The sequence below is a fragment of the Micromonospora sp. CA-248089 genome, from assembly GCF_050948515.1.
Taxonomy (GTDB): Bacteria; Actinomycetota; Actinomycetes; order Mycobacteriales; family Micromonosporaceae; genus Micromonospora.
This window is the reverse complement of the sequence record NZ_CP192016.1, coordinates 3,912,283-3,969,953: the sequence shown is the minus strand read 5'-3', so window position 1 is coordinate 3,969,953 and position 57,671 is coordinate 3,912,283. Positions and strand designations below refer to the sequence as shown.

The following is a 57,671-nucleotide window of genomic DNA, read 5'->3' as shown; positions in this document are numbered from 1 at the left end:
TCCGGGAAGTGCGGGCGGTAGTCCGGGTTGCTCCGGAACTCGCCCACCTCCCCGTCCTCGCCCACCTCCCCGTCCTCGCCGACCTGCCAGACCCCGAGGACCGCCTCGAACGGTGCGTCGTCGTTCTCGCCGGCCGGCCACGCCGGGTCGAGCAGGAACAGGAACTCCTCGTCGGTCATCCCACAGTGTCCTCGTCGGTGACGTGCAGCGCGGACCAGACGATCGCGGCGGCCAGCCGTACCGGCTCGGGACCGCCCGGGTCGACCAGGACGTCGATGCCGTCCGGGAGCAGCTCGGCCAGCTCGGCCGCCTCGACCCGGCGCCACTCGGGCGCGAAGGTGCGGTCGCGCTCGTCGGCCGAGGTGGCCACGACCACGCACCGCACGTCGTCGAAGGAGCGGACGACGAGAGGACGGCCGTCGCCGTTCATCGCGAGGTCGAGCGGGGAGCCGCGCAGCGCGGACTGCACCTGCTCGACCGTGGCGTCACCGCGCATCATCCCGCGCAGCAGCGCGTCGAGCGGCTCGGCGTCGGGGGTCATGGCTCTCCTCCAGGTGGCGGCGGCCCGCCGCGACGGTACGGTCGCGGCGGGCCGCCCGTCCGGGCTCAGGCGAACGGGTCCGGGGCGGCCGGTACCGGCACCGCCGGCAGCCCCTCCCGCGCGGCGTACTCGTTGAGCCAGCGCTCCAGCGGCGGGCCGGACGGCGCCACCCAGGGCTCGGCGCCGTTCTTGGGCACCACAAGCGGGCCCACCGCGAGCGTGTCCATGATGCTGCCGGTCTCGATGGCCCGGACCGTGTTGAACGGATACACCCAGCACCACTCGTACTCGGTCGGCGCATCCGGGGCGAGCAGCGTCAGCGGCTGCGCCGGGTTCTCCAGCCGGCGCAGCGCGTCCTGCGCCCGGGTGCGGGCGACGTCGGCGTTCATCGGGTAGTCCTTCTCTGTCGTGTGTCGTCTGACGGGGTGCCCGCCCCGGCCGCCGTGACGGCCGGGGCGGGCGGCGGGTCACCGCCGGGGTACCGGCGCGGTGCGCGGTTCCGGCAGAGGGCCACCGGACGAGGCGGACGCCGTGGCGCCGTTCACCGTCCCGGTGACCACCGGGCCGGAGGCGTCGCCGGTGCGCCGCTCCACCACCCGGCCGAGCAGGTCGTACGTGTAGCGCGTGACCTCGCCGGCCGCGTCGGTGTGCTCGACGAGCTGCCCGGCGGCGTCGTAGACGTACCGCTGGGTGCGGCCGTCGAAGTCGGTCTCGGACACCAACCGCCCGTTCGGGTCGTACGCGTAGGTCCGCGTCGCGCCCGCCGGGTTGGTGACGGAGATTAGCCGCAGCTCGGTGTCGTACGCGTACTCGGTGCGGTTGCCCTCGTCGTCGATCTCGGCCGTGACGAGGTCGAACGCGCCGTACTCGCGGATCGTCCGGCGACCCGTGGCGTCCACCCACTCGACCAGGTTGCCCTCGCCGTCGTAGAGGAACTCCTCGACCGAGCCGTCCGGGTTCTCCCGCCAGGCCAGGTCGCCCTCCAGCGTCCAGCCGAACTCGGTGAGACCGGTGTCGTCCCGCATGCTGAACAGGCGGCCGAGCGCGTCGTAGACGTACTCCGTCTCGCCCTTGCCGGTGCGCACCGAGGTGATCTGCCGGGCCGCGTCGCGGACGACGGCGGTCGGGCCGACGTGGGTGGTGACGCCCCAGCCGTCGGCGGCCGGCTGCTCGTACCGGACCACCTCACCGGAGGCGTCCACCTCGGCGATCAGCAGGCCGTCCGGCCCGAACTGGCGGTTGCGGGTGCTCCCGTCGAAGTCGGTCCAGGACACCGCGCGACCGAGTTCGTCGTACGTGGTGGTGGACCGGCTGCCGTCGGGCCGGGTGACCGAGACCAGCCGCCCGAGGGCGTCGTACTCACTGGACGTAATGCGGCCCAGCGGGTCGGTGGTGGACCGCAGGCGGTACGCCTCGTCCCACTCGTTGCGCGTGGTCGCGCCGAGCGCGTCGGTCTCCGCGACCACCTGGAAGCGGTCGTTGAGTTCGTAGACGCGCACCGCGCCGAGCGAGTCGGTCACCACGGTGCGGCCCGGCTCGTAGTCGAACCGGTAGCGCAGGTAGCCGCCCTTGCCGTCGGTGGCCACGCAGCGGCCGGCCTCGTCGTAGGTGTACGTGTACCACTCGCCGTTGCGGTCCTCCCAGCGCACCAGCCGCCCGTCGGCGTACGTGAAGCGCTCGGGGTCGCCCGAGGAGTTCGTCACCTCGACCAGGTTGAGGTCGCCGTCGTAGCCGAACTGCGACGCCGCCATCAGGTCACCCGACGCGTTCGGCAGCGAGACCATCGTGATCAGCCCGGTGGACGAGGTGATCGCGATCACCGCGCCGGTCGACGACAGCACCTGCGTCGGCGTACCCCGGCGGTCGCGCTGGATCGTCCAGCTGACACCGCCGTCGGTGACGTCGGTGAGCAGCGACTCGGTACGCGACGCCGCGGCGAACAGCAGCCTGCGGCCGGACGCCGGATCGGTCAGCAGCCAGCCGCCACCCACCAGCCGGCGCAGCGGCAGCGTCCGGCCGGTCTCCGGCTGCGCCACCGCGCCCTCGGCGGGCAGCGGGTACGTGAGCAGCGAGCCGTCGGCGGCCAGGTAGCGGACCTGCTCGCCGTCGACGACGATCCGCTGGTCGAGCGTGGAGGCCCAGGCCCGGCCGAACGACCGGCCCCACCGGTAGTCGGAGCGGTAGGTCCGCTCCAGGGTGAGCCCCGGCAGGACCGCGTCGGTGTGGGTGAGGATCATCCGGCCGGTGGTGACGTCGATCGGGTCACCCACGGTGGGCGTCTGCGCGGTGGTCTTCGCCACCGCCTCCGGCGCCACACCGGCGAACGTCTCGGTGGTCGGCGAGAAGTCCGCCATGTCGACGTCGCTGTCGGCGTCGCGGACGGAGGTCATGTCGACGTCGGAGTCGCTGTCCGCGTCACGGACGGAGATCATGTCCACGTCGGAGTCGGCATCGCGCACCGATGCCATGTCGACGTCGCTGCCGGGAGCCGGGTCGCTGGTCCGGATGACGAACACCGAGCCGTCGGGGGAGATCGCCGGGAGCGTGGCGAGCCCGGGGACCTGGGCGTCCTCGAAGGTGACCCGGCCCTGCCCGTCCTTCGACACGTTGATGACGTGTCCGACGGTTCCCGGGCCACCGGGCCGCAGGCCGACGATCGCGGTGGTGCCGTTCGGCATGGCGCCGAGGGCTTCCATCAGGCCGCGGATGCTGCCGACCTCGTCCACACTCCGGCCGGGGTGCCGCTTCATGACCTCGCCGATCTCCATCGGCTGGGTCTGCGCCGGCACCTGGGTGACCGCACCGGTCTGCCGGTACGCGTCGACGGCCAGGGTGAGCGGCACGCAGTCGACGTTGGCGGCGACGCTGCCGGCGTCCCGGTGGTCGTTGATCCAGCGCAGGTGCGCGCGGTCGGCGGCGTTCAGCGTGGCCAGGTCGGCGTCGGTGTTGGCGGTGTCGCCGTGCACGTTCGCGGCCAGCACCCGCAGCGTCGAGCCGTCGTTCAACGTGTACCCGTACGACAGCTGGTCCCGGAACGAGTCGAGAATCCGGGCCTGCGCAACCGGGTCGCCCTGCACCGCCGTCAACTGGTCGGCGAGCGGCGTACGGAACTGGTCGGTGACCGGCGCGGTGGCACCCCGGACGTCGGTGGTGCCGGTCTGCGGGCCCTGGAAGCCGAACTGGTGGCGGCCACGGCGACCGCCGCCGCCGCGGCGCTCCGGGCTTCGTGACCGGTGGCCGCGCTGCCGGCTCGGCCCGGCCTGGGCGTTCGAGGAACTCGCCGGCGGAGGCCTCTCGGTGATCTCGACCATGTTGTAGTACGAGCCGGTCCGGGTGACCCCGTCGGGCCGTTGCGGCGGCATGATGCTGGCCACCGGAGGCCGGTCCTCGCGCGGCACGAACTCGTCGCTGGCGTATCCCCGCGCCGCCGGGGGGAACCACGGCGGGATGTTCTGCCACATGGCGGCGACGTCCGCGTCGTTCGTCGCGTTGGCGAGGTGGTCCAGCGCGATCGGCAGCGTGCTGACCTCGGACTCGTAACCTCTGGCGTTCTCCGCGAAGAGCACGATCCGGGCGAAGTCCTGCCCGGCCACGGAGTCGATCTGGCCGTGGGTGATCTCGCCGCGCAGGAAACTGGCGATCTGACGTGCGGTCTCCCGGCCACCGTCGGCCTCGGTGGCGATCTGGTCACCGAGACCCTGGTGGGTCCTCGTCACGCCCCGGCGCCTGGTCGTGGCGGTGTTGTAGTAGTTGAGCCCGCCGACGAGCGGTTCGTTGAGGTGGCCGATCGCGTTCGACCGGAAGCCGGTGCGAGGCTGCGTCCCGATGTACGGCTGAACCGCCTCGCGGATCTCGTGATAGGTCTGGTGCGCGGTGGAGTTCTCGTCGTCCAGCGCGGTCCTCGGCGCGGGCGCGACGTCGTCGAACCACTGGCGGGCCTGATATCCCACGGCGCCGGCCGCGGTGGTGACCGGCGGCGGCGACGGGGTGTCCCGCATGACGGTCTCGTACCCCAGGAACTGCCCGTACTCGTCCTCGACTCTGACCTGCAACTGGTACGGCATGCCGTAGAGCGCGGTCGGCGGTGGCGGTGCCGCGGTCGTGGGCAGACTGCTCGGCGTCTGGTCGGACGGCGTGGCGAGCGTCCGCTCCACAGCGGCCAGCGGGTGCGGCGTCGTCGGGGCGGGCGTGCAACTGGTCAGGCCCAGCGGGTCCGCCACGGTGAGCGGGTCGGTGACGTACGCGGTCGGGTTCGGGCCGCCGGACAGACCGAGCGGGTCGGGGCTGACGTACCGTCCGGTGGCCGGGTCGTAGTAGCGGAACCGGTTGTAGTGCAGGCCGGTCTCGGCGTCGACGTACTGGCCGGGGAACGCCAGCGGCGTCGCGGTGCGGTCCGCGCCGCGCCCCCACAGGTCACCCCGTGACCACCAGCGCAGCCCGCCGCCCGGCTCGACCAGGTGGGTCGGGGTGCCGATGGTGTCGGTGACCACCGCGCGGACGGCGCCGTCGTCGGTCTGCGCGACCGGAACCGGCGCGTCCGGACGGTAGTCCCACGTGGTCGTGGTGGTGCCGGCGGCGTGGCGGTGCGTCTGCTCCAGCATCAGGTCGCCGGACCAGGCGAAGGAGACCTCCTCCAGCACCTGGTCGCCGTCGCCCAGGCGCTGCTTGGCGATGCGCCGGCCGAAGCCGTCGTAGCGGTACCGCCAGCGGTCGCCGCCGGGGGTGACGGCCAGGACCATCCGGTCCTCGGCGTCCCACTCGAACCGCCACGCGCCCGCCTCGTCGACCCGGCCGGTGAGGCGGCCCTTCGCGTCGTACGAGAACGTCGCGTCGTCGGAGCGCACGAGCATCGTGCCGGTGAACTCCCAGCGCCCGCCGCCGGCGCCGACCAGGTTGCCGGCCTCGTCGTAGTCGTACCGCTGCGGCGCGTCCCCGTCGACGGCCCGGATGCGGCCGGTGTCGTCCGCCGTGAACGCCAGGTCGCCGGCGAGCGAGTCGGCGATCGCGGTGACGCGGTCGGCGGCGTCGTACGTGTAGCGCCGCTCGGCGCCGTCGGCGATGTGCTGCCCGGTGAGCCGGCCGGCCGCGTCGAACGTCTGCCGCAGCGCGACCAGGCCGTCGATGGTCCGGCCGATCTCCCGGCCGGCGTCGTCGTGGCGGAAGCCGACCAGGTGCTCCCCGGCGGTCAGGCTCTCCGGGCGGCCGGCGGCGTCGAACGTCCAGCGGCTCGACCGGCCCGACGGCGTGGTGCGCGTCTCGACCGCGCCGGAGGTGGTGTACGAGGTGTGCACCGTCCGGCCGTTGATCGTCTCGGACAGCACCCGGCCCTCGGCGTCGCGGGTGAACCGCACCTGCGCGTCCGGGCTGAGCACGGCTGCCACGTGGCCGTCGGCGTCGTACTCGACGCGGGTGACGGCGTCGCCGACCCGGCGTTCGACGACCCGGCCCAGCGCGTCCCAGCGGTAGCGGGCGACGGTGCCGGCGGCGTCCGTGTGCGCGACCAGCCGGCCCGCGGCGTCGTGCTCGTAGCGCTGGGTACGGCCGTCGAAGTCGGTCTGCCCGCACAGGCGGCCGGCCGCGTCGTACTCGTAGCGCCACGTCTGACCCGCCGGGTTCGTCACCGCGGTCAGCCGTAGTTCCGTGTCGTACGTGAACTCGGTGCGGTTCCCCGCCTGATCCACCCGTGCCGTGGGTAGATCGAAGGGGCCGTACTCGAAGCTCACCGCCCTTCCTGATGCGTCGATGACGTCCACCAGATTCCCTTCACCGTCGTAGAACCACCGTTGCGTGGAGCCGTCCGGGCGGATCCGCCACGCGAGATCCCCCTCGGCGGTCCAGCCGTACGTCGTGACCGCGCCGTCCGGGCGCCGGGTCGCCCGGACCCGTCCGAGCGCGTCGAACTCGATGTCGCCCGCGGGCGCGGGCCGGCGCGGCGGGACCGGACGGGTCGAGCCGTCCGGGAGCGTGAGCGTGCGCGCCTCGTGGTCGAACCGCAGGACGCGCCCGAGCGGGTCGGTGCGCGCCAGCAGCCGGTCCGCCGCGTCCCACTCCTGCCGGACGGTTCCGCCCAGCGGGTCGACGATCGCGGTGACCCGGCGGCGCTCGTCGAACTCGTACCGGGTCACCTGGCCCAGCGAGTTCGTCACGTGCGTGACGCCGTCGTCGTACCGCAGGCAGTAGCGCAGGACGTCACCGCCGCCGCCGGCCCGCACGCAGCGGCCCGCCTCGTCGTAGTCGTAGCCGAACCACTCGCCGTTGCGGTCCTGCCAGCGCACGAGCCGGCCCGCGTCGTCGTAGCGCAGCCGCGTCTCGTGGCCGGAGGAGTTGCGGACCTCGACCAGGCGCCGCCTGTCGTCGTAACCGTAGGTGGGCAGGTGCACCGCGTCGCCGGCGGTGCCGTCGGCGGTGCGGACGTGCGCGCCGATCACCAGCCCGCCCGCCAGGTGCGGCACCACCACCAGGCCGGACGCGGAGAGCAGGAGTTCGGGCGTGCCGTCGCCGGAGCGTTCGACGCGCCACGCGGCGCCGTCGGTGACCACGTCGGTGAGCCAGGAGTCGCCGTCCGCGTCGGCCGGCGCGAACAGCAGCGACCGGCCCGGCTCGGTGAGCAGCCAGCCGCCGCCGGCCAGCCGCCGCAGCGGCCCGCCCGGGCCGACGACCGGCAGCGTCTCGTCGCCCTCGGCCGGCATCGGGTACGTCTGGATGGAGCCGTCGGCGGCCAGGAACCGGGCGTACGTGCCGTCGGTGACGACGCGCTGGTCCAGCGTGGACGCCCACGTCGGGCCGAAGCAGCGGCCCCACCGGTAGTCGGAGCGGTGGGTCCGTTCCACTGTGAGTCCGGGGAGCCGGGCGTCGACCTCGGTGTAGACGACCCGGCCGGTGGTGACGTCGACCGGGTCGCCGACCACCGGCGCCCGCGCGGTGGGCGTGGCCACCTCGGCGGCGGGCACCTCCACCGGCGGGGCCGGGGCCGGTGGCGGGGCCACCTGCTCCTCGTGCGCGTGGTAGGCGTCCCACCAGGCGTTCTCGGCGTCCGTCAGGGCCTGCTCGGCCTCGGCGACGGCGTCCGCGTTCGCGTCCGTCCGGGAGGCCAGCCCGTCCAGGCGGCCCGCCGCCTCCGACATCTTCTTCGCCGCGTCGGCGACGGCGAGCGCGGACGCGCGCAGACCCGGGGGGAGGTCCCGGCCGGTGACGTCCCGGGCCGCCGCCTCGTCCAGCCGTACGACGAAGCCGCCGGGCACCCGGACCTCCGTGCCGGCCCGGTGCTTGCCGGCGGCGTCGCGGGACCGCGCGACGAACCGGAACTCGACGTCGTACTCGACCGCGGCGGTCAGCGTGTCGTCCGGGTCGGCGCGCCGGGCCGGCTTGCCGGTCGTGCTGACGGCGACCTTGCCCTCGTCCTTGACCTGGGCGCCCGGGTCGGTCCGGTAGAGCTGCTGCTCGATCAGCGTGGCCGCGTTGACGGCGGCGAAGTCCTGCCGTTCGCCCACCTTGCTCGCGCCGCCCGGATGACCGGTGCCGCCGACGACGAGCGGCCCGGCCGTCTTCACCGCGAACGAACTGCCGCTGGTCTGCTCGTACTCGGTGTCGGCGGTGCGTTTCGCCGCGCCGCCGATCTTCACCGTGGCGTCCGCGCGCAGCAGCTTCGGGCGGGCCACCAGGCGGGCGTCGAGGAACAGGTCGCGGCCCAGCCCGGCCGGCATCGGCAGGGGGAACGCGCCGTCGAGCATCGCCGGCAGCGCCTTGATCCGGCTCACCGTCAGGGTGCTGCGCAGCGCCGTGTCGACGTCCCTGCCCGGTGTGGCGCCGGAGGCGACGAGCGCCTCCCGGGCCGCCGCGTGCAGGCCGGGCAGGTCGACCAGGACGTCCTCGACGGCGAAGCGGCCCGGCTCGGGCAGCCGGTCGAAGCCGGACTCCTCGCGCCACCGCCGCCGGCCCTCGTCGGTGGTCTGCTCGGCGTCGACCGGTGTGGCCTCGCCGGATACGGCGAGTTTCCGGCCCTCGGTCGCCGAGTACGTGGTGACGTCGTGGATCGCGTCGATCGACACCCCGCCCTCGGGCAGCCCGCGCCCGGTGACGGTGAGGGTCAGGCGGACCGGCCCGCGGTACGTGGGCACCGGGCCGGAGACGGTCAGCGACTGCTCGTACGTGCGGCCGGTGCGCTCGACCGCCTTGGTGGCCTGGTTGCCGAGGGCGGCGGTGCCGGCCAGGCCGGCGGCGACGGTGCCGGAGGCCGGGCCGTGCCCGGTGGTGCGGGTGGCGTCGTCCTGGACCCGGTCGGTCTCGGTGCCCTGTGCCCGGCCGGTCAGCGTGACCTGCGCCGCGGTCCGTGAGGTGGTGCGGGTCCGTGCCTCGCCGACGACCGCGCGGTCGGTGACGGACATCTCGTCGACCAGGTCGATGCCGGTGAAGCTCGGCTCGCCCACCGGCTCGGCGGTGAGCGTGACGTGGTACGTAGAGCCCCGGAACCGCCGTTCCAGCCGTACCGTCTCGCTCCGGCCGCCGTTGAGAGCGTCGGCAAGGTGCACGTGGGCGGCACCGAGGAACGCGCTGCTGCCGAGCCCCCGGATCGGGTCGTCCGGGCCGCCGTCGCGGGTGGCCGGCAGGATCGCCTGGGCGAGGTCCTCGCTCGACGCCCGGGCCAGGGCACGCCGCAGGTGCGGGATGCGGTCGGTGAGGTCGATGTGGGTGGTGACGCCGCCGATGCCGAACGACCGTTGCGGTCCGGCCCGGAACTCGCGTGGTGCCGGGGTGGGTGGCGTGCCGGGGCCGGCCGCGTCCTCGTTCTGCCGCTGCTGAGCCTCGCGTACCAGGTCGCGTTCCCGCTGCTGGTGCTCGGCCTGCTCGGCCCGCTCCCGCTCGTGGACCGCCCGCAGCGCGTCAATGGCCGCCTCGTGCGCCGCCGCCAGATCCTCGCGTTCGCGCCGGTGACGTGCCTGAAGATCGGCCAGGTAGCGGTCGGCGAGCTGCCGGCCCGCCTGGCCGACGCGGCGGTCCCGCCGGGCCCGGTCCACGTAGGCCCGGACGTCACGCAGGTCGGCGTGCTGCCGCCGCAGCAGCCTCCCGCGTTCCGTGGCCTGCTCGCGCGCCATCCGGGCGTCCTGCTCGCGCTGCTCGGCGCGGAGCGTCTCGGCGTTCTCGGCGTGCCGCAGTTGCAGCCGCACGTCGGCGGTGCCGTGCCGGCGGTCGCGGTCGCGGTCCTGGAGTCGCTTCAGTTCCGCCGGGGTCATCCGCATGACGACCGCGCCGGGCAGGATGAGGCGCCGGCCGGCCCGCCGGGCCGGTGCGCCCGGCCAGCGGCCCAGCGGACGCAGGTTGCTGTCGTGGCGGGCCTCGGCGACCACCTCGGCCTCGACGTCCACCCGCACCAGCAGCTCGCGTTCGGCCCGGCCGCCGCCCAGGCGCAGCTTGGCGATCCCGGAGACGCTGCGCTCGCTGATCCGGCCCCACGCCCGCCGCCACGGCGTGACGGACAGGATGACCGCGCCCCCGGGCCGGCCGGTGCTGCCACCGTGGTCGGCGACCGGCCCGCTGCCCGACGCGACGCCGGTGGCGGAGACGCTCAATTCGACGGCGCGCGTGTCGGTGGTCTTCCGGGCGGTGCCGCTGGCGAAGGTCCGCTTGATCCGGGCGAACTCGGCGCCGTCGAGCACCGTCGGGTTGGTCGGGCGCAGCCGTACCCGCACGTCGGCGCGGGCGTCGGCGGCCCGGCGGCCGTGCCACAGGTTGCTCAGCGCCAGCGGGCGGCTGAACAACTCGGCGTCACCGGTGAGGCGCTCGGGCGACAGTTCGTCGGCGACGACTGTGGAGATCAGGCCGTCCTCGACGGCGTAGACGTCGTCCCGGCCGGCCTCGCGCAGCGTCTCGACCACCGCCTCCTGCAGCCGGTCGGCACCGACGAACGACTCCACCCGGCGTCCGTCGAGGTCGTGCGGGCCGCGGGTCATCCGGCTCAGCGGAGGCGGATACGCGATGGTCTCCACGTCGCGGGGCACCGGGCTGGGCTCCGCATCGGGACGCTGCCGGGAGACCCGTGTCTCCGGGACGAGCATGCGCACGTCGAGGCGGTGCCGGCGGGGACGCAGCTCGGACGAGGCGACGACGGTGGGCACGTCCCGGCCGTACGACCCGAGGGACAACTGCCGTCCCGCCTGGTTGACCCGTACGGTGGACGTGGCGGTGACGGTGAGGTCGAGGGTGGCGGCGAACTCGCGCAGCCGTACCCCGGTGGGCTTGCCCTCGTCGTCCAGCGCCGGTCCGTGGTCGCTCTCGGTGGACTGCCCCCCGGTCACGGCGTTCTCGTCGGTGGTGCCCCAGGTGAGCGCGGCGCGCGGCCCGCCGAGCAGCGTCGAGGCGGCCTGGCCGAGCGGGCCCAGGACGCGCGGTTCCAGGCTCACCTCGGCCGACCGGCTGTCGTCGCGGGCGCTGGTCACCGTGGACCGGGCGGTCCGCTTGTCTGCGGTGCCGATCGTGTCGTGGTCGAGCAGGTCGCCGTCGGACACCTCGCCGAGGCTGCCCCGGACGGTCACCACCGTGACGTGGTCGTGGAACGTGCCGGTGCGGATCAGCGGGATCTTCAGCCCGGGGCCGACGATCCGGTCCGCCAGGTGACGGAGCTGGTCGGGAGAGAGTTGCGTCCGCAGGTCGGTGTCCCGGTTCAGGGCCGCCTGCAGCTCGGGGGTCAGCCCGTCGGCGAGCTGCGCGTCACCGAAGTGCCGCAGCATCTCCTCGCGGCTGGCCAGGCGGAACCGGTCGTGACCGGGCACCGACCGCACCGCCTCGGCGACGGTCTCGTACAGGCTCCGGTCGCCGACCCTCGTCAGGTACGCGCCGCCGAACGACTCGCCCCGCTCGATGCGCGCCGGCGCGAAGTGGGTCCGGCCGCTGCCGTGCCGCCCCCGCCATTCCCGGCGGCCCGGGTCGAGGGCGGTGCCGGGCAGCCGGTCCCGGGTGGTCCACTGGAGCGCGTCGACGGACCCGGACAGCATTCGCGGCGCGCGGCCCAGGACGCGCACCTGCACGCCGTACTCGACCCGGTACCGCACGCCTGGCGCGGTGCCGGTCACCGTCTGCTTGCCGCCGGTCCGCTCGGTGATCGTCCGGGTGGCGCCACGCTCCCGGCCGCCGCCGAGCCGCGGCCCGACGACCAGGCTCAGCGGCGCCGCGTCCACCCCGGCGCCGGCGAGGCCCCACAGCCCCCACTGTCGCTTGGTGGTGGCACCGCCGGTGCTCTCGGCGGCGAGCGCCGACGTGTCGACGTGCGTGAGCCCGTCGACGCTCTCCACCTCCTCGACGTGCCGGGCGACCAGGCGGACCTCGACCTGCCGGGCGCGGCCCGGGAAGAAGCGCCGCCAGCCGGTGCGCGCGGCGCGCGGCAGGGAACCCGACCGGACCCAGCCGTCGTGGACGTTCGCCGGGTCGGTGACCACCATCTTCGGCAGGCTGCCGGAGAACGTCGCCTCGCTGAGCAGCTTCTGCATCACCGGCCGGCCGGGCGCGCCGATCCGGACGAGGTCGGCCATGCCGTCCTCGGCGAGGATCGCCTCCACCTGGTCGAAGAACGTGGCGCCCGGATCGGCGGGCCGGTTCCGGACGCTCTCCACACCGAACCGGGAGGGCACGGGCCCGCCGGGCGTGCGGTCCGCGGCAACCGGCGCTGTCGCGTCTGGCGTCCGCAGCCCCGTGTGTACGGCGAGAGCGACGCGGCCCGAGGCCTCGACCGGGTCGACGGCGGGACGGCCGGGGCGCACGAGCCGGGCGACGAACCGGATCGGCACCGTCACCTCGGTCAGCCCGGTGACCTTGACCGTGGTGGTGGACGTGTACGTGTCCTTGTGGTCGACGGAGTGCTCGGTGGCGGGCATCGTCGGCACCGATCCGCCGACGCCGACGACGACACCGGGTATCGCGGTGACCGTCACCTTCGGCTCGACCCGCCGGTCCCGGTTGTGGCGCAGCTTGTGGGTGAGGTCCTCCCGCGTCTTGGCGGTGACCTTGCGCGGGTCGTCGTGCACCCGGTCCACCGTCAGCGCGTCCCAGTCGAGGACGGCGGTGACCCGCAGCTCGGCGGGCTGCCCGTCGATCGTCACCGGGTACGGGCGGCCCTCGCCGAGGAACTGGTCCACGTCGTCGCGGCTGTCCGCCTCCACGGCGGCGACCACGTCGCCGGACAGGCCGGGGTCGAGGGTCCGCAGCGCCGCACCGAGCGCCGCGTCCTCGGTGGCGCGCAACTGTTCGGCGAGGCCGAGGGTGCGGCTGTCCCGCAGGTACGACGGCAGGCTCCGGCGTACCTCGTCGGGCGACGGCGGCGTCGCGCTGGTCTCGGTGGCCGACGACGCGCCGGACCCGCCCGTGGTGTCCTCCCGGGCTGGGGTCTCCTCAGCGGAGCCCGCTTCCGCGCTGGCCGCTTCCGCGCTGGTCTCCTCCGCGGGGCGCCCGGGGGCGGTGGTCTCGCCCGGGGTGTCCTCGGCGGTGGTGGTCCCGTCCACGGTCGTGCCGTCGTCGCCGTGGTCGCTGCCGCCGTGGTCCCTGTCGCCGTGGTCGCCGTCGCTGTCCCGGGCGCCGCTGCCGTCGTCGAGGTCACCGAAGCCGCCGAAGTCGCCGTCGCCGAAAAGGTCGAAGCCGCCGGACTCGCTGTCGCTGTCGCCGTCGGTGTCGCTCGCCGGGGCCGGCTGCGGTGACTCCAGGCGTGCGTACGTGACGTGGCCCGACTCGTCGATCGTGCGGAGCAGCTCCAGCCGGGTCCGCGGCCGGGCGCCGACCACGGGATGGTCGCGCGGCGGGCCGGCCGGGTCGTCGTACACGAGCAGGTGCACCTGGGTGCCGCGGGCGGCGGCCAACTCGACGACGTCGTGCGCGTTGGCGATGCGCTGCCGTTCGGTGTCGTCGACCGGCGTCCGGCGGCTGCGCGGCCCGGGGTCGGGGGCGAGGGCGGCCCGGACGAAGTGGCCGTTGTCGTACGGGTTGCGCTGCCGCATCTGTGCGGCGACGTCGAGGCTCATCGTGTCCCGCCCGGCGTGCAGCGTGCTGATCCGCAGGGCGTCCGCGTCGCTGCCGGGCAGAGCGGCGGCGATCGCGTCGTAGAGGGAGCCGGGTTGCCGGTCGAGGCCGCCGCGATCGGCGATGGTGGCGGCGGCGGCGAACTCCTGCTGGATGGTCCCGGAGTCGTCCGACGTCGCGACGAGGTGCGCGGCGGCGAGGCGCTGGCTGTCGGGCAGGCCCACGGTCCGGGCCGGGCGCGTCGGGTCCAGGTCCGGGTCGACCTCGGGTGTGACGTCCGGCGCCGGGGCGGTGCCCGGCGCCGGTAGCGAGACGGCGGTGACGTATCGGTTGTGCGGTTGCGCGCCGAGCTGCCGCAGCTGGCGCGGCGTGAGCGTCTGCTGCCACGTCCACGATGGGCCGGGCACCATGTCGGTTGGCGCGGCGAACGGCTTCGGGGCGGCGACGGCGGGCTTGCGCAGCTCCGCCCGGTACTCCTTGAAGCCGGTGCCCTCGGTGTAGAACAGCTGCCGGTTGACGTTCGTGGGCACGGCGTGCGACTGCGGCAGGAAGTTGCCGACGGCGAAGTCGGCGGCGAGCCGGGACAGGTCGGTGGGCGTGGCGGCGCCCACGAAGTCCGTCATGAACGCCAGGTCCCGGTCGGGATGCCTGTTGTTCTGCGACTCGACCTGGACGTCGACGGCGAGGACGTCCGCGGGGAGGTCGGCCGGCGTCGCCGCGCCGTGGGCGACGGCCAGTTCCGCGCCGTACGCCTGGTGCAGGCTCTCGGCCAGCAGGAGGAACTCCGCGCCCGCCTCGCCGAACCGGACCTCGGGCCGGCCCAGGACGAGCAGGCCGTCGACGAACAGGTTCGGCTCCGGCGAGTACGGGAGCATCGGGTGGACGGTCGCCTGCCGGTCCCGGGACCGCATGTCCTCGTTCACGGCGGTGGTGAAGTCCCGGACGAAGGCGTCCCGGCCGGCCTGCGTGTCGAGCTTGGCGAGCCCGTCCTGGACAGCCGTCAGCTTCTGCTCCTCGATCTCGCGGTCCTTGCGCGAGTCCGCGTCGCCCTGCGCGGTGAGGTCGTCGATCCTCGCCCGGTGGTCGCGTGCGCGTCGTTCCAGCCGCTCCCGGGTACGCCGGACCAACTCCTCGGTGTCGCCGACACGGTAGCCACCGGAGATCATCAAGGGGCGGGCCGGTGGCTCGTCCCGCGGCCCGGTCTCGTCGGGCTCGAAACGGGTCCGGCTGTCGATCCGGTCGAAGACGTGGGTGCCGTCGGGGGTCGTCCGGGCGCCCGTGTCGAAGTCCTGGATCGACACGTACGGGTAGCGCCGGGACTCGCCGTCCGGGCCGCCCTGCGCGAGACCCTGGATCGCGGCGACCGTGTCGGGGTCGCGGAGCACCTGGTTGCGGGTCCGGCCGTACGGGAACTTGCCGTTCTTCGTACCGACCGCGTAGCCGTTGACCGCGACCGGCACGTCGAGGTCCGCCGCGAGCCGGGCCGCCCGGGCGACCGCGTCCCGGAAGGCGGTGTCGGGCACCTCGGCGGTGGTGTTGACGCCGAAGACGAACGCGACTGTGGTGCCCGGGGCCAGGCCCTCGGTGACGGCGCGGACCACGTCGGGGATCTGGTCGACGTCGTCGGCGGGCAGCATCGAGTTGACGACGAACCCGATCGGCGCCCCGTCGTCCTTGAGGTCGGCCGTCTCCTGCCGGTAGTTGCCGGGGCCGACCTCGCGGGTGTGCCGGGTCAGCGCGTCGAACCGGGCGTTGCGGCCGCCGGGCACCCGCACCGGCTCGAACCGGACCGGTGCGGTCCGGGGCGGCAACCCGCCGCGGTCGGGCGAGAGCACGTCGTGCTGCTGGCCGGCGATCCGCTCGACACCGCGCGCCAGCAGCCGCGGATCGTTGCCGGGCTGCGGCGTGGTGGTCGCCATCACCGAGTTGTCGCCCTGGACGAAGGGCCGGTCCAGGACGCGGCCCGTCACCGGGTACTCGTCCCGCAGGCCGAGGAAGTGCCCGACCTCGTGTGCCAGGTCGAGGTCGGAGGAGTGCGTCGACCAGGCGGTCTGGGTGGTCGGCGACGGCGTGCCGTGCAGCGTGACGGTGGCGTGCGCCTCGCTGGGCCGGGCCGCGAACTCCACTGTGACGTTGAGCTGGTCGCCGCCGATCCGGTAGCCCTGGTTGTAGATCCGGTCGACCGCGTCGCGTACCCGGGACTCGACCTCCGGCCGGGCGGCCGCCGCCGTCGCGTCCCGGGCGTCCAGGAACACCTTGACCGTGAAGTCCTGCACCTTGCGGTCGCCGAGGTCCAGCACCCGATGGTCGTACGCGATGCGGTTGTCGACCGCGTCGAGGCGCGGACGGGGGCGGTCGACCGCCGGAACGGTCAGGCCGGCCTGCTCGTACGAGCGCGCGACCACGTCGGGCACCCGGGTGTCGGGATGGGGTCCGCCGTCGATGACGTCGTACGCGCTGGTGTTCGCGACCCGCCTGGGTGCGGTGTCGCGCTGCTCGGCGCGTGCCCGGGCGATCTCGTCGCGGGTCTTCGGTACGTCGAACCGGGGCGGCGGGGTCCCCACCGCGCGGGGTGCCGTGTCGACGGGGGGCGCGCCCGGCGCGGCCTCGGCGCGCGGGCGGACGTCCGGACCCAGTGCCTCCGGTGTGGACGGCACGCCGACACCAGGGTCAGTGGCCGGGGAGGTCACCGCGACCGGACCGTCGACCGAGATGCCGTCGACGGGCGCCGACGGTGGCGGGGGCGCCTCCGTCGTGCCGGCGGCGTCGCGCGGGGGAGCGGTCGGCTGGCCGGTGGTCGTCGAGGTCGTGCCCGTGGCCGATGTGCCGGTGGCCGTCGGCGTGCCGGTGCTCGCCGCGCCGGTGGCCGTCGGTGTGCCGGTGTTCGCCGTGCCGATGGTCGGCGCGGTGGCCGTCGGTACGGCTGGGCCGGGCGTGCCGGTGCCCGGGGTGAGGGTTGCCGGTGTGCCGGGCGTGGCGGTGGGCGGCGTGGCGGTCGTCGGTGTGCCGGTGGACGGTGAGGAGCCGGCCGGGCCAGGCGCCGGGCCGGCGGCGGCGGTGGCGGGCGGGGTCACGGGTGCCGGGGTGTCGCGAGCGGCCGGTCCGTTGCTGGACGTCGGAGTGTCGAAACCGGGAAGACCGCCGCCGTACGGTGCCGTGACGTCGGCGGCCCGGGCCGGGGCGCCGGTCGTGGGCGCGCCGGTGCTCGCCGGGATGCCGTTCGGCGTGCCCGTCGTGTCGGCGCGCGGTGCCGTGGCCTCGCCGCCCGCGGTCGGGCCCGGACCCGAGGCGGGAGCGCCGACCGCCCGTGGGTCGGCACCGACGCCCGCAGGGGCCGTGCCGTGCCCGCTCGGGTTCTGACCGCCATCGCCGTTCGTGCTTGCGCTGCCGTTCGGGCTCGCGCTGGCGTTCGGGCTCGCGCTGGCGTTCGGGCTTGCGCTGGCGTTCGGGCTTGCGCTGGCGTTCGTCGTGCCGCCCGGCGACCCGTCGCGGACCTGACCGCCGCCGGTCTGACCGTCCGAGGTCGGGCCGCTCGCGGTGTCACCGCTCGACACCGGGCCACCGGCAGTCTGGCCCGCCGAGGCCGGGCCGCCTGTGGTGTGCCCGCCCGAGGCCGGACCGCTTCCGGTCTGCCCGCCTGAGGTCTGGCCGCCCGAGTTCTGGCCACCCGGGGTGTGCACGCCGGGCGCCTGGCCGCCGGAGGCCTGCCCGCCTGTGGCCTGCCCGCCTGTGGCCTGCCCGCCTGTGGCCTGCCCGCCTGTGGCCTGCCCGCCTGTGGCCTGCCCGCCTGTGGTCTGTCCGCCCGAGGGCTGACTGCCCGGCGACTGACTGCCCGAGGGCTGGCCCCCGGAAGTCGGGTCGCCCGGACCGGTACCCCCGGCACTGCCCGAGCCGGCGCCCAGGTGGCCCGGGCCCCGGTCGCCGGAGCCCGGCTGCGCCGGCCCCTGGTTTCCGGCGCTGCTCTGGCCCGGTCCCGGACCTGCCACGTCCGGGCCGCCCGAGGGCTGCGGACCGGGGCCGCCGCTCCGACTCCCCGGGCCGGTGGGTGGCGGCACGGCCGGTCCGTCCACGGCCGTGGGTGGCGGCGTGGGCGGGGTGGTCGTGAGGTTGTTCGTCTCGATCGTGGGCGGTGGCGCCGTGGCGGCGGCGCCCGGACCGTAGCTCTGGCCGACCACTGTGGCGTAGTGGTGGGCCATTCCGCCGATCATCGACGAGGTCATGGTGGCCCACGGGTTGAAGCCGCCACCGCCGACCATCATGGTGAACAGGCCCTCGAACAGCGTCTCGGCGAGCGCCGACAGCCCTTCCCGCGACAGCACGTTGTTGTTGATCTTCGGGAAGAACTTGCCGCCGATCATCTGCACGCCGCTGACGCCGGCCCCGATGAAGGCGCCGCCGGCGAACGCGATCGCCAGGTCCTTGTAGTCGAGGGACTTGCGGTTGCCCTCGATGATCTGGGTGACCTGGGCGGCGGCGCTCTGCCAGAGTTCCTCCAGACCCTCCTGGAACGCCTCCCAGGCCAGCCGCATCAGCATGTTCCGCAGTCGCTGGCGGAACAGGCCGATCAGCGCGCCGACGATCTCCTGCCCGATCCGGATCAGAGCGGGCACCGCCGCCGCGCCGAAGCCGGAGGCCAGCGCGATGGCGATCTCCACGACCTGGGTGAAGGCCGCGATGACGATGTTGTACTGGGTGTTCTCCGAGTCCAGCGCGAAGTTGTAGGCCGAGCCGCCCAGCGCCAGCGCGATGTTGCCGCCCGCCGGCACGTTCTTGGTGATCCCGACCTGGTACTGCTGGAACGCGTCCATCGCCGGGCCGGACAGGCTCCCGGCCAGCCCGTAGCCGAGGTTGGCGGTGGCGCCCATCCCGTTGAGGATGGTGCTGCTGAGCGCGTACAGCTCGTCGCCCATGGCCCGCAGCGCGGCGGGGTCGGCCTTCGGGTACTCCTCGCCGACGGCGACGAGGATCAGGTCGTACGCCCACTGCCACTGCGGGTCGTTGGGGATGTGGAAGTCGGGCATGTCCTACCGGGGCGCGAGGTGGGTGGCTCAGGCGCCGGGGACGATCGGCGTGGGCGTGCCGTCGGGCGCGTAGCTCAGGTACAGCGGCTGGTAGCCGGGCGCGGTGGGGTCCACGGCCGGGTTCTCTTTGACGACGAAGAACCGGCCCTGCCCGGGATCGATCGCCCGGCCGTCCGGCGTGGTCACGGGTGTGCCGGCAAGTGGGGTGATCGAGTCGTAGAGGTTCGCGTCCACCCGGGTGGTGCCGTCCTCGAACGGGTTGAGCGCGATCAGCCGGTACCCCTCGGGCAGCGGCCGGCCGCCGACGTGCGCGGTCGCGTACTCCGGACCCGTGAAGTAGGACGAGATCGCCGGGTGGGCGGCGATGAGCGGGGTCGGCGCCTCGGCGGGCTCCAGCGGCAGCATCGGGGTGCCGTACTGCCGTGGGGCGAGCCGGGCCCGCTCGCCGACCGGTTCGGCGACCGGCTCGCCGACCGCCAGGCGGCGGGACAGCAGATGTTGCCGGCGCGGCTCACCCTCCGCGGCGGGCTCCAGCGCCGGGTTCGTGACCGCCGCCCGCGTCGTGTACGGGGGGCGGTCCAGGTCGTCGAAGTCCTTCGCCATCTTCCGGCTGACGTCCAGGGCGGCCTCGTCGGCCTCCCGGTACGCCCGGCCGCTCTCGGTGAGGCCCTGGGCGGTGTAGCGCAGGGTGCCCTTGACGCCGCCGATGATCGCTTCGAGGTTGTCCATGCCCTCGAGGAACTTCGTGGAGAACTGCTCGCCCATGTCGTCGTCGCCCCAGGCGTTGGCGTACCGGGCGCGCAGGGCGGTCAGCTGGGCGAGGTAGGACTCGTAGAGCAGGACGTGCGCCTCGTACGCCTTGCCGAGCCCTTCCACGCCGTCCGGGTCGACCCACAGGCGCCCGCCGGGATTGTCGCTGATCATTCGGGCCCCCGGGTCAGGAGTTCCCGCACGCTCGTGACCATGCGGGGCTCCTTGGGCAGGAACGCGTCGGCCCCGGCCTGGCCCCGGACCAGCTTGTGGGCGTCGAGGCCGTCCGGCAGCACCGGCGCCAGCACCTCGGCCGCCTGGTTCATGACCTGTTCCTTGGCGTCGGCGTAGGTGTCCAGGATGAGCCGGGTCAGGTCGGCGGTGGTGAGCCGCTTGTGGGCGCCGGAGGGGAACTGGATGTCGGTCAGCACGCCGTTCTGGCCGACGGTCACGCTCACCTCGCGCCGCGGTGACGTCGCGGTGGCCGAGAGGGCGCTCATCCGGGCCTGCATCTCGGCGAGGCTGTTGCGCTGTCGCTCGTACTCCTGGAACAGGCCTTCGATGCGCTCGCTGTAGTTCACGACGGACCACTCCCTCGACGTCGCCGTCCAGTGAAGACGCCGCCGCGGTCGCGCCGGAACTCCGGCCGGGGATCAGTGCATGAAAGTGCAACCACTCTTCCCGGGCTGTCGGCCGGCGCCGCCCGTTCCGGGGGCGCTGCCGTGCAATGTTTGGTGACGTTCGGACATGGTGGCGCGACCGGGTTGCCGCCGGGCACGGCCGCGGATCAACACTCTTCCCTGCCACCTTTCCCTGACACGAGGAGTCCGACCGTGACGATGCCGATCGTCAGCACCACCGAAGAGGGTATGCAGCGGGCTGCCCAGGAGTTCTCCGACAAGGCCACCGAATTCACCGGCCAGCTGCGCGCGGTCAACGGGCAGATGGCCATCCTGATCTCCTCCTGGACCGGCCAGGCGTCGCAGGGATTCAACCAGGCCATGGACAACTGGGAGAACGCCTTCCAGCGGGTGATCAACGAGCTGCTCAACATGCTCGAGGTCATGGGTGTCACCACCAAGGGCTACCAGACGGCCGAGGACGAGGCGTCGAGCGTGGCCAACTCCTTCGGCGCGGCCCTGCCGGGCATCTGAGCCGCACCCCGACCCCCGATCTCCCGAGAGGACCGACATGTCCAACTACACCTTCGACTTCGTGCAGGCAGACGCCGTGCTGACCGACATGAACCGCATCAACGGCCAGATCCAGTCGTCGCTGGAGGCGATGGAGCAGACGGTCGAGGCCAGCCTCGCCCAGTGGACCGGTGCCGCCCAGGAGCAGTACAAGGTCTCAAAGCTGGCCTGGAACCAGGCGGCCGACTCGATGGTCGCCTACCTGGAGCAGGCCCGCCAGACTCTGCTGCAGATCTCGGACAACTACGGCACCACCGAGCAGCGTCACGCCATGATCTGGAACGACGTCCGCGGCGGCTGACCCGCCGGACGGCCGCCGCGGACGCGGCGTGGCGGCCGGCGTCGTCCGTCCCCGGCCCGGTGCGCCAGACGACCCGGGCCGCTGGGGTCTGTGCCATCGTTCCGCCGTCGACACCCGAGTGGAGTGAGCTCCTTGGCCCGCATTGACTGGGGATACCCCAACGACAAAGCCATCAGCGCGATGAACGCCTACGGCATGGGCGACGCCGTGATCGGGAAGCCGGAGGGGACCACCCAGGCGGCGTACGACTCCTGGATGGCCTACTACCACGAGCACGGCAGGAACAGCCGGTACGGCACGGGTGTGAACCTGGAGGGGTGGAAGAACCAGGTCCGCGCCGAGCATCCGGAGTGGATCGAAGCTCGCGAGTGGTACGACAAGAACATCCTCGACACCGACGGCTGGAAGAACCTCGTCAAGACGTACAAGGACCGGATCACCGACCCGTCGAACGTGAAGCCGCCCGCGTTCACCGACCAGTCCGACTGGATCGACGAGTCGAAGACTCCGAAGAACTCGGGCTTCAAGCCGCCGGCGATCGACCCGACGTTCAAGGGTGACACCGCCTCGACCAGTGGCGTGGCGGTCAACACCGCCGCCCTGAAGTGGTTCGCGGAGGACGTGCTGGGCAGCATCACCGGTGCCGGGAACATCCTGCTCACCACGGCCGACAAGCTGAGCGCGATCGACCCGCGGCCCGGCGCCTTCGCCCGGGCCGAGGTGCTGCGGCAGGCGATCGTCGGGGCGACGGCCCAGGACGGCGGCGTCAAGGGCGACATGAAGGACATGCTCGTCAACATGAACACCGCCCTGCTCGCGGTGCAGACCGCCCTGCTGAAGATGGCCACGGAGTACGAGAACCTCGAAGAGCTCAACGCGCTCACCACCGACAAGCTCAGCGAGATCATGGGTGACTCCTTCAACGGCCTGGACAACCTGAAGACCTACGGCCAGAAGGTCGTCAAGACCGACGGAAACTGACGCGGGCGAACAGGTCTCGCCGCTCGCGAAGAGGGACAGGGCATGGGCAACGGTCTCGGTGACAGCAAGCTCGACGGGTGGAACGACCCCGCGGAGGAGGCGGCCACCTTCCCACCGAAGACGGTCCCCGTCAGCGACCTGTACGACTACCAGACCTGGGCGAACGAGACCCGGGGCTGGCGGAAGCTCGAGGCCGCGGTGAACGGCGGCGCCGCGCTGACCACCCAGAGCGGGCGGGACCACGCCGAAACGCTGGTGAGTGTCCGGTCCGTCGTCGAGACCGCGCAGGCCTTCCAGGCGACCCAGGACCTGCTGATCTGGCTCGAACAGACCATCCGTACCGCTGTCACCTCGATGGTCGGCGACGACAAGGCGTGGAAGGGGCCGGCGGCCAACGGGTTCCGCGACAAGATGAACTACTACGCCGACCTGCTCGGCAAGCAGGCAGAGCACCTGGCCGGCGGCGCGGTTCCGGACTCCACCACGGTGTCCAACGACATCAACTCGTCGACGAACGTCACCTCGCTTCCGTCGCAGCTCTACGACGCCGCCAACCACCTCTCCTGGGCCCAGCAGACGATCGCCTACCTGGACGGCGCCTGGGCGACGATCGCCTCCCAGAACGGCGTCGGCAGCGGCGACGGCCCGGTGCCGATCAGCGGCACCGAGTACGAGAAGCCGATGGCCCGGCAGATGGCCGATGTCGTCCACACGGTCGCCGAGAAGTACCGGATGACCACCGACAAGGCGGCGACGTCCACGGTCAGCATGCCCACGCCAAGCGTCAACGTGCCGACGGGCCCGCCGATCCCGTCGCCGACCTTCACGACGCCGACGTTCACGACCCCGCCGGGGCTCACCCCGCCGGGCTTCACCACGCCGCACATCGGCGGCATCACCACGCCGGCCGTCAGCGCGCCGTCGAACATCACGGTGCCCACGATCACCCCGCCGAACCTGGCCGGCATCGGTGGCCCGGGTCCCGGCCAGGGGCCGGGAGGAATCACCCCGCCGGCGTTCTCGGGTCCCGGTGAGATCGGTGGCCCCGCGCCCGGCGGCGGGGGCGGTGGCAGCGGGCTGCCCGGCTTCGACGCCCCGGGCATCAACGGGCCGGGGGGAGCCGGTTTCCCGGGCGGTGGCGGACTACCGGGCGGCTTCGTCCCCGGTGTCGTACCGCCGGGCATCAAGCCGCCCGGCTCGGCCAACCTCGGCGGGGGTGCGGGCGGCGCCGGTTCGGTCAAGCCGCCGTCGTTCTCCGGACCGGGCACCGTGGGCGGACTGAAACCCGGGGCGGGCGTGGGCGGCATCGGCACCCCCGGCGGCGGCTTCACCGCGCCGGGCGTCCCCGGCTTCGGCTCACCCGGCGGCGCCGGCCCCGGCGCGGGCGGTAGCCCGAGCCTGCCGGAGAAGCCGGACGCGAACGGGCTGCTCGGCAACAGCGACGACTTCGTCCCCGGTGCCGTCGACGGTGTGGACATCCCGGCCGCCCCCGGCGGCGCCGTGCCCGGCGGCGGCGGCTTCCAGTCGCCGATGATGCCGGGCATGCCCGGCGCGGGCGCTCCCGGTGCCGGTGCCGGCGGCGGATCCGGTGTCCCCGAGGCCCCGGACGCCAAGGGCCTGGTGGAGGGCGACGAGGCGGACTGGCGGTCACCCGGGTTCGACGGCGTGCAGGTCCCCGGCGCGCCGGCCGGCGCCTCGTCCGGCGGCGCCGGGCTCGGTGCGGGCATGCCGCCCATGCCCGGCATGCCGGGGCCCGCGGGCGGCGCGAACAATCCCGGCGGGGCCGAGTCGCCCGACGCCCGGGGACTCGTCAGCGGCGACCCGGAGACCTGGGGACCGGTGGGCGTGGACGCGGGTGTACCGGACGGGTCGGGCGGTGCGCCGGCCGGTGGTGACGGGCTCGGCGTCGACGGCCCACAGATCCCCGCCGCCCCGCCCGTGGTTCCGGGCGTCGACTCGCCGGTGGCGACGCCGACCGGCCCCGCCATGCCGATGATGCCCGGAGCGCCGGGTGCGCCGGGTGCCGGTGCGGGCACGCCCGGCGGCGGTGTCCCGGACGCTCCCGACGCCTCCGGGCTGATCCAGGCCGACCTCGACGACTGGCGTCCGTCGACCCCCGATACCGGCACACCGCACGCGCCGACGGGGGTGGACACCGGCGGCGCCGGGCTTGGGGAGCCGACCCACTCCGCGCCTGCCGTGTCGCCGAGCACCGGTGCGACGCCGCCGACGGCCGATGTGGTGCCGCCGATGGCCGGCCCGCCGGGCAGCAACGCGCCCGCCGGCACCACACCCCGGACCGCGCCCGACGCGTCCGGTCTGATCCGGACGGACGGGGCCGACTGGACTCCGGCCGGACCGGGGGACGGCGGGCCGGAGACGGGCGGCGGCACGGCGGCCGGTGGCGCGGGACTCGACGGCTCCGCACCGGTCACCGGCGTGCCGGACTCGCAACCGGGCCCGGACGGTCCGCCCGCCGGCCCGGATCCGGGCGTGCCGGAGGCCGCCGCCGAGGAACCGGCCGCGCCGGAGGTCCCGGCCGCGCCCGTGTCCGGCATCGGCGGTACGTCGCCGGGTGCGCCCGTACCCGAGGTGATCGCACCGCCGACGGCGGTGGAGGTGCCGACCGTGGTCGACCTGTCCCCGGCGGTGGAACCGCCGCCGCGGGCCGAGCAGCCCGCGGCCGTCGCACCACCCACGGCTGTTGCGCCACCAACGGCTGTTGCGCCGCCTCCAGCCGTCGCGTCGCCTCCGGCGGAGCCGGTGGTCGGCGGTGTCGTGGCGGCTCCGGTGATCGTGGGCCAGCCGGGCCTGCCCGGCCAGCCGGGCCTGCCCGCCCAACCCGGCCCGGTGGCGAACCCACCCGCCCAGGCAGCCGCGCCGAACCAGCCGGCACAGCCGAACCCGTCCGCGCAGGCGAACCAGCCGGCGTCGCCGGGAGGCGGCAGTCCGGAGGGGACGCACCGGAAGGCCGGCGTGGCCGCGGTCGTGGCCGAGGGCGAGGTGGCGGTCGCGGTCCCCGGCGCGCTCGGTCTGGCCGGTGCCGCCGCCGTGGCCGGACTCGCCGGTTCCGGACCGCAGACGTCCGGCCGCGCGACGGCCGGCGCGGACCCCGACGACCCGGCCCGGGCCGGCACGGTCCGGCGTCCCTCCGACCGCGACGACGACAGCGAACCCGGCGCCGGCCGGGAGCCCGCCGCCGGGCTGCGCGAGGACGACGCCGTCTGGGGCGGCGGCCGTACCGCGCCGGCGGCCGACGACCACGTTCCTCTCGTCCGCCCGGACGACGATCCGGACGACACGACGGGCTGGGACGACCTCAGCGACGCGGACTGGCTGACCGGCACGTCCACCGACGACGGCAGGGAAGGGTGACCATGTCGGAGACACCGCAGCGCCCGCGCGCCGTGTGGCGGCGGGTCGCGCCCGCGAAGGCGCCCCGGCCGGCCGACGGCACGTTGGACTTCTTCAGCGTCGACCTGGAGAAGATGCGCCGCTGCGGCGAGCCCGGCGTCAGCGACGCGGAGTTCACCGCGTCGCTCGCCGAGGAGGAGAAGGAGGCGTCCGCCCGCGCCGAGGCGTTCTGGGCCGAGCAGGCGCGGCTCCGCAAGGACGAGGAGGAGCGGGCGAAGAAGGAGAAGAAACGCCAGGCCGAGGAGGACGACGACGTCAAGGTGGCCGAGCGCTACCGCAACGACCGCTACGCGGTGAAGCTGCTGCGCCAGGAGCGCACCGTCTGGGGCGGCGACGGCGCCGACGCGGGGACGCTCGGATGAGTACGGTCACCGTCAAGCGCCCGCCCCGCGCGGCGGGCCCGGAGGCGCCGGAAGGCTCGATCGAGCTGCAGGAGCCGCCGCTGATGGCGGAGGAGGCCCCGCTCGACTTCCGCTCGTTCGCGATGGTCGTGCCGATGGGCCTCGGCATGGGCGCGATGCTCGCCATGTTCGGCCTCTACAACCGCACCCCGATCATGTACGTGATGGGCGGCGCGATGGCCGGCGGCATGCTGCTCATGGGCGTCATGCAGATCGGCCGGGCGGCCGCCGAGCGCAAACGCAAGATGCGCGGCGAGCGGCGCGACTTCCTGCGCTACATCGGGCAGCTGCGCAAGCAGGCCCGCGAGGCCGCCGACCAGCAACGCCGGCACGTGCTGTGGAACAACCCGCAGCCGGGCTGGCTGTGGTCGATCGCGATGGGCAGCCGGCTGTGGGAACGCCGGCCCAGCCACGACGACTTCGGCCGGGTCCGCATCGGTCTCGGCCGGCAGACCGCGATGCTGAAGTTCAACCCGCCGTCCACCAAACCGATCGAGGACCTCGAACCGCTGTCGTCGATCTCGCTGCGGCGGTTCTCCGAGGCGTACCGGACGGTGTCCGGCATCCCCACCTCGGTCGGCCTGCCGAGCTTCACCAGCGTCGAGTTCGAGGGCGCGATCGACCCGGCGATCGATCTGGCCCGCGCCATGGTGGCGCAGCTGGCCACCTTCCACGCCCCGGACGAGCTGCGGATCGCGGTCCTCGCCGCCGAGGTGCACCGGGGCCCGTGGGAGTGGGTCAAGTGGCTGCCGCACAACGCGCACCCCACCGCGTACGACGCGGCCGGCCCGGTCCGGATGTTCGCCGGCAGCCACGACGCGCTGATGGACCTGCTGGGCCCCGAGATCACCGACCGGGGCGACCACGACCGGGCCGTCAAGCCGACCACCGGCGAGCCGCTCCTGGTGATCGTCGCGCACCTGGTGGACCTGCCGGACAGCTCCCGCCTGCTCGGCGCGGGCATCCGCAACGTGGTGCTGCTCGATCTCACCGGCGCGATGCCCGGCGGCCCCAAGGTGCTGCGGCTGACAGTCACCGACGACACCGTGGAGTTCCCGGCCGGCGCCACGACCGGGACGGCCCGGCGCGACGGTCTGGACCAGACCCAGTGCGAGGCCCTCGCCCGGATCATCGCGCCGAAGCGGACCAGCGGCACGCTCGATGTCTCCGACGAGCCGCTGGACACCAGCTTCGAGCTGACCACGCTGCTGGGCATCCGCGACGCGATGACCTTCGACGTGCAGGCCCTGTGGCGGACCCGGACGCCGCAGCGCAACCGCCTCATGGTGCCGATCGGCGTCACCGAGGAGGGTGAGGTCATCGAGCTGGACCTGAAGGAGTCCGCGCAGGGCGGCATGGGACCGCACGGCCTGCTCATCGGCGCCACCGGCTCGGGCAAGTCGGAGCTGCTGCGTACCCTCGTCTGCGGCCTGGCCGCGACGCACAGCTCGGAGATCCTCAACCTGGTGCTCGTCGACTTCAAGGGCGGCGCCACCTTCCTCGGCATGGACAAGCTGCCGCACACCTCGGCGGTGATCACCAACCTGGCCGACGAGCTGCCGCTCGTCGACCGGATGCAGGACGCGCTCAACGGCGAGATGACCCGGCGGCAGGAGATGCTGCGCGCCAGCGGATACGCCTCGCTGTTCGACTACGAGAAGGCGCGCGGCAACGGCGCCCAGCTCGTGCCCTTCCCGGTGCTGCTGATCATCGTGGACGAGTTCAGCGAGCTGCTGTCGAGCAAGAGCGAGTTCATGGACCTGTTCGTGTCCATCGGCCGGCTCGGCCGGTCGCTCGGCGTGCACCTGCTGCTCGCCTCCCAGCGCCTGGACGAGGGCCGGATCAACCGGGTCGAGGGGCACCTGTCGTACCGGCTGGCGCTGCGCACGTTCTCCTCGATGGAGTCGCGGTCGGTGATCGGCGTGGGCGCCGCGTACGAGCTGCCGCCCGAGCCGGGCAACGGCTACCTCAAGGTGGACACCACGAACCTGGTGCGCTTCAAGGCGGCGTACGTCTCCGGCGCGTACACCGGGAGTGGACGCCGCGGCGGCGTCGCGGACGCCGGGGACGAGCCCACCGCGGACGTGGTGCCGTTCACCACCCGTCAGGTGGCGGTGCGCCACGACCCCGGGCCGGAGCGCCCGGCCGAGCAGGTCGAGGAGCCCGCCGCCGACGCGAACGGGCCGAGCCTGGTCGAGGTGCTGCTGGACCGGCTCGCCGGTTCGGGCCCGCCGGCCCGTCAGGTCTGGCTGCCGCCGCTGTCCAGCGCGCCGAGCCTGGACTCGCTCATGCCGAGCGTGCTGCCGGACCCGGTACGCGGCATGACCATCGACGACCCGGCCGTCCAGGGCGGCCTGCGGGTTCCGGTGGGTGTGGTGGACCGGCCCGCCGAGCAGCTCCGTGAGCTGCTGGTGGTCGACCTCGGCGGCGCCGACGGCCACGTCGGCATCGCAGGCGCCCCGCAGAGCGGCAAGTCGACGCTGCTGCGGAGCCTGATCCTGGCGCTGTCGCTGGCGAACACGCCACGCGAGGTGCAGTTCTACGGCCTCGACTTCGGCGGCGGTGGCCTCGCCTCGATCGCCGGTCTGCCGCACGTCGGCTCGATCGCCACCCGGATGGAACGCGACCGCGTCGTCCGGACGGTCGAGGAGGTCCTCCAGGTCATGGAGAAGCGCGAGGCCGAGTTCGCGCGGCACGGCCTCGACTCCATGTCCAGCTACCTCGCCAGGGTCGCGGACGGGGTGATCGACGACGGCTTCGGGCACGTCTTCCTGGTCATCGACGGCTGGTACACGATGAAGCAGGACTTCCAGGAGCTGGAGCAGAAGTTCCAGGAGCTCGCCTCGCGCGGCCTGTCCTTCGGCGTGCACGTGATCGTCACCGCGACCCGCTGGTCGGAGCTGCGTACCTGGATGCGGGACCTGCTGGGCACGAAGCTGGAGCTGCGGCTCGGCGACGCGATGGAGTCCGAGCACGGCTCCCGCAAGGCCGCCACCGTCCCCAACCAGGTCGGCCGCGGCCTCACCGACGGCGCGCTGCACTTCCTGGCCGCGCTGCCCCGGATGGACGGCAGCTCCGAGGTGAGCGACCTGGCCGAGGCGACCAAGTCGGTGGTCGAGGAGATCGGCACGTTCTGGCCCGGCCCGGCCGCCCCACCGGTACGGATGCTCCCGGCGCACCTGATGGTCGAGACACTGCCGCCGCCCGAGTCCGACTTCAAGTTCGTCATCGGCCAGGACGAGCAGCGTCTCGCCCCGGTCTGGCACGACTTCATGACCACCCCGCACATGCTGGTGCTCGGCGACAGCGAGACCGGCAAGACCAACCTGCTCCGGCTCGTCCTGCGGTCCATCCAGCAGCACTACCCGCCGGAGCGGGCGAAGGTCGTGCTCGGCGACTCGCGCCGCGACCTGGACACCGCGATCGGCGCCGCGTACCAGGTGGGCTTCGCTTTCACCGGCGACAAGATGCACGAGCTGGCCGGCCAGGCGTCGGTCTCGATGAACCGGCGGATGCCCGGCGCGGACGTGTCGTCCGAGCGGATGCGCAAGCGCGACTGGTGGGAGGGGCCGGAGCTGTTCGTCATCGTCGACGACTACGACCTGATGACCAAGAGCACCGGGATGGGCTCGACGCTCGACCCGCTCCTGCCGTTGCTGGCCCAGGGCGCCTACATCGGCCTGCACGTGATCGTCGCGCGGAGCACCTCCGGCGCGATGCGGGCCATGATGGACCCGGTGATCCGGCGGATGTGGGAGCTGGGCACGCCCGCGACGCTCTTCTCCTACCCCAAGGAGGAGGGCAAGTTCCTCGGCGAGGCGAAGCCCCGCCAACTGCCGCCCGGACGCGCCCAGCTCGTCACCCGGCGCGGCGTACGCCTGATGCAGACCGGTTTCGTGTCGGACACGGCCCGATGAGAGAGGCTCGCTGGTGACCGCAGCGCTCAACGATCAACTGTGCCGCATCACGGTGATCGGCCCGGCGCGCCGGGCCGATCTGGCCGTGCCGGTACGGATGCCGGTGGCGAACCTGATGCCGTTGCTGGTGCGGCACACCACCGACCTGGCCCGGGTGCCCGACGGCGAGGTGCCCGACGAGTCGTTCGTGCTGCAACGCCTCGGCCAGGCGCCGTTCGAGCTGTCGGGCACGCCGGAGAGCCTGGACTGGCTGGAGGGGGAGGAACTGCACCTGCGCCCGGCGCAGGACCCGCTGCCCGAACTGGACTTCGACGACCTGGCCGAGGGCGTCGCCACGGTGGTCAACCGGCGCGCCGACAGGTGGCAGCCGGAGTACCGCCGGGTGCTGTTCCTCGTGCTCTGCACGGTGGCGATGGGCCTGATCGCCGCCGTACTCGTGGACCGGGGCCCGGTGCTGCCCCAGGTGATCGCCGGCGCGGTGCTCGCAGCCGGCCTGTTCACCGCGTCGGTCGTCAGCGCCCGCCAGCAGACCGACGGCGCGATCCCGCTGCTGTTCGGCGGCGGCGCGGCGTTCTTCGCGGCGGTCGCCGCGTCCAGCGCCGTCGACGGCGACCCGGACGGCGTGGCCTGGAACGCCGGCGCCGGGCTGGCCGCCGCCGTCGCGGTCGTCGCGGTGACCGTGTTCCTGCTGATCGCACAGCGCACCGTCACACCGGTCATGCCGTTCGCACCGCTGCTGATCGTCGCGCTGACCGCCGCGGTGGTGGTGCTCGTGCTGCTGGCCGGCGACGGCTTCGCGCTCACCGCGCCGAAGGTCTCCGCCGTGGCCGTGTCGGTGATCCTGGTGCTGATCGTGATCGCGCCCCGGGCAGCGGTGAAACTGGCCCGGCTGCGCGGGCCACAACTGCCCAAGACCGGCGCCGACATGTCGTACGACATCGAGCCGGAGGACTCCGACCTGGTCAAGTCGCGCGCCGACGAGGCGGACACCTACCTGACCGCCTGCATGACCGCCTCCGCCCTGGTCCTGCCGGTGCTGATGCACCACACCATGCGGGTGCCGGGCTGGTCCGGGTGGACGCTCGTGCTCGTGACATCGAGTGCAATCCTGTTGCGCTCGCGTACCTTCTTCGGGCTCTGGCAGCGGATCGCCCTGGTGGCGGCCGGTACCGTCGGCTACCTCATGGTGGCCCTGATGTTCTCCGACAAGCTCGCCCCGACCGGCCGGTACGTCCTGCTCGGCGGGCTCGTCGCCCTTCTGGTGCCGCTGGTGATGGCCGCGCTGCGGCCGTGGCCGCGGCGCATGCTGCCGTTCTGGGAGTACACCGCCGGTGGGCTGGACGTCGCCACCGGCCTGGCCGTGCTGCCGGTGCTCGCCCAGGTGCTGGGGCTCTACGCCTGGGCCCGCGGACTCTTCGGGTAGCCGGCGGTGCAGACCCAGCGCGACCACGTCCACGCCCACCAGTTCATGATGGGCCGGCTGAGTTCCGCCCTGGTTCAGGGCGACCCGTCCACGGCGGAGATACCCGGGCAGCGCGCCGTCACCGGCCTGGCCTTCGGCGTGCTCATCAGCGTCCTGGTCGTGGCCGGGTTCGCCGTCTACGGCTGGATCGTCCCGGGCGGCAGCAAGGCGTACACCCGCAGCGGCGTGATCCTGGTGGAGAAGGAGAGCGGCAACCGGTACGTCTACCTCGACGGCGTGCTGCGCCCGACGCCGAACCTGACCTCGGCCATGCTGATCCAGGGCGGCGGCGCCACCGTCAAGCTCATCTCGAAGGAGTCGATCAAGGACGTCCCGCGCGGACCGTCGATCGGCATCGACGGCGCCCCGCAGTCGGTCGCCACCGGGTCGATGGTCGCCGGTCCGTGGCTGGCCTGCCTGCCCGGCTCGGTCACCGACGAACCCGGCGACCGGCTCGGCCTCAACCTCGACCCGCGCGCCGAAGCCGTCCCGCTGCCGGCCGACCGCTTCGCCGTCGTGCGCGGCGCCGACGGACCGGCCTACCTGGTGACCGCCGGCCGCAAGCACCGGATCGCCGACCCCGCGGTGCTCGCCGCGCTCGGCGCCACCACCACCCGCAAGGTGCCCGCCCCGGGCGACTGGCTCGACTTCCTGCCCGACGGGCCGGACCTGGCACCGGCCACCATCCCCGGCGCGGGCCGCTCCGGCCGGGTCGGCGACAGGACGTACCCGGTCGGCACGCTGTTCCGCCAGCGGCCCGACACCGGCGCGGAGCAGTTCCTGGTGCTGCGCCGCGACGGCCTCGCGCCGCTGAGCCGGACCGAGTTCCTGCTGGCCACCGCCACCTCCGGAAAGGAGCCGGTGGAGCTGAGCGCCGCTGCCCTCGCCGCGGCCCGGATGTCGGCCGACCGGTCGCTGCTCACCCGGCTGCCCGACCTGACCGGCCTCACCCCGCAGGAACCCGGCCCGTACGCGCTCTGCCTGCGCCAGAGCGCGGTGGACGGGACGCGGTTCGACAGCACCGCGGTGCTCGTCCCGCTGGCCCGCTCCGGCGTCCGCCCCGACGGCCGCACGACGGTGCTCACCGCGCCCGGCAGCGGCATGGCAGTGCTCCCGGCACCGGTCGGCACCGGCGCGGCGCAGCCCCTGCCCACCTACATCGCGGAGGACGGAAAGGCGTACCCGATCGGCGACCAGGACGCGGTACGGGCGCTGAAGCTCGACCGGGTCGTGAACGTTCCCTTCCCGAGAGAACTGCTGGCGCTGATGCCCCAGGGACCGGCGCTGAGCACGAGGGCCGTCGCGGCCGCAGAAGTGGGGTAGGTCGATCATGGCAACCCGGATCCGGGACCTGTTCGGTGGCGGCAAGGACCGTCCGGAGGGCGTCGTCCAGCACACCGTCGGCAACGCCCTCGTGGTGCACGCCGACGACGCCATCAGTCCCGAGGCCCAGTCGCTCGCCCTGTCCATGATCGAGGACGCGGAGAACGACGTGGTCGTGCTCGACCTCGGCGACGGGATGCCGATCAGCGCCTGGGAGTCGATGGCCGGGGTGCTGCCGCGCCGCCGCCGCGGCATCCGTCTCGTCGCCTGCGGCCGGCACGGCAACTCCGCGGCGATGGCCGGTCAGTGGCTGGCCGAACGCCTCAACCGCACCGTCATCGCCCCGGACGGCGACCTGGTACGCGGCTCGGCCGGCACGCTGTTCGTCCACTCCGTCCCGGGCAGCGGCTGGGTGCGGTTCCGGCCCGGCCGCCCGCCGGCCTGGGACGCCAAGCGCTACCCGACGCCGCGATGGGACCGGGCCGCGATCGACACCCGGCCGTCCAGCGCCACCGCCGAGATCGAACCGATCCCGGCCGGGGTCTGGATCCACAGCAACCGGGACCCGCAGGTGGTCGACCCGCAACGGCAACGGCTCACCACGTACGTGCCCTGCCAGCCGGAGACCATGACCGTGCTGCTGGGGTGCCCCGGCACGCCGTCGCTGTCGCTCGACGACGTGGTGCGCTTCTGGCGCGGACTCGACGAGGAGAACCGGCAGCGGGTGCGCTTCGTGCAGTTCGGCGAGGTCCGCATCCCCGAGGGCGAGGCGTTCGGCCAGGCGCTCGCGGATCTGCTGAACACCGAGGTCACCTGCTACACCGGCGTGCCGATCGGCAGCCCGCACCGCTACGAGATCCGTACCGTCCTGCCGGACGGCGCGTTCGGCTGGGCGCCGTACGCGCTCGAACTGTCGTACTCGCCCCGTGCGCACCCCAACTCGCGGGCCCGCCGGCCCACAGTGCTCAGCCACCGCCCTCCGCTGACCGGCGCCGAGGAGGTCGCGCCCCGGGTCTACTGGTTCGCCCCCGGCGCTGTGGTCGAGGTGGTGCAGACCGGCCTCTGGGTACGCTCCACGGCCGAGCCGAAGAACGCCGAGCAGGTCCGGTCCGCGATGCTCGACGCGCGCAGCGGCACGCTCGTGTTCGACGACACCGTCCACTCCAGCACCCACCGGATGCGGGAACTGGCGCTCGACCTGGCCGCCCGGGTCGACGGCATGACCGGCACGGGCCGGGCGCTGGTGCCGGCGTCGGTGCTGGTGCCCGGCGCCAAACCGGCCAGCCGGGCGGAGATGGTCGTCGACCTCGAGGCCGAGATGCGCGCGGCGGGCACCGTCGCGCCGGTGCCCGTGTACGCGGAGACCGCCCCGCCCGCTCCGGTCGCGCCGCCCGCGGCCGACAGTGTGGTGGTCGCCGTGCCCGCCCCGGTCACCGGGCCCGCCGTCGGCGCGCCGGACGAGACGCGCGCCGCCGCGCCCCCGCTGCCGCCGCCCCCGGTGGCGCCGCTGGTGTCCGAGCTTCCGGCCCCACCCGCGGTCCCGCTGGTGCCGGGACCGCCGGATCCGCCCGCGGCGCGGGTCGTGCCCGAGCTTCCGGCTCCGCCCGCCGTGCCGCTGATCTCCGACCTGCCGGCCCCGCCCGCGATCCCGCTCCCGTCGGCGTCGCCTGCGGTCTCGGCCCCGCCGGCGTCGCAGTCCTCGCCGGCCTCGCCTGCGATCCCGCTCCCGTCGGCGCCGCCGGTCGTGGCCGTACCGCCCGTGGTGCCGCTCGCATCCGAGTTGCCCGCGTCGCCCGCGTCCGGGCTGCCGGCCCCGCCTGCCGTGCCGCTCGTGTCCGAGCTGCCGGAACCGCCCGCCGCGCCGCCCGAGCCGGCGCCGCCCGTCGAACCCGCTGTGGTGGCCGCACCGACGCCGCCGGTCGGCGCCGTCGAGCCGGTGGCCCCCGCCGACGAGCCGGCACCGCCGACCATGCCCGCCGGCTTCGGTCATGCGCTCGCGACCCCACCGGTCGCCGCCGGAGCGGTGGTGTCTCCTGCGCCGGCACCCGTCGTGGCAGTCGACCTGCCGCCCGCCCCGACCGGTCCGGCGGACGTGCCCCGAACGGTGGACGTGCCCGAGACGGAGAAGACCGAGGAGACCGCCGGGACGGCGAAGAACGCCGAGCCGTCCGAGGCCGACGAGCCGTCGGAGGTGGCCGCCGAGGCGCGGGTGCAGCCGGTGCCGTCGGCCGGCGCGGGCGCGCTGCTGTCGGAGAAGAAGGGGCTGGTCGACGAGCGCGCCTGGCTGCGCCGCACGCTCAGCCGCGAGTTCGACGTGATGGCCAGCTCGGTGTCCCGGATCATGTCCGAGCACCCGGGCATGCAGGGCTCCGGCGTGTCCACCGAGGACGTGCTCGCCGACTCGGTCGCGCTGCGGCTCTACCTGACCGGCCGTGGGCCGGGCGTCGACGCCGGCCTGCGCTCCGGCCGCAAGGGGCCGCACGTGCCGTTCGCGCGCTGCGTGGTCGCCGGGGTCTCCCGGATGCCGTCGTTCCGGGGCACCACCGTCTACCGGCTGTCCCCGACCGCCGGGGAGTGGGCGCTCTACCAGGACCGGCGACTGGTCACCGACTGGAGCTTCGTCAACGCGCTCACCCAGCCGTGCGCGTCCGAGGACGGCGACACCGACGTGCTGATCTGGTCGATGACCGCCCGCCGGACCAGCCTGCTGGAGCCCGAGGGCGACGAGCGCGTCGAGGACCGGGTGCTGTTCCTGCCCGGCACGAACTTCAAGGTGCTGGACCTGCGCCGGCCGGCGGCGGGCGAGCGGGGCGCGGTCCTGCTGCGGGAGATCGGCGCCAACGAGATCGACGACACCGGCCGGGTCGACTCCAACCGGGTGTCGCTCGACGACCTGGCGATCACGTCGCTGCGGCGCAGCGTCGAGCGCTGGGCCACGGCCGAGCCCCGGGTACGCATCGGCGCGGCGGCCCGCGGTCGCCTGCGGGTGCTGCCCGGCCTGGACCGGAAGGGATGACGCGGTGAGTCGGCAGGTTCTTGTGGTGGGCGACCGGAAGCCCGGTTCCTATCCGACGATCGGTTCCGCGCTGTCCCGGGCCGAGCCCGGCGCCACGATCGACGTGCACCCCGGGCGGTACGTCGAGAAGCTCGTGGTCGGTGACCGGGTGACGATCAGCGCGGTCCAGCCCGGCACGGTCGAGGTGCACGTGGAGGAGGGCAGCGTCCTCGTCGTGCGCGGCGAGGGCGCCCAGCTGCGCGGCATCACGCTCAGCAGCGCCGACACCACGCTGGCGGCCGTCGACGTGTACGCGGGCGAGGTGGCGCTGGACGACTGCCGGGTCGGCGGCGCCTCCTGGGTGACGCTGCTGGCCCGAATGCAGGGCACCGTCGCGCTGCGCGGCTGCGACGTGACCAGCTCGGCCGGCGCGGGCGTGGTGGTGATGTCGGCCGGGTCGAGCACGATCGAGGACACCGACGTCCACGACGTCGCCACCAGCAGCGTCGTGGTCGGGGAGCAGAGCGCCCTGACGCTGCGCCGCTGCCGCCTGCGGACGGCGGGCGCGAACAGCGTGTGCGCCGGCGGCGACGCCCGGCTCACGATCGAGCAGTGCGAGATCACCGGGGCCGGCAAGCCCGCCCTTGTGGTCGAGCAGCGCGCCTGGGCCCGCATCCGGGGCCTGTCCGTCACCGGCAGCGGCAACGTCGACGTCTTCGTCCGTGGCGAGGCCGACGTGCAGATCAGCGACTCGACGTTCACCGGCGCCGCGGTGCAGTCGGCGCACATCGCCGAGGGCGCGTCGCCGTCGTTCCGCAACTGCACGTTCGGCGGTGCCGGGCACACCGCGATCCAGGTGCTCGGCGGCGGCCGGCCGACCTTCACCGACTGCACCGTCCAGGACGCGCCCGTCGGGGTCGCCGTCAGCGGTGGCTCACCCCGGTTCCTCGGGCTGACGGTGCGGGGCACCCGCGACAACGTCGCCGTGCTCGCCGGTGAGTCGGCTGTCGTGCTCCAGCGGCTGCGCGCCGAGATCACCACCGGCGACGGGGTGCTGGTCCAGGAGGGCGCCTCGCTGGAGGGCACCGATCTGGTGGTGGACGCGGGCGAGGCGACGGCGCTCGCGCTGACCGGGCCCGCGCGGGGCGTCGTCCACGAGGCCCGCCTCACCGGCACGGGCGCGGCCTGCGTGCGGGTGGGCGCCGGCGCCGACCTGACGCTGCGCGCGGCCCTGCTGCGCGGTTCCGGCGTGCTGGCCGAGGGCGCGCTCCAGCTGGGGGACAGCGAGATCGTCGGCGCGGCCCGCGACGGCCTGCGGGTCACCGGTTCGGCGACCGTCACGCAGACCCGGGTGCGGGACGCCCGGGCCGACGGGATCGTCTTCGAGGCGGGCTCCCGGGGCTCGGTGAGCGACGGGGAGGTGCTGGGCAGCGGCGCGGCCGGCATCGGCGTAGACACCGTGGAGCCGGTCGCGCTCACCCGGTGCGTGGTGCGCGACAGCGGCGGCGAGGACGTCCGCCGTGCGTCCGGCGCCACGGTGACCACCGAGGCGTTGACGGTGGGCCGCCCGCAGGCCACCCCGGCGCCCGCCGGCCCGCCGGCCGCCGCGCCGGTCCCGGTGGCCGGCGACGAGGGTACGGCGGTGGAGAACGGCGCGGACGAGCTGAGCGAGCCGCTTCGCGAGCTGAACGGGCTGATCGGTCTGCGCGGGGTGAAGCAGGAGGTCACCGCGCTGATCAACCTGATCAAGATGTCGCAGGTCCGGCTCCAGATGGGCCTGCCGATGCCGCCGATGAGCCGGCACCTGGTCTTCGCCGGCCCGCCCGGCACCGGCAAGACCACCGTGGCCCGCCTGTACGGCTCGGTGCTCAAGGAACTGGGCATCCTGTCCAAGGGACACATGGTCGAGGCGGCGCGGGCCGACCTGGTGGGCCAGTACATCGGCTCCACCGCGATCAAGACCACCGAGCTGGTCACCAAGGCGCTCGGCGGCGTGCTCTTCATCGACGAGGCGTACACGCTGTCCAGCGGCTCGGGCGGCTCCGGGCCGGATTTCGGCCAGGAGGCCATCGACGCCCTGATGAAGATGATGGAGGACCACCGCGACGAGCTGGTGGTGATCGTCGCGGGCTACTCCGAGCTGATGGAGCAGTTCCTCGCCTCCAACCCCGGTATGGCGTCCCGGTTCACCCGCACCATCGAGTTCCCCAACTACTCCGTCGAGGAACTCGTCACCATCACCTCGAACCTGGTCAGCAAGCACTACTACGAGCTGACCGACGACGCGGTGGAGGCGCTCACCGCGTACTTCACGCGGGTGCCGAAGAACGCGACGTTCGGCAACGGCCGGGTGGCCCGCAAGCTGTTCGAGGCGCTGATCAACAACCAGGCGTCGCGGCTGGCGACCACGCCGCCCACGAAGGACAGCGAGCTCAACCGGCTCACCGCCGCCGACGTCGAACCCGAGCTGGCGCTGCTGGAGGACCTGCCGGTCGAGCAGGGCGAGCAACCCGACGCGGCGACCGACCCGACCGGCGCGATCAACGCGGCCCGCAGCTGGAAGCGGATCTGCGGCCTGGTCGGCGGGCAGCGGGTGAAGGAGGCGGCCGGGCAGACGCTGTTGCAGCTCTGCGAGGGACGCAACCGCCGCCGCGGGCCCGGCCGCACGGGCAACGTGCTGCTCGGCGGCCGGGCCGGGAGCGGCCGCAGCGAGTACGTCCGGCTGTACACCGCCTGCCTGTCCGAACTGGGCCTCGTGCCGGTCGGCCAGCTGGTGCGGGTGAGCACGAGCCGGGAACTGGCGCCGCAGTGGCCCGGCCAGGCCGGGAGCCTGGTGGACGCGGCCCTCGACGACGCGGCCGGCGGTGTGCTCCAGCTCGACTACGTCGACGACGGCTCGGGCGTGGCGCCGGAGATCGCCGAGGCGCTCGCCGGCCGGATGCGCTCCCGGCTCGGCGACCCGGTGGTGGTGCTGATCGGCGACGAGTCGGCGCTGGCGAGCCTGCGGGCCGCGGTGCCGGCGGTGAACGAGGTGTTCGGCCAGCAGTGGTCGGTGCCCGAGTTCAGCACCGACGAGCTGGCCACGATCGTGCTGCGGCACCTGGTACGGCGGGGCCACGAGGTGCCCGACGACGTCCGGGCGGCGCTGACGCAGATGGCCGCGCGGTTGCCCGAGCGCAGCGTCCACGCCGCCCACCAGTTCTCGCTGGCCCTGACCCGGCGCACCGGCTCCCGTACCCTCGCGCTCGCCGACCTGGCCGCTCCCGGCCCGGCGGTGGGCGAGCGGCTCGGCGGCCTGGCCGCCGTCGGCTGACCGTCCGCCCGTTCCGAACAGAAAGGCCCGGCATGCAGCCCGAGTCCACGCCGATCCCACCGTCGTTCCAGGAGTTCATGGAGAACGCGCAGCGTCTGGAGGACCAGATGCGCAACGCGCAGTCGGAGCTGGAGCGGGCGATCGTCACCGGCCGCTCGCAGGACGCCACCGTCGTGGTCATGGCCAGCGGCCTCGGCAAGGTCCAGACCGTCCGGGTCGACCCCCGGGTGTACGAGCAGCGTGACGCAGCGTCGCTGCAGACCGCGATCATGGAGGCGATCCAGGCCGCTGCCGCGAACGCCGGGAAGCTCGCGACGGAGAAGATGGGCCCCGTCGAAATCAATCTTCACTGACTGAAAAAAGTCTGACCAGCGGTTACGTCCCGATCTTCACGGTTCGCGGCGGGCGCGGAGGAGAGTGTGGAGATTTCCTGAAGGACTCTCCATGAGACTGTCAGCCCCTACTGACAGTGATGGAGATGGCTGTGGAGCAAGTTGCCGTCTTTGTGCACGCGCCCGACCCGCTGACCCACACCGGCCTGACCGCCCACCTCCGGTCGCGCTCCGACATCACGCTGCTGGACAGCGCGGACCGGACGCGGGCGCAGGTGCTCGTCGTGGCCGCGGAGCGGCTCACCACCGACGTGATCGCCATGCTGCGCCTCGCGGCGACCGAGATCGGCGCGCCGGTGGTCCTGATCACCACGGAGGTCACCGAGCAGGAACTGCTGACCGCCGTGGAGTGCCGGGTCGTGGCCGTCCTGCCGCGCGCGGCGGTCACCGCCGAACGCCTCGTGCACAGCGTCCGGGCGGCCGCCTCCGGCGGCGGCGTGCTGCCCCCGAACCTGGTGGGTGAGCTGCTCAAGCACATCGAACGGCTCCAGCGCGACGTGCTCAACCCGAACGGCCTGAACGCCTCCGGCCTGACCGCCCGCGAGATCGATGTGCTCCGGCTGATGGCCGAGGGCTTCGACACCAACGAGATCGCCGACGAACTGCGCTACTCCGAACGCACGGTGAAGAACGTCATCTACGGCCTCAACCACCGGCTGAAGCTGCGCAACCGCTCGCACGCGGTGGCCTACGCCCTGCGCTCCGGCATGATCTGAGGTGATCACGCGCCACACCGTCGGCAACGCCCTGGTGCTGCACGCCCGCGAGCGGATCAGCACCGAGGCCCGTACGGTAGCGCTCTCGGTGGACGTGGATCCCGACAACGACATCGTGATCCTCGACCTGCAGCACGAGCTGCCGTTCGACATCTGGGACACCGTCGCCACCGAGCTGCGCCGCCAGCGCCTGCGCCGGGGCATCCGGCTGGTGGTCTGCGGCGCCCGCCCGGAGACCGGGGCGCTCGCCGGCCAGTGGCTCTCCGACCGGCTCGGCCGCCCGGTGATCGCCCCCTTCGGACGGATGATCCCGGGCGCGGCGGGACTGCTGTTCGTGCACGCCACGGATCTGGGCGGCTGGGTCTGCTACCGGCGCGGCCACACGCCGGTCTGGCAGTCGAAGCGCTATCCGGTACCGGCGTGGGACGGTGCCGCCGTCGACCACCTGACGGTCAGCTCGACCTGCGCCGCCGAGCCGCTACCCGGCGGCGTCTGGCTCCGGGAGAGCCGCGACGACGCCGCCGTCGCCGTACACGGAAGCCACCTCACCTCGACGATGCCGTGCCTGCCGGACGCGATGCCGGTCCTGGTGGGCTGCCCCGGGACGGCTCCGCTGCGCCTCGACGACATCGCCCGGTTCTGGCGCGGGCTGGCGCCCGAGGGCCGCGAGCACGCCCGCTTCGTCCAGTACGGCCCGGTCGCGCTGCCCGAGGGTGAGGAGTTCGGGCAGGCGCTGGCCGACCTGCTGCGTTGCCCGGTGCGTGTCTTCACCGGCGTGCCCACCGGCCGCCCGGGCGGTCCGGCCCTGTTCACGGTCGGCACCGACGGGCGGCCCGGCTGGCAGGTCTTCGCCGAGGAACTGGCCTACCGGCCCCGGGAGACGCTCGGGGCGAAAGCGGTGACGCCGCGCATCCTGCGGCACCGCGCACCGCCGGAACTCGGCGAGCCGGTCGGCCCCCGCGTCTACCAGTACGCCCACGACGCGGTGGTCGAGGTGATCCCGGCAGGCCTCTGGCTGCGCGCCCCGCAGCCGCCCCGGCACGCCGACCGGATCCGTGCCGTCCCGATGGACCCGAACCGCGTCCGGCTGGTCGTGGACGACCCGGCGCCGGCGGTGGCCGAGCGCCACCGGGAACTGGCCGGTGACCTGGCGGAGCGGCTGGACCCGGAGACCCGCAGGCGCGTGGCGGTGCAGCCGTCCTCGCTCGTGGCGCCGGGACGCCCGGGGCTCTCCGCCCGCGGGATCGAGGCCGGCACGTACCGGCACACGACGGCTCCCGCCGCCGATCTGCCTCCCGCGCCGTCGGTGCCGGTGCCCGTCCCGGAGCCGGTACCCGTCACCGTGGCCGGCCCGTCCGTGCCGGCGACCGAGGGGGCGGCCGACGGCGGCGCCGCTCTCGCGAGTGCCGCCTCCGCCGCCCCGCCGGACGGAGCCGGACCGGACATCGCCCGGCTTCCCGGTGCCGGATCGGACAGGGACGTGTTTCGCGGGGCGGGGCTGGACGTTGCCGGGCTCCCCGAGGTCGCGTCGGGCATGGCCGGGCTGCACGGGGCCGGGCCGGGCGTCGCCGGGATCGACGATGCGGGGCCGGACGCGGACGCGCCGGGTGTGGCGGCGACCGACGTGGCCGGGGCGGTGCCCGGCGGCGGCGCGGGCTGGGCGACCAGCCCGACGATGACGCTGCCGGTGCACCGCCCCGCACCGGCGCCCGTCCGCTTCCAGCGCACCCCCGGCGACGACGCGCGGGGCGTGCGCCCCGGCCCCGACCTGGACGAGGAGCGCACCTGGTTCCGGCGCGCGTTCCGCCGCGAGATCGCCGCCGTCTCCGCCGACGTGTCGGACGTGCTCGCCGCGCATCCGGCGCTCGCCGGCGGCGTTGACGCGGTGGAGTACGCGACAGCCGTCCGCCTCTACCTCTCCGCCGCGGGCGACGGCCTCGACCAGGCGCTGCGCTCGGCCGAGCCGGGCGGTCACGTGCCGTTCGCCAGGTGCGTGTCGGCGGGCGTACGCCGGTTGCCGGTGCACCGCGGCGTCGCGTACGCCGGCGCCGAGCTGACCACCGCGGACCTGCGCCGGATCGCGCAGCGGCGGGTGCTCACCGACTGGGGGTTCACCAACGCGCTCGCCGAGCCGCCCGCCGACCTGCCGGGCGCGGTCGAGGTGCTGATCTGGTCGGCGACCGCGCGGCGCACGGCGGCGTTCGAGACCGGCGACGGCGTCCCGGCCCGGGTCCTGTTCCTGCCCGGTACGGCGTTCACGGTGCTCCAGGTGCAGGAGCCGGAGGCCGGCGCCCCCGCCCGGCTGCTGTTGCGGGAACTGGCGGTGGAGGAGCCGCCGGTGGACGGGCGGGTACGCTTCGACGCCCTCGCCCTGGCCGCCCTGCGTCAGCACCTCGCGCGCAGCGCCGGCCCGGGTACGCCGGTCCCGGCAGCCGCCGCACGCCGCTTCGTGGGCGTACCCGGGCTGCGCTGAGGCCGCTACCGCTCCGGACCGTCGAGGAGGGCGGCGAGCGTCGTCCGGTGCGCGGCCGGCACCCGGTGGCTCGCCAGGGCCCGGCGTACCAGCTCGCGGGCCGGTTCCGGGGCCTGCCGGGACAGCTCGGCGCCGTGCGCGACCAGCCAGCCCACCAGCCACTCGTCCACCTCGGGCGGCCCGGCGAGCAGATGGTCGGCGACCCGGGTGAGAGGGCCGCCGTCGTCCGCGAGCGCCTGCGCCGCGTGCCGGCGCAGGGTCGGCCGCAGCGCGGCGGGGATGCTGCCCGCGAGGGCCCGCCGCAGCACCGGTTGCCGGAATGCCAGCTCGCCGCCCGCGTCCACGAGGACGTCGGCGGCGAGCGCCTCCTCCAGGTCGGCCATCAGGTCGAACGGCGTCCGTCCGGTGACCGCCGCGACCTCGGCGACGGCGAACCGGTCGCCCAGCAGGGCGGCGTAGCGCAGCGCCTCCCGGGCACCGGGGGAGAGGTGGTCCAGGCTGGCCCGCACGGTGTCCAGAAGCGCGCGCGGTATGCCGTCGGCCCGCGCGTCGACCTCGGCGAGCCCGTCGACCACCCGTACCCCGTCCTCCGCCACGAGGCCGGTGACCAGCTCCCGGGCGTACAGCGGGTTGCCGGCGGCCAGCGGCGCCAGCGACCGCAGCGTCGCGCCGGGTGGTACGCCCACCGTCGTACCAAAGATCTGCTCGATGTCCGACGGGGGCAGGGGAGCCAGCCGGATCAGGTGCCCGTCGCGGGTGCTCACGCCGCGCCGCAGCCGGGCCAGGTCGGCGCGGCCGGGCTCGGGCCGGGCGGTCGCGACGAGCAGCAGCGGCAGCCACCGGGTCAGCGCGGCGAGCCGCTCCCAGGCCAGCAGGCTCACCTCGTCGGCCCACTGGAGATGGTCGACGGCCAGCACCAGCGGACCTGCCGCGGTCAGCTCGCGGACGTGGTCGAGCACCCGGTCGACGGCCGCTGGCGGGTCGTCGTGCGACACGTCCTCCAGGCGCAGCGCCCGCCGCATCACGTGCAGCGGGATGCGGCCGCTGAGCTCCTCGGCGACGCCCCGCGCGACCCGGTGGCCCATCGCCCGCGCCTCGTGCAGTGCCGCGTCGAGCAGCGCCGACTTGCCGATGCCCGGCTCGCCCTCGATCCACACGATCGTGCTGCGGCCCTCGCCCAGCGCGCCCAGCAGGCCGCGCAGCAGCGCCAGCTCACCGTCGCGCCCGACCAGGCGGCCCCGCCACGGTACGGCGGGCGCGGGCACCGCGTCCGGCGCCACGGGTACGGCCGGTGCGGCCGGTGCCGGCTCGGCGAGGATCTGTACCTGCAGCTCGCGCAGGGCCGGGCCGGGCTCGACCCCGAGTTCGTCCACGAGCACCCGGCGCGCCGTGTGGAAGACGTCGAGCGCCTCGGTGCCCCGGCCGGCCCGGTGCAGCGCGCGCATCAGCAGCTCGTGGAACGGCTCGTGCAGCGGGTGGTCGCGGACGAGGGCGGTCAGGTCGGCGATCAGCGTGTCGTCCCCGCCGCCGGCCAGGACCAGCCGGGCCCGCCGCTCCGCCGCGCCGATCCGCAGCTCGGTCAGGCGGTGCCGGTCGAGGTCGGCGAAGAGTCCGGTGACGTTCGCGTACGCCTCGCCCCGCCAGAGCGCGAGTGCCTCGTCGAGCAGTGCCAGCGCCGGACCGGGCCGGCCGGCGGCGGCCTGCGCCCCGGCCGCCTCGCACAGCGTCTCGAACCGGTCGGCGTCCAGGGCACCCGGTTCGAGGCGCAGCGTGTATCCGGCCCGGCCGGAGCGCAGCAGTCCACCGGCCGCGCCGAGGCTGCGCCGCAGCCCGGAGACGTAGGTGTAGATGTTGCCCGCCGCGGCGCTCGGCGCCGACTCGCCCCACAGCGCCCGGATCAGCTCGGTGCGGGTGACCGGGCGGTTGGCGTTCGCGGCCAGCATCGCGAACAGGGCACGCCGCCGCGCCGGCCCGAGGTCGATCTCGGACTCGCCGCTCCAGGCCCGTACCGGGCCCAGCACGGTGACGCGCAGTCTCCTCACCGGTGCCCGACGACCGCCGGTCCGACGCTCGGGGACGGTCCGCCCGGGTCGGCGATCCGGTTCATCTCGGCGCGCGCCGCGGCGTCCGCGGTGTGCGCCGACACCCAGCTCGCCTCGGCACCGGCGGGCAGCCCGCAGCGGTGCAGCACCCGGGCCAGGTGCGCGGTGAGCAGCTCGCGGGACGGCGCGGACAGGCCGGGCGAGGCGACGGCGTGCCGCAGCACCGCGATCGCGGGCGCGGGGGCGACGACGCTCAGCTGCGCGGCGTGCGCGGTCAGCCAGTCCTGCACCCACGTGTCGACAGGCACCGGACCGGCCAGCAGCTGGCCCGCGACCCGGCCGAGGTCGGCGCCGGCCTCGGCGAGCCGCTGGGCGAACTGCCTGTGCATCAGCACCCGCAGCGCGGTCGGGATCGCGCCGCGCAGGACCCGGCGGACGACCGGATGCCGGAACCGCAGGCGGCGCCCGTCCTCGACGAGGACCCCGGCGGCCAGCGCCTCCTCCACCGCGGGTACGAGCTCCGGCGCCGACCTGCCGGTGACCGCGGCCAGGTCGGCCACCAGGTAGTTGTCGCCGAGGAAGGCGATCGCCCGGAGCAACTGGCGGGTGTCGTCGGCGAGTGGTTGCAGGTGCCGGGAGACGGCGTCGGTCAGGTCCGGTCCGGGCGTGTCTGCGGTCCGCCCGTCCCGGTCGGCGAGCACGAGATGACGCAGGTAGTACGGGTTCCCGGCGGCCGCCGCGACGAAGGAGCGGGTGGCACCCGGGTTGGGACCGGGCGGGCGGGACCAGGCGCGTACCAGGCCGGCGGCCGTGTCGTCGTCCAGCGGGCCGAGTTCGACGAGCGTGGTGCCGTCGCGGGGCAGCACCCGGCGCAGGAGCCGCACCTCGTATCCGGCCGGGACCGGGCGCGCGGCGGAGACGAGCAGCAGCGGCAGCCGCGTGGTGAGCTTGTGCAGCGCGTGCCAGACCAGAAGCGACATGTCGTCGGCCCACTGGAGGTCGTCCAGGACCAGCAGCAGCGGCCGCTCGGCGCACCGCGCGACCACGAACCGCTGGATCGTGTCGATCACGGTCATGGTCGGTGGCGCCCCACCGGTGCAGGCCTGCAGCGAGGCGGGCAGGCCGTCCGCGTCGTTGCCCAGGGAGAGGCACTCCAGCACGATGCTCAACGGCATCCGGTACGCCAGCTCGTCGCCGACCGCCCAGCCGACCTGGGCGCCGAGCGGGGCGGCGCCGCTCAGCCCCTCGGCCAGCAGCGCCGACTTCCCGATGCCCGCCTCGCCGCTGATCCAGACGCTGCCACCGCGCCCTCCCGCGAGGCCGGTGACCGCCGTGCGCAGCCGGTTCAGCGCGGCGGCGCGGCCCCGGAAGCCGGGATGCCGGTGCGGTACCGGACTGCGCACCGGTGCGGGAGCCGCGCCCAGCAACTGGTCGTGGATCTGCCGGACGGCGGCGGCGGGTTCGGTGCCCGACTCCTCCACCAGGCGGTCCCGCAGCGTGGCGTAGAGCGTGAGCGCCTCGGCGGCACGGCCCTGCGCGGCGAGCGCCCGCATCGCCAGCGCGTACAGGCTTTCCCTGGCCGGGTGGCGGCCGGCGAGCGCGAGCAGGCGGTCGACGACCTCGGCGCCGCGCCCGAGGCCCAGCATCAGCTCGGCCTGGCGTTCCACTGTGGTCAGGTACAGCTCGCCGAGCCGGATCCGGTGGCCGGCCGCCCGCGGTCCCGGTACGCCGACGAGCGCCTCGTCACCCCGCCACTGCGCCAGCGCGGCGTCCAGCGCCGCCAGTTCACCGGCGGTGTCCCCGGCGGCGCGTGGCGCACGGCTGCGGTCGCGCAGCCGCTCGAAGCGGTGCACGTCGACGGCGTCGGCGTCGAGGTGCAGCCGGTAGCTGCCGCCCTCGGAGGTGAGCACCCGGCCGGAGGACCACCTGTCCCGGTCCGGTTCGAGCATCCGGCGCAGGGCGGAGACGTACGTGTAGAGGTTGCCGGTTGCGCTGGCCGGTGGACGGTCACCCCAGACGGCGGTGATCAGCTCGTCCCGGGACAGGCCCCGCTCCGGGGTGAGCGCCAGCGCGCTGAAGACGGCCCGGCGCTGCGCCGAGCGCAGCGGCAGCTCCCGCCCGGCGTACGTGATCCGGAGATTGCCCAGCAAGCGGATGTCGAAGCCACTGCACTGTGCCGTCATGCCGTCCTCGTGGTGACCGGATACCTGCCTCGGTGACAACCGTTCGGCGGAACCCTAGCCCAACCATCTACCATGTCAACTTCGTGTGGATGGCGAAAAGGCTTACGGCGCAGGGCTTTCGAGTACGTGCGGGGCTCGTCCCGAACCGCTACCGGTCGCGCCAGCAGGCAGTCTTCGCGAGGCCGGTCCGCACCGTCCACGACGGACCGGAGAGTGCCGGGCGTCCCCGGCGAGACGATACTCACCTCGGTGGGGCCGGCGTCCGGCGCCGGCCCCACCGCTGTGGTTCAGCTACCGGTGCAGGTGGCGGTGGCGCCGCCGCCGGTCCCGGTGCCCTGGAATCCGAAGGTGGTGCTCTGTCCCGCACCCAGGCGTCCGTTGTAGCTCTGGTTGGACACGGTGACGGTGCCGCTGGTGCCGCTGGGCACGCCGTTCCAGAGTGAGCTGATCGCGGTGCCGCCCGGCAGGGCGAGCGTCACCCGCCAGCCGGTCAGCGCGGCGCTCCCGGCGGTCACCGTCACGTTGGCGACGAAGCCACCGTTCCACTGGTCCTGGACGGTGTAGACGGCGGTGCAGGAGGCCCCGCCCGGCGGCGGAGTGGTCGGCGGGGGCGTGGTCGGCGGCGGGGTCGTGGGCGGCGGGGTCGTGGGCGGGGGAGTGGTGGGCGGCGGGCCGTCCAGCGTCAGGTTCTTCTGCTGGACGCTCCACTGGCTGCGGCACAGACCGCAGTCCGGGCCGACGAAGTTGGCGCCGGCGCTGACGTCGCCCTTCAGGCGCCACTTGAGGTAGAGCACCGTGACCCGGCCGAACTCGCCGCCGTTGGGCTGGTCGTACGTGCCGCCGTGCCCGACGTTCAGGTTGCCCATGAAGGCGGGCAGCCCGGACGGCAGCTTGCCCCAGTCGTCCATGGCGTTCGGGTAGGCGATGTCGCTGGGCCCACCGACGAAGTACGCGATCGGCTTGGTGAGTCGCCGCAACTGGTAGTCGTCGGCGTCGTTGAGCAGGCCGCTGCTGAAGATGCCGGTGGTGGTGACGCGCGGGTCGTTGGAGACCGCGTACGCCTCCAGGCCACCGCAGGAGAACCCGGCCACGGCGATCTTCGTGGTGTCGATCCGGTTGTAGTACTTGCTGCCCGAGCGGGAGTTCTCCGCCACCGCCCAGTCGATCGACTGGGTGAGCATCTGGGAGTTCGTGGAGCCGGAGCCGTTCGGCGCGCCGTTGGCGATGGCGAGGAAGCCGTGCGAGGCGATCTCGCGCAGGAAGTTGCCCTGCGACAGCCCGTTGGCCGAGCACGCGCCGTTGCCCCAGACCAGGACGGGAAGGCGTTCGGACGGGAGCGTCTGGGGCCGGAAGATGGTGTGGTTGGGCAGGCTCGACGAGGTCTCGTAGTCGGCGGGGTAGGGGCCCGAGCCGCCGATCGCGGCGCCGGCCGGTGTCGCGCCGAGCGCCACGACCACGGTGGCGAGCGGGACGAGGGCAGCGGCCAGGCCCGCGTAGATCTTCGATCGTCTTCTCATGCGCCCTCCAGGGGACGTCGTGACGGCGCTCCCCGGATGGTGGTGGTGGCGGTGTGTCGGCCACGTCGGTGTGGCGCCGCCGCGATGCGTCCCCGCGGGGGGACCGGCGGGAGCTTTGCAGTTAATATCACCGCCGTAGCGGAATGTGTCAATACACGCTGGTCGATGTCTCCCGCCGGTCTCGCCGCCGCGGCCCTGACCGTCCCGCTGTTCGCCGCGCCCGCCGCCGCCGAGCCGGCGTCGATCCCGAACCCCGACACGGGTCTGGTCTTCTACTCCAGCAATCCGCTCGCCGTGGTCGCCCGGCAGGCCGCGCCGGACGGCTACGGCGCGGCGGCCGCCGAGTCGGCGTCGGCTTCCTTCGTATCGGCGCCGGCGGCCTCCGGGTGGGCGGCGTCGTGCGCGGCCATCTCATCCTGCCGGGCGGGCTCCTCGCGCAGGATCGCGGCGTGCAGCCACGCGTCGGGGATGGCGAAACCGTCCACGAGCGTGCGCATGAACGGTCGCAGCTCCTTGAGCAGCCCGTTCACCACGCCGGTGATCGCCTTCGAGCGGGCCGGGGTGAGCCGGCCGTGCTCCAGCAGCCAGCCCTTGTTGGCCTCGATGACGCTCAGCGCGTACAGGTCGCAGACCCGGGACAGCAGCTCCTTGACCGCCGGGTCGGCGGTGGCGTCGATGCCGGCGACGAACGCCTCCAGGGTCACCCGGTCGACGTGGGCGGCGGCGACGGCGAGGACGTGGTCCTGCACGTCGTTGAAGATGTCGAACGGGCGGTCCTTCTTGGTGGAGGCGCCGCCGCGCAGCCGGCGGACCGCGCTGTCGAGCAGGTGCTCCTCGCGGTCCTCGAACACCTTGAGCTGCCAGCCCCGGTCGGTGACGGCGACCTCCTCGTCGCGGCCGGGCACCGCGCCGACCAGCCGCGCGATCAGCGCCCGCGCGGCGGTGCGCTCCAGCACCATCTCGCGTACCTGCTCGGCGACGAACGACGCGCGCCCCCAGCCGTCGAGCGAGCCGAACTCGTCCCGGTAGCCGGTCAGCAGCCCCTTGGCGACCAGCTGCAGCAGCACCGTGTTGTCGCCCTCGAACGTGGTGAACACGTCGGTGTCGGCCTTGAGGCTGGGCAGCCGGTTCTCGGACAGGTAGCCGGCGCCGCCGCACGCCTCCCGGCAGGTCTGGATGGTGCGCGTCGCGTGCCAGGTCTGCGCCGCCTTCAGCCCGGCGGCCCGGGACTCCAGCTCCCGCTGCCGGTGCTCGTCGACCGGCCCGGCGCCGCCCTGGATCTCGTCGAGCGCGGCGACCAGCTCGGTCTGGGCGAAGTGCAGCGCGTACGTGGTGGCCAGCGCGGGCAGCAGCTTGCGCTGGTGGGCCAGGTAGTCGTTGAGCAGCACCTCACCGTCGCCGTCGGCGTCGGCGAACTGACGGCGGATGTCGCCGTAGCGCACCGCGATGGCGAGCGCCGCCTTGGTGGCCGCCGACGCGGCGCCGCCCACGCTGACCCGGCCCCGCACCAGCGTGCCGAGCATGGTGAAGAAGCGGCGGGAGTCGTTCTCGATCGGGCTGGAGTACGTGCCGTCCTCGGCCACCTGCGCGTACCGGTCCAGCAGCATGTCCCGGGGTACGCGTACGTGGTCGAAGCTGAGCCGCCCGTTGTCCACACCGAGCAGCCCGGCCTTGGGCCCGGCGTCGCCGATGGTCACCCCGGGCATCGGGTTGCCGTGCCCGTCGCGGATCGGCACCAGCCACGCGTGCACCCCGTGGCGGTGCCCGTCGATGATCAACTGGGCGAAGACCACAGCCATCCGCCCGTCTCGGGCCGCGTTGCCGATGTAGTCCTTGCGCGCCGCCTCGTGCGGCGTGTGCAGGTCGAAGGTCTGCGTCCGCGGGTCGTACACGCAGGTGGTGCGCAGCTGCTGCACGTCCGAGCCGTGGCCGGTCTCGGTCATCGCGAAGCAGCCGAAGATCCGGCCGGAGACGATGTCCCGGAGGTAGGCGTCGTGGTGCCGCTCGGTGCCGAGGGCGGCGACCGCGCCGCCGAACAGGCCCCACTGCACGCCGGCCTTCACCATGAGTGACAGGTCGACCTGCGCCAGCATCTCGGTGGCGACGATCGAGGCGCCGATGTCGGACCGGCCGCCGTACTCGGCGGGGAAGCCCGCGGCGATGCCCAGATCGACCGGGAGTTCGCCGAGCAGCCGGGTGATCCGCTCCCGCGCCTGGTCGCCGGTCTCCCCGTAGACCGGGAGAAACCGCTCGTCGAGGTGTTTGCGGTGAGCCTGGCGGACCTCGGCCCACGGTCCGTCGAGCGTCTCCTGAAGGCGGGCGATGTCGATGCGGCGGGACGCGTGATCGAGCATGGTCGCTCCTCGGGGCAGCGGGGCACGTGGGCGCACTCTCGGCCTGATCAACATTACCGGCGGTCACCATGGCCCGCTGGCGGAGCCCGTGGTGAGCCGTGCCACCCGGCTCGGCCACCCGAGACGCTGAGGTTAGGCTGTCCTCACTTCGATCCCTGGAGGCGTCCCCTCGTGTCCCCGCATCCCGCCGGCAGCGCCGTCACGGCCCGGTACGTGCTCCGTCAGGCGTTGCGCCGCCAGCGGCGACCGGTGCTGATCGGCGTGACGCTGCTCGGCCTGCACCAGGTCGCCGAGGCGCTCGTGCCGGTGGCGATCGGCGTCATCATCGACCGCGCCGTGGTGACCGGCGACCCGTGGGCGCTGGCGTACTCGGTCGCCGGCCTCGCGGCCCTGTTCGCCGTGCTCGCGTTCGCCTACCGCAACGGCGCCCGTCAGGCGTTCGCCGCCGTGGAGCGCGAGGCGCACCTGCTGCGGGTGGAGATCGCCGAGCGCGCGCTCGACCCGCGCGGGCACCGCTCCGGCCTGCGCGACGGTGAACTGCTCTCGGTCGCCGCCTCCGACGCCGAACTCGCCGCGTACGTGGTGCGGGTGGCCGGATTCGGCGTCGCCGCGGTGACCGCGTTGACCGTGGCGGCGACCGCCCTGCTGGTCATCGACATCCCCCTCGGGCTCGGCGTGCTCGTCGGCGTACCGGTGCTCGTGCTGGTGCTGCAACGGATGGCGCCGCTGCTGTCCCGCCGCAGCACCTCCCAGCAGGAGGCCCTCGCCGAGACCACCGCGCTCGCCGTCGACCTCGTGTCCGGCCTGCGGGTGCTGCGCGGCATCGGCGCCCAGCACCACGCCGCCGGCCGGTACGCCGCCGCCAGCCGCCACGCCCTCGCCGTGACGTTGCGCGCCGCCAACACCAAGGGGCTGCACCTCGGGCTCACCACCGCCGCCAACGGACTGTTCCTCGCGGCGGTCGCCGGTGTCGCCGGCTGGCTCGCCCTGCGCGGCCGGCTCACCATCGGCGAGCTGGTGACGGTGGTCGGCCTCGCGCAGTTCGTGGCCGAGCCGGTGCAGACCATGGGCTGGTGCGTGCAGCTGTTCGCGATGGCACGCGCCTCCGCCGCCCGGGTGGCGCGCGTGCTCGGCGCCGAGCCGCTCACCCGGCCCGGTGACGCCCCGGCCCCGGCGGACCCGGACGGGCCACGGCTGGCCCTCGACGACGTCGGGCACGCCGGACTGGACGGGGTGAACCTGCGCGTCGACCCCGGCGAACTGGTCGGTGTGCTCGCGTACGACCCGGCCGACGCCGAGGCGCTGGTGGCGCTGCTGTCCGGGCGAGTGCCACCGGACGCGCGCCGGGGCGCCGTACGTGTCGACGGCGTACCCGCCGACGAGCTGCACGTCGACGCGCTGCGCGGCACCGTGCTCGTCGAGCCGCACGACGTGACGCTCTTCGAGGGCACCGTGGCCGACAACCTCGCCGCCGGTGCCCCCGCCGACCAGGCGCGGCTGCACGCCGCCGTCCGCGCGGCCGCGGCCCAGGACGTGGTGGACGCGCACCCCGGCGGCCTGGACCACCGCATCGTCGAGCGCGGCGCGAACCTCTCCGGTGGGCAGCGCCAGCGGCTCGGGCTGGCCCGGGCGCTGCACGCCGACCCGCCCGTGCTGGTGCTGCACGACCCCACCACCGCCGTCGACGCGGCCACCGAGGCGCAGCTCGCCGACGGACTGGCGCAGGCGCGCCGGATCACGCCCCGGGGCACCCTGCTGATCACCAGCAGCCCGGCCCTGCTGCGGATCACCGACCGGGTGGTGGTGATCGCCGACGGCCGGGTGGCCGCCGAGGGACCGCACGAGCGCCTGCTCGCCTCCGACGCCCGCTACCGCGAGGAGACACTGCGGTGACAGCTGACCCGCATACCGCCGACCGGCCGCTGCTGCCGATCGCGTCCGCCCGGCAGACCTGGGCCACGCTCGGCGCCCAGTTCCGCGCCCGGCCCGGCCTCAGCGCCGCCGCGGCGACGGTGCTCGTCGCCGCCGCGGCGGGCGGCCTGGTCGCGCCCTTCGTGCTCGGCCGCCTGGTCGACGACGTCATCGCCGACGCCCCGGTCTCCCGGATCGCCGGCCGGGTGGCGGTGATCGCCGCCGCCGCCGTGCTCACCGGCCTGCTCACCGCACTCGGCGCCGCGCTGGCGTCCCGGCTCGGCGAGACGGTGCTGGCCCGGCTGCGCGAGCGCGTCCTCGACCGGGCGCTGCACCTGCCGTCCGCGACGCTGGAACGGGCCGGCACCGGTGACCTGCTGGCACGCGTCGGCGACGACGTGGCGGTGGTGACGAACGTGATCGCGGTGAGTGGCCCGTCGTTCGTCGGCGCGCTGCTGTCGGTCGTGCTCACCGTGTTCGGGCTGGTCGCGCTGGACTGGCGGCTCGGCCTCGCCGGGCTGGTCGCCGCGCCCGCGTACGCGCTGGCGCTGCGGTGGTACCTGCGGCGCTCGATGCCGTACTACGCCCGCGAGCGGGTCGCCACCGGTGAGCGGACGCAGGCGATGGCCGGTGCGCTGCGCGGCGCGGCGACGGTGCGCGCGTACCGGACCGAGGACGCGCACGTGGCAGCCATCGCCGAGCGGTCCGGCCTGGCCCGCGACCTGTCGCTGGACATCTTCAACCTGCACACCCGCTTCGGGCTGCGGATCAACAGGTCGGAGTTCCTCGGCCTGGCCGCGGTGCTCGTCGCCGGTTTCTTCCTGGTCCGCGACGACCTGGTCACCGTCGGCGCGGCGACCACCGCCGCGCTCTACTTCCACCGGCTGTTCAACCCGATCGGCCTGCTGCTGATGGAGTCCGACTCGGTGCTGCAGGCCGGCGCGAGCCTCGCCCGCCTGGTCGGCGTGGCGGAGCTGCCCGACACCGCGCCGCCCGCCGCGTCCGGCCCGGCCGCCCGGCCCGCCGGCACCCGCGGCCCGGCGGCGCTGGACGTCACCGTGCGCCGGCACCACTACGACGACGGGCCGCTGGTGCTGGCCGACGTCGAGCTGCGCCTGGCACCGGGGGAGCGGGTCGCGCTCGTCGGCGCCAGCGGCGCCGGCAAGAGCACGCTCGCCGGCATCGCCGCCGGGATCATCGCGCCCACCGACGGATCGGTACGCCTGGACGGCGCGCCGCTGACCGGGGCGGACGAGACCACCTCCCGGCGCGACGTGGCACTGGTCAGCCAGGAGGTGCACGTCTTCGCCGGCCCGCTCGCCGAGGACCTGCGCCTGGCCGCCCCGGACGCGACCGACGCCGAGCTGCTCGACGCGCTGGACCGGGTCGGCGCCACCACCTGGCTGCGTACCCTGCCGGAGGGCCTGGCCACACCGGTGGGCGAGGGCGGTCACCGCCTCACCGCCGCGCAGGCCCAGCAGGTCGCTCTGGCCCGGCTGGTGCTCACCGCGCCCGCCGTGGCCGTCCTGGACGAGGCGACCGCCGAGGCCGGCAGCGCCGGTGCCCGCGACCTCGACCGGGCGGCCCGCGCGGCCACGGAGGGACGGACCACGCTGATCGTGGCGCACCGGCTCAGCCAGGCGGTCGACGCGGACCGGATCGTGGTGCTCGACCACGGCCGCGTCGTGGAGCAGGGCACGCACGAGGAGCTGCTGGCCGCCGACGGCCGGTACGGCCACCTGTGGCGCTCCTGGCGCGTCCCGGTATGATCACCGACCGCTCCACGGCCCAGGCGAGGTGCCCATGACCGACCTGCCGACCCGCTTCGTGCTGTTCCCCGGGCGGCACCACCTGCTGACCCGGTTCCAGGCCGACTACCTGAGCCGGCTCGCGGGCGACGAGGCCACAGTGGTCTGGGCGGTGACGTCGGCCAACCACGAGAACACCAGGCGCAACCCGGTCGCGTACCACAGGCGGGAGGCCGCGATCGAGCGGTTCAGCGTGCTGACCGGGTTGCGCTCGCTGGCCGTGCCGATCTTCGACACCGCGTACACCGACGCGTTCGCCGAGGTCACGCTGAAGTCCATCGCGGTGGCCACCGGAATCGAACTCACGCCCGCGGACACCGTGGTGGCCTGCTCCACGCCGGAGGTCGCCAAGCTGTACGAGCGGCTCGGCTTCGCGATCGCGCAGGTCGAAGCCGACCCGGACCTGCCCGGGACGCCCGAGCGGCCGTGGGACGTGCTGCTGCGCCTGGCCGCGGGCGACGACACCTGGCGGTCGCTCACCCACCCGGCGACGATCGACGTGTTCGAGCGCTACCGCCTGGTCGAGGCGATCCGGTCGGTGGTCAACGACCCGCTGGTCGGAGACGAGGGCGGCCTCACCGTGACCCGCGACTACCGGACCTACGTCGAGGCGTTCGCCTCGGCCGCGCACCGCAAGTGGGACTCGGTGCGCCGGTACGTGCAGCCCGGGCGCATCGTGGACATCGGCTGCGGCGCGGGCGCGGTCCTGGAACTGGCCGACCGGGAGCCCGCGCTGCGGGAGAGCGACCTGATCGGGGTGGAGGTGGCCCGCCACCTCTACCAGGAGTGCCTGCACAAGAAGGCGCAGGGCGTGTTCCGCAACGCCAACGTCTACTTCTTCCACCGCAACGTCCTCGGCGGCGCGGTGTTCAAGGACCGGTCGGTGGACACCACGCTCACCTTCGCGCTGACCCACGAGATCTGGTCGTACGGGCGGCAGCGGTCCTCGCTGCTCCAGTTCGCCCGCCGCATCCACGACCACACGGTGCCCGGCGGCGTCTGGATCAACAGCGACGTGTGCGGACCGGACGAACCGGACCGGCAGGTGATCCTGCGGCTGTCCACCGACGACGGGGACAACTCGGCCGCGCCCCGCCGGGATCTCGCCGACCTGACCTCGGCCGAGGTCCGGCGGTACGTCTCGGGCCTGTCGACGCGGGCGCGGCTGGACCAGTTCGCCGTGGACTTCGCGTTCGGCGTCGCGTACGAGCCGCTCGCCGACGGCGCGGTACGCATCGGCCTGGGCGCGGCGATGGACTACCTGACCCGCAAGGACTACACGGACAACTGGCTGTCGGAGACGAAGGAGCAGTTCTGCGGGCTGAGCTTCGCCGACTGGACGGTCCTGCTGGCCGAGGTGGGCTTCGAGATCGGCCCCGCGTCGGCGCCGGTCCGCAACGACTGGGTGATCGACAACCGGATCGCACCCGTCGCGTCCCTGACCGACCTGGACGGCCGGCCGCTGGACTGGCCGACCACTCACGTCCTCACCGTCGCCCACCGCCCGCGCAACGCCTGACCTGTGGGCGCCCACCGGACCGGCGGGCGCCCACGGGGTGCGGCTCAGTGGCTCAGCGCGATCCGTACCGCCAGGACGATCAGGATCAGCCCGGTCAGCCGTTCGATCACCAGCAGCACCGACGGCCGGGTCAGCCAGGGCTGCAACCGGTCGATGAGCAGGATGTAACAGGCCCACCAGAGCACGGCCAGGCCGATGAACGTGGCGGCCAGCACCGCCGTGCGGGCCGCCGCACCGTCGCCCGCCTTCACGAACTGCGGCACGAACGAGACGTAGAAGACGACCACCTTGACGTTCAGCAGCTGGCTGGTGACGCCCATGACGAAGGAGCGCCGCGCCACGTGCGGCTCGTCGGCGGCCACCGTCTCCGGCGCGGCGGCCGGGCCGGTGTCCGCGTCCGGCCCGGAGCCGCCCGCCCCCACCGGAACGGGCTGCGCGGCCGGGGCCGTCGCCCGTCGCGGCCGGGTGGCCCAGAGGATGGTGCCGCCCAGGTAGAGCAGGTACAGCGCACCGGCGACGCGCAGCACCGTATAGAGCGTCGGTGAGGACACCAGCAGGGCGGACAGGCCGGCCGTGGCGAGCGAGGCGTGCACCAGGGCGGCGGCGAACAGCCCGGCCAGCACCACGAATCCGGCCCGCCGCCCGTACCGCACGGTCTGCCGGGTGACCAGGGCGAAGTCGACGCCCGGCACGATGATGATGAGCAGACTCGCCGCGACGAAGCTGACGATCTGGATGTCAGACACGCTGCTCCTCCCGCGCCTCGACGTGGGCCGGGGCGGCCTCCTCGATGACCGAGACGCCGCTGTCGCGGCGTGGCCCGTGCCGGCGCCACTGCTCGCGCAGCCGGATCCGGCCGTCCGGCAGCCGCTCGGGCCGCGACTCGCACTCGCCGACCACGATGCTGCCGTCGGTGAGCACCTCCACGTACGCGAAACGCACCACGCCCTGCGCGTCGCAGGTGCCGGCGAGCCGGCCGTGCCGGACCGGGCCGCCGGAGATCTCCGCCCAGACCAGGTCGCCGCGCTGGTGGTAGTGCCCCCGCAGCGGATCGGCGTCACGGGCGTGGTCGACGGAGACGAAGATCCGGTCGTCGTAGTCGAATGACGTCATCGCGCTCACGCCCATCGGGTGCTCAGGTAGTCGTCGCGGAACCGGCAGACCGTGCGGCCGGCGATCGAGTTGAGGATCATCGCGCTGCGGATCGGCAGGATGCTCAGGTTGGAGTCGACGAGCCCCTGGACGTACCGCCCCCGGTTCAGCACGAAGATCTTGTGGTCGTCGGCGTGCTTCCAGCGGATCGAGTAGTCCGACTCGATGACCGGCTCACCGCGCTCGTCCAGGTCGATCAGCGCGGTCAGCTCCGGATCGAAGGGCAGCGGCGCCTGCCGGCGTCCCGCCGCGACGATCACGTTCACCGCCCGGTGCCGTTCCTCGCCGCTGCCGGCGGTCAGGCACTCCAGCTCGACCTCCCCGTCGAGCTGCCGGGCGCCGGTCACGGTACGGCTCGGCATGATCGTGACCGGGAACCGGCCGGTACGCAGCCGCTCCTCGTAGTTGTGCTGGTAGATGCCGCGCAACGTGCCCGGGGAGATCCCGTCGCTGGTCAGGATCTGACCGGAGACGAGCCGTTCCCGCACGTCCCGGGAGAGGGTGAGGAACGCCTCCTGGTAGGCGGGCCGGTACAGGTCGTTGGCCGACGGGGAGTCCTCCAGCGGGGCGAACCACGACCGCCGCCCGATCCATTTGATGTCGCGGCATCCGCGGGCGAGCAGCGCAGCGACGCACTCCGCGCTGGTCTGGCCGCTGCCGATCACGATCCACGGCAGGTCTGGCTCGTCCGGCACCGTCGCGAGGCGCTGGTGCAGTTCATCGGCGACGAACAGGTGGCGCGGGTCGAGCGCGTCCAGGAACTCCGGTACGAAGGCGACGGTCCCGCTGCCGAGCACCAGGTGCCGGGAGCGGGCGACCTCCGCACCGCCGCTGCGGCTGACCAGCGCGCCGTCGAACTCGACCCGGTCGACGCGGGTGCCGTACGTGATGCGCGGCAGCTGACCCGCCGCCCACACCAGGTACTGCTGGTACTCGATCCGGGGGATGGTGTCGAACCCGGCGCCGAGCAGGGCGTACACCCGCCCGGTGGTG

29 protein-coding genes (2 of these 29 only partly in view) are annotated in these 57,671 nt (G+C 74.2%); 16 read left to right on the top strand and 13 right to left on the bottom strand.

Annotated elements, in window-relative coordinates; all coding sequences use genetic code 11:
- The 6 genes from ACQP26_RS18720 to ACQP26_RS18695 all read right to left on the bottom strand — a co-directional run.
- A protein-coding gene (locus ACQP26_RS18720; protein ID WP_269705421.1) for a type VII secretion system-associated protein crosses the window boundary here: on the bottom strand, positions 1-179 show its 5' end (the start). The gene continues 340 nt to the left of window position 1, outside the view; 179 of the gene's 519 nt are visible here — the first part of the coding sequence; it begins with the start codon at positions 177-179; its stop codon lies beyond the left edge, outside the window.
- The gene (locus ACQP26_RS18715; RefSeq protein WP_433493515.1) at positions 176-541 is read right to left on the bottom strand and encodes a type VII secretion system-associated protein; all 366 of its coding nucleotides are present in this window, start codon (positions 539-541) and stop codon (positions 176-178) included. Before ACQP26_RS18715 ends, ACQP26_RS18720 begins: the two co-directional genes overlap by 4 nt.
- 65 nt (positions 542-606) lie before the next feature.
- A complete protein-coding gene (locus ACQP26_RS18710; RefSeq protein WP_269705423.1) occupies positions 607-930 on the bottom strand; it encodes a YrhB family protein in 324 nt (107 codons plus the stop codon).
- Positions 931-1,008: 78 nt separating this feature from the next.
- Positions 1,009-18,561: a DUF6531 domain-containing protein gene (locus ACQP26_RS18705; protein ID WP_433493514.1), complete on the bottom strand. Its 17,553-nt coding sequence runs from the start codon at positions 18,559-18,561 to the stop codon at positions 1,009-1,011.
- A gap of 27 nt (positions 18,562-18,588) precedes the next feature.
- Entirely contained in the window at positions 18,589-19,485 is an 897-nt protein-coding gene (locus tag ACQP26_RS18700) for a WXG100 family type VII secretion target (protein ID WP_433493513.1), read from the bottom strand.
- A complete protein-coding gene (locus ACQP26_RS18695) occupies positions 19,482-19,892 on the bottom strand; it encodes a YbaB/EbfC family nucleoid-associated protein (RefSeq protein ID WP_262015029.1) in 411 nt (136 codons plus the stop codon). Before ACQP26_RS18695 ends, ACQP26_RS18700 begins: the two co-directional genes overlap by 4 nt.
- Before the next feature lie 252 nt (positions 19,893-20,144).
- On the opposite strand from ACQP26_RS18695, the gene ACQP26_RS18690 reads away from it, so the two are divergent.
- The 13 genes from ACQP26_RS18690 to ACQP26_RS18630 all read left to right on the top strand — a co-directional run bounded on the left by ACQP26_RS18690 (position 20,145) and on the right by ACQP26_RS18630 (position 42,192).
- Positions 20,145-20,465, top strand: a complete 321-nt coding sequence (locus ACQP26_RS18690) for a WXG100 family type VII secretion target (RefSeq protein ID WP_091416604.1) — start codon at positions 20,145-20,147, stop codon at positions 20,463-20,465.
- A 37-nt stretch (positions 20,466-20,502) separates the two neighbouring features.
- On the top strand, positions 20,503-20,805 hold the full coding sequence (locus ACQP26_RS18685) for a WXG100 family type VII secretion target (RefSeq protein WP_269705427.1): 303 nt from the start codon (positions 20,503-20,505) through the stop codon (positions 20,803-20,805).
- Positions 20,806-20,937: 132 nt separating this feature from the next.
- Positions 20,938-21,786 carry a hypothetical protein gene (locus ACQP26_RS18680; protein ID WP_433493512.1) on the top strand — a complete coding sequence of 283 codons (849 nt, stop codon included), beginning with the start codon at positions 20,938-20,940 and terminating at the stop codon, positions 21,784-21,786.
- A 42-nt stretch (positions 21,787-21,828) separates the two neighbouring features.
- A complete protein-coding gene (locus tag ACQP26_RS18675) occupies positions 21,829-25,161 on the top strand; it encodes a hypothetical protein (protein ID WP_433493511.1) in 3,333 nt (1,110 codons plus the stop codon).
- 2 nt (positions 25,162-25,163) lie between these two features.
- Positions 25,164-25,562: a hypothetical protein gene (locus ACQP26_RS18670; protein WP_269705430.1), complete on the top strand. Its 399-nt coding sequence runs from the start codon at positions 25,164-25,166 to the stop codon at positions 25,560-25,562.
- Positions 25,559-29,518: a type VII secretion protein EccCa gene (gene eccCa, locus ACQP26_RS18665; RefSeq protein WP_433493510.1), complete on the top strand. Its 3,960-nt coding sequence runs from the start codon at positions 25,559-25,561 to the stop codon at positions 29,516-29,518. The genes ACQP26_RS18670 and eccCa overlap by 4 nt, the downstream gene beginning before the upstream one ends.
- Positions 29,519-29,531: 13 nt before the next feature.
- Positions 29,532-30,941, top strand: coding sequence for a type VII secretion integral membrane protein EccD (eccD, locus tag ACQP26_RS18660; protein ID WP_269705432.1), 1,410 nt, complete (start codon positions 29,532-29,534; stop codon positions 30,939-30,941).
- A gap of 6 nt (positions 30,942-30,947) precedes the next feature.
- Positions 30,948-32,303, top strand: a complete 1,356-nt coding sequence (gene eccB / locus ACQP26_RS18655; protein WP_433493509.1) for a type VII secretion protein EccB — start codon at positions 30,948-30,950, stop codon at positions 32,301-32,303.
- Between the two features lie 7 nt (positions 32,304-32,310).
- A complete protein-coding gene (locus tag ACQP26_RS18650) occupies positions 32,311-35,319 on the top strand; it encodes a hypothetical protein (RefSeq protein WP_433493508.1) in 3,009 nt (1,002 codons plus the stop codon).
- 4 nt (positions 35,320-35,323) lie between these two features.
- Positions 35,324-38,611, top strand: a complete 3,288-nt coding sequence (locus ACQP26_RS18645; RefSeq protein ID WP_433493507.1) for a right-handed parallel beta-helix repeat-containing protein — start codon at positions 35,324-35,326, stop codon at positions 38,609-38,611.
- 53 nt (positions 38,612-38,664) lie between these two features.
- Entirely contained in the window at positions 38,665-38,964 is a 300-nt protein-coding gene (locus tag ACQP26_RS18640) for a YbaB/EbfC family nucleoid-associated protein (protein ID WP_433496160.1), read from the top strand.
- Positions 38,965-39,083: 119 nt separating this feature from the next.
- Positions 39,084-39,719, top strand: a complete 636-nt coding sequence (locus ACQP26_RS18635; protein WP_269705437.1) for a helix-turn-helix transcriptional regulator — start codon at positions 39,084-39,086, stop codon at positions 39,717-39,719.
- A gap of 1 nt (position 39,720) precedes the next feature.
- Positions 39,721-42,192, top strand: coding sequence for a hypothetical protein (locus ACQP26_RS18630; protein ID WP_433493506.1), 2,472 nt, complete (start codon positions 39,721-39,723; stop codon positions 42,190-42,192).
- A 5-nt stretch (positions 42,193-42,197) separates the two neighbouring features.
- On the opposite strand, the gene ACQP26_RS18625 is transcribed toward ACQP26_RS18630, so the two are convergent.
- The 4 genes from ACQP26_RS18625 to ACQP26_RS18610 all read right to left on the bottom strand — a co-directional run bounded on the left by ACQP26_RS18625 (position 42,198) and on the right by ACQP26_RS18610 (position 50,288).
- Positions 42,198-44,234 carry a BTAD domain-containing putative transcriptional regulator gene (locus tag ACQP26_RS18625; RefSeq protein ID WP_433493505.1) on the bottom strand — a complete coding sequence of 679 codons (2,037 nt, stop codon included), beginning with the start codon at positions 44,232-44,234 and terminating at the stop codon, positions 42,198-42,200.
- Complete coding sequence (locus tag ACQP26_RS18620; protein ID WP_433493504.1) at positions 44,231-46,417, bottom strand: BTAD domain-containing putative transcriptional regulator; 2,187 nt, start codon at positions 46,415-46,417, stop codon at positions 44,231-44,233. Before ACQP26_RS18620 ends, ACQP26_RS18625 begins: the two co-directional genes overlap by 4 nt.
- A gap of 287 nt (positions 46,418-46,704) precedes the next feature.
- Positions 46,705-47,934, bottom strand: coding sequence for a cellulose binding domain-containing protein (locus ACQP26_RS18615; protein WP_433493503.1), 1,230 nt, complete (start codon positions 47,932-47,934; stop codon positions 46,705-46,707).
- A gap of 323 nt (positions 47,935-48,257) precedes the next feature.
- Positions 48,258-50,288 (bottom strand): acyl-CoA dehydrogenase family protein, encoded by a 2,031-nt coding sequence (locus ACQP26_RS18610; protein WP_269705442.1) that lies wholly within the window; start codon positions 50,286-50,288, stop codon positions 48,258-48,260.
- A gap of 171 nt (positions 50,289-50,459) precedes the next feature.
- Here ACQP26_RS18610 and ACQP26_RS18605 point away from each other — a divergent pair, with 171 nt between their 5' ends.
- From ACQP26_RS18605 to ACQP26_RS18595, 3 genes are read left to right on the top strand one after another with little or no spacing between them, the layout of a single operon-like run.
- A complete protein-coding gene (locus tag ACQP26_RS18605; protein WP_433493502.1) occupies positions 50,460-52,181 on the top strand; it encodes an ABC transporter transmembrane domain-containing protein in 1,722 nt (573 codons plus the stop codon).
- A complete protein-coding gene (locus ACQP26_RS18600) occupies positions 52,178-53,968 on the top strand; it encodes an ABC transporter ATP-binding protein (RefSeq protein ID WP_433493501.1) in 1,791 nt (596 codons plus the stop codon). Before ACQP26_RS18605 ends, ACQP26_RS18600 begins: the two co-directional genes overlap by 4 nt.
- A gap of 34 nt (positions 53,969-54,002) precedes the next feature.
- Positions 54,003-55,526 (top strand): class I SAM-dependent methyltransferase, encoded by a 1,524-nt coding sequence (locus tag ACQP26_RS18595; RefSeq protein ID WP_433493500.1) that lies wholly within the window; start codon positions 54,003-54,005, stop codon positions 55,524-55,526.
- A gap of 44 nt (positions 55,527-55,570) precedes the next feature.
- Here ACQP26_RS18595 and ACQP26_RS18590 read toward each other — a convergent pair whose 3' ends face one another.
- The 3 genes in view from ACQP26_RS18590 to ACQP26_RS18580 are tightly spaced (at most 5 nt apart) and all read right to left on the bottom strand, a layout consistent with a single transcriptional unit that may run on beyond the window.
- Positions 55,571-56,272 (bottom strand): LysE family translocator, encoded by a 702-nt coding sequence (locus tag ACQP26_RS18590; RefSeq protein ID WP_433493499.1) that lies wholly within the window; start codon positions 56,270-56,272, stop codon positions 55,571-55,573.
- Entirely contained in the window at positions 56,265-56,639 is a 375-nt protein-coding gene (locus ACQP26_RS18585) for a hypothetical protein (protein ID WP_269705448.1), read from the bottom strand. The genes ACQP26_RS18590 and ACQP26_RS18585 overlap by 8 nt, the downstream gene beginning before the upstream one ends.
- Positions 56,640-56,644: 5 nt before the next feature.
- Positions 56,645-57,671, bottom strand: the 3' portion of a protein-coding gene (locus tag ACQP26_RS18580; RefSeq protein WP_269705449.1) for a lysine N(6)-hydroxylase/L-ornithine N(5)-oxygenase family protein. Its footprint extends 233 nt past the window's final position; 1,027 of the gene's 1,260 nt are visible here — the last part of the coding sequence; its start codon lies off the right edge, out of view; the stop codon is at positions 56,645-56,647.

What these genes read in the sequence shown, in the direction of transcription:
- ACQP26_RS18700 (WP_433493513.1), bottom strand. Translation starts at nt 19,485, where the DNA reads ATGATCAGCGACAATCCCGGCGGGCGCCTGTGGGTCGACCCGGACGGC.
- ACQP26_RS18620 (WP_433493504.1), bottom strand. Translation starts at nt 46,417, where the DNA reads ATGACGGCACAGTGCAGTGGCTTCGACATCCGCTTGCTGGGCAATCTC.
- ACQP26_RS18615 (WP_433493503.1), bottom strand. Translation starts at nt 47,934, where the DNA reads ATGAGAAGACGATCGAAGATCTACGCGGGCCTGGCCGCTGCCCTCGTC.
- ACQP26_RS18715 (WP_433493515.1), bottom strand. Translation starts at nt 541, where the DNA reads ATGACCCCCGACGCCGAGCCGCTCGACGCGCTGCTGCGCGGGATGATG.
- eccCa (WP_433493510.1), top strand. Translation starts at nt 25,559, where the DNA reads ATGAGTACGGTCACCGTCAAGCGCCCGCCCCGCGCGGCGGGCCCGGAG.
- ACQP26_RS18710 (WP_269705423.1), bottom strand. Translation starts at nt 930, where the DNA reads ATGAACGCCGACGTCGCCCGCACCCGGGCGCAGGACGCGCTGCGCCGG.
- ACQP26_RS18670 (WP_269705430.1), top strand. Translation starts at nt 25,164, where the DNA reads ATGTCGGAGACACCGCAGCGCCCGCGCGCCGTGTGGCGGCGGGTCGCG.
- ACQP26_RS18705 (WP_433493514.1), bottom strand. Translation starts at nt 18,561, where the DNA reads ATGCCCGACTTCCACATCCCCAACGACCCGCAGTGGCAGTGGGCGTAC.
- ACQP26_RS18675 (WP_433493511.1), top strand. Translation starts at nt 21,829, where the DNA reads ATGGGCAACGGTCTCGGTGACAGCAAGCTCGACGGGTGGAACGACCCC.
- ACQP26_RS18585 (WP_269705448.1), bottom strand. Translation starts at nt 56,639, where the DNA reads ATGACGTCATTCGACTACGACGACCGGATCTTCGTCTCCGTCGACCAC.
- ACQP26_RS18595 (WP_433493500.1), top strand. Translation starts at nt 54,003, where the DNA reads ATGACCGACCTGCCGACCCGCTTCGTGCTGTTCCCCGGGCGGCACCAC.
- ACQP26_RS18610 (WP_269705442.1), bottom strand. Translation starts at nt 50,288, where the DNA reads ATGCTCGATCACGCGTCCCGCCGCATCGACATCGCCCGCCTTCAGGAG.
- ACQP26_RS18685 (WP_269705427.1), top strand. Translation starts at nt 20,503, where the DNA reads ATGTCCAACTACACCTTCGACTTCGTGCAGGCAGACGCCGTGCTGACC.
- ACQP26_RS18650 (WP_433493508.1), top strand. Translation starts at nt 32,311, where the DNA reads ATGGCAACCCGGATCCGGGACCTGTTCGGTGGCGGCAAGGACCGTCCG.
- ACQP26_RS18635 (WP_269705437.1), top strand. Translation starts at nt 39,084, where the DNA reads ATGGAGATGGCTGTGGAGCAAGTTGCCGTCTTTGTGCACGCGCCCGAC.